At 65.3% G+C, this 57,671-nt stretch carries 52 protein-coding genes (2 of these 52 running past the window's edge); 32 read left to right on the forward strand and 20 right to left on the reverse strand.

Annotation, left to right across the window (positions count from 1 at the left end; all coding sequences use genetic code 11):
• The 3 genes from OIE68_RS43210 to OIE68_RS43220 all read left to right on the forward strand — a co-directional run.
• On the forward strand, positions 1 to 618 hold the 3' portion of the coding sequence (locus OIE68_RS43210; RefSeq protein WP_327096651.1) for an acetaldehyde dehydrogenase (acetylating). The gene continues 330 nt to the left of window position 1, outside the view; only the last 618 of its 948 coding nucleotides appear in the window; the start codon falls outside the window, past its left edge; its stop codon occupies positions 616 to 618.
• Positions 618 to 1,628: a 4-hydroxy-2-oxovalerate aldolase gene (gene dmpG, locus OIE68_RS43215; protein WP_327096652.1), complete on the forward strand. Its 1,011-nt coding sequence runs from the start codon at positions 618 to 620 to the stop codon at positions 1,626 to 1,628. Before OIE68_RS43210 ends, dmpG begins: the two co-directional genes overlap by 1 nt.
• A gap of 137 nt (positions 1,629 to 1,765) precedes the next feature.
• Positions 1,766 to 2,803 carry an amidohydrolase family protein gene (locus OIE68_RS43220; protein WP_327096653.1) on the forward strand — a complete coding sequence of 346 codons (1,038 nt, stop codon included), beginning with the start codon at positions 1,766 to 1,768 and terminating at the stop codon, positions 2,801 to 2,803.
• On the opposite strand, the gene OIE68_RS43225 is transcribed toward OIE68_RS43220, so the two are convergent.
• Positions 2,804 to 3,436: a helix-turn-helix domain-containing protein gene (locus tag OIE68_RS43225; protein WP_327096654.1), complete on the reverse strand. Its 633-nt coding sequence runs from the start codon at positions 3,434 to 3,436 to the stop codon at positions 2,804 to 2,806.
• A gap of 159 nt (positions 3,437 to 3,595) precedes the next feature.
• Between OIE68_RS43225 and OIE68_RS43230 the strand changes: the two genes are divergently transcribed.
• The 5 genes from OIE68_RS43230 (at position 3,596) to OIE68_RS43250 (ending at position 8,924) form a co-directional block, all read left to right on the forward strand.
• On the forward strand, positions 3,596 to 4,906 hold the full coding sequence (locus OIE68_RS43230; protein ID WP_327096655.1) for a bifunctional o-acetylhomoserine/o-acetylserine sulfhydrylase: 1,311 nt from the start codon (positions 3,596 to 3,598) through the stop codon (positions 4,904 to 4,906).
• Between the two features lie 5 nt (positions 4,907 to 4,911).
• Positions 4,912 to 5,703: an ABC transporter ATP-binding protein gene (locus tag OIE68_RS43235; RefSeq protein ID WP_327096656.1), complete on the forward strand. Its 792-nt coding sequence runs from the start codon at positions 4,912 to 4,914 to the stop codon at positions 5,701 to 5,703.
• Positions 5,703 to 6,680: an aliphatic sulfonate ABC transporter substrate-binding protein gene (locus tag OIE68_RS43240; protein ID WP_327096657.1), complete on the forward strand. Its 978-nt coding sequence runs from the start codon at positions 5,703 to 5,705 to the stop codon at positions 6,678 to 6,680. The genes OIE68_RS43235 and OIE68_RS43240 overlap by 1 nt, the downstream gene beginning before the upstream one ends.
• Before the next feature lie 89 nt (positions 6,681 to 6,769).
• Complete coding sequence (locus OIE68_RS43245; RefSeq protein ID WP_327102019.1) at positions 6,770 to 7,468, forward strand: ABC transporter permease; 699 nt, start codon at positions 6,770 to 6,772, stop codon at positions 7,466 to 7,468.
• A 160-nt stretch (positions 7,469 to 7,628) separates the two neighbouring features.
• Positions 7,629 to 8,924 carry an NtaA/DmoA family FMN-dependent monooxygenase gene (locus OIE68_RS43250; RefSeq protein ID WP_327096658.1) on the forward strand — a complete coding sequence of 432 codons (1,296 nt, stop codon included), beginning with the start codon at positions 7,629 to 7,631 and terminating at the stop codon, positions 8,922 to 8,924.
• 22 nt (positions 8,925 to 8,946) lie between these two features.
• On the opposite strand, the gene OIE68_RS43255 is transcribed toward OIE68_RS43250, so the two are convergent.
• Positions 8,947 to 9,684: a GNAT family N-acetyltransferase gene (locus OIE68_RS43255; RefSeq protein ID WP_327096659.1), complete on the reverse strand. Its 738-nt coding sequence runs from the start codon at positions 9,682 to 9,684 to the stop codon at positions 8,947 to 8,949.
• Between the two features lie 644 nt (positions 9,685 to 10,328).
• On the opposite strand from OIE68_RS43255, the gene OIE68_RS43260 reads away from it, so the two are divergent.
• From OIE68_RS43260 to OIE68_RS43310, 11 genes are all read left to right on the forward strand, one after another.
• Positions 10,329 to 11,528 carry a transposase gene (locus OIE68_RS43260; protein ID WP_327096660.1) on the forward strand — a complete coding sequence of 400 codons (1,200 nt, stop codon included), beginning with the start codon at positions 10,329 to 10,331 and terminating at the stop codon, positions 11,526 to 11,528.
• 36 nt (positions 11,529 to 11,564) lie between these two features.
• Complete coding sequence (locus OIE68_RS43265) at positions 11,565 to 12,524, forward strand: LLM class flavin-dependent oxidoreductase (protein ID WP_327096662.1); 960 nt, start codon at positions 11,565 to 11,567, stop codon at positions 12,522 to 12,524.
• 295 nt (positions 12,525 to 12,819) lie between these two features.
• Positions 12,820 to 13,989: an ROK family transcriptional regulator gene (locus OIE68_RS43270; RefSeq protein WP_327096663.1), complete on the forward strand. Its 1,170-nt coding sequence runs from the start codon at positions 12,820 to 12,822 to the stop codon at positions 13,987 to 13,989.
• Between the two features lie 165 nt (positions 13,990 to 14,154).
• Entirely contained in the window at positions 14,155 to 15,195 is a 1,041-nt protein-coding gene (locus tag OIE68_RS43275; RefSeq protein WP_327096664.1) for an ABC transporter substrate-binding protein, read from the forward strand.
• The gene (locus OIE68_RS43280; RefSeq protein ID WP_327096665.1) at positions 15,192 to 16,040 is read left to right on the forward strand and encodes an ABC transporter permease; all 849 of its coding nucleotides are present in this window, start codon (positions 15,192 to 15,194) and stop codon (positions 16,038 to 16,040) included. The genes OIE68_RS43275 and OIE68_RS43280 overlap by 4 nt, the downstream gene beginning before the upstream one ends.
• Positions 16,016 to 16,738 carry an ABC transporter ATP-binding protein gene (locus OIE68_RS43285; RefSeq protein WP_327096666.1) on the forward strand — a complete coding sequence of 241 codons (723 nt, stop codon included), beginning with the start codon at positions 16,016 to 16,018 and terminating at the stop codon, positions 16,736 to 16,738. Before OIE68_RS43280 ends, OIE68_RS43285 begins: the two co-directional genes overlap by 25 nt.
• Before the next feature lie 10 nt (positions 16,739 to 16,748).
• Complete coding sequence (locus OIE68_RS43290) at positions 16,749 to 18,092, forward strand: LLM class flavin-dependent oxidoreductase (protein WP_327096667.1); 1,344 nt, start codon at positions 16,749 to 16,751, stop codon at positions 18,090 to 18,092.
• The gene (locus OIE68_RS43295; RefSeq protein WP_327096668.1) at positions 18,089 to 21,853 is read left to right on the forward strand and encodes an ABC transporter ATP-binding protein; all 3,765 of its coding nucleotides are present in this window, start codon (positions 18,089 to 18,091) and stop codon (positions 21,851 to 21,853) included. The genes OIE68_RS43290 and OIE68_RS43295 overlap by 4 nt, the downstream gene beginning before the upstream one ends.
• A gap of 181 nt (positions 21,854 to 22,034) precedes the next feature.
• Positions 22,035 to 22,478, forward strand: coding sequence for a nitroreductase/quinone reductase family protein (locus OIE68_RS43300; RefSeq protein ID WP_327096669.1), 444 nt, complete (start codon positions 22,035 to 22,037; stop codon positions 22,476 to 22,478).
• A 91-nt stretch (positions 22,479 to 22,569) separates the two neighbouring features.
• Positions 22,570 to 23,061 carry a MarR family transcriptional regulator gene (locus OIE68_RS43305; RefSeq protein WP_327096670.1) on the forward strand — a complete coding sequence of 164 codons (492 nt, stop codon included), beginning with the start codon at positions 22,570 to 22,572 and terminating at the stop codon, positions 23,059 to 23,061.
• Positions 23,062 to 23,252: 191 nt separating this feature from the next.
• Positions 23,253 to 24,185, forward strand: a complete 933-nt coding sequence (locus OIE68_RS43310) for an alpha/beta hydrolase (RefSeq protein ID WP_327096671.1) — start codon at positions 23,253 to 23,255, stop codon at positions 24,183 to 24,185.
• Between the two features lie 5 nt (positions 24,186 to 24,190).
• Here the strand turns inward: OIE68_RS43310 and OIE68_RS43315 are convergent, their stop codons facing one another.
• Genes OIE68_RS43315 through OIE68_RS43325 form a run of 3 tightly spaced genes read right to left on the reverse strand, consistent with a single transcriptional unit; the run spans position 24,191 to position 27,616 of the window.
• On the reverse strand, positions 24,191 to 25,090 hold the full coding sequence (locus tag OIE68_RS43315) for an SCO6745 family protein (protein ID WP_327096672.1): 900 nt from the start codon (positions 25,088 to 25,090) through the stop codon (positions 24,191 to 24,193).
• Positions 25,091 to 25,118: 28 nt separating this feature from the next.
• Positions 25,119 to 26,078, reverse strand: coding sequence for a phosphotriesterase-related protein (locus OIE68_RS43320; protein WP_327096673.1), 960 nt, complete (start codon positions 26,076 to 26,078; stop codon positions 25,119 to 25,121).
• Positions 26,075 to 27,616 (reverse strand): long-chain fatty acid--CoA ligase, encoded by a 1,542-nt coding sequence (locus OIE68_RS43325; RefSeq protein WP_327096674.1) that lies wholly within the window; start codon positions 27,614 to 27,616, stop codon positions 26,075 to 26,077. Before OIE68_RS43325 ends, OIE68_RS43320 begins: the two co-directional genes overlap by 4 nt.
• Positions 27,617 to 27,879: 263 nt before the next feature.
• Here OIE68_RS43325 and OIE68_RS43330 point away from each other — a divergent pair, with 263 nt between their 5' ends.
• The 5 genes from OIE68_RS43330 (at position 27,880) to OIE68_RS43350 (ending at position 31,601) form a co-directional block, all read left to right on the forward strand.
• The gene (locus OIE68_RS43330; RefSeq protein WP_419150850.1) at positions 27,880 to 28,458 is read left to right on the forward strand and encodes a TetR/AcrR family transcriptional regulator; all 579 of its coding nucleotides are present in this window, start codon (positions 27,880 to 27,882) and stop codon (positions 28,456 to 28,458) included.
• A gap of 148 nt (positions 28,459 to 28,606) precedes the next feature.
• Positions 28,607 to 29,362, forward strand: a complete 756-nt coding sequence (locus OIE68_RS43335; protein WP_327096676.1) for an SDR family oxidoreductase — start codon at positions 28,607 to 28,609, stop codon at positions 29,360 to 29,362.
• Positions 29,359 to 30,342, forward strand: coding sequence for an NADPH:quinone oxidoreductase family protein (locus tag OIE68_RS43340; RefSeq protein WP_327096677.1), 984 nt, complete (start codon positions 29,359 to 29,361; stop codon positions 30,340 to 30,342). The genes OIE68_RS43335 and OIE68_RS43340 overlap by 4 nt, the downstream gene beginning before the upstream one ends.
• A 34-nt stretch (positions 30,343 to 30,376) precedes the next feature.
• Positions 30,377 to 31,138 (forward strand): 3-oxoacyl-ACP reductase FabG, encoded by a 762-nt coding sequence (fabG, locus tag OIE68_RS43345; protein WP_040688211.1) that lies wholly within the window; start codon positions 30,377 to 30,379, stop codon positions 31,136 to 31,138.
• A gap of 10 nt (positions 31,139 to 31,148) precedes the next feature.
• Complete coding sequence (locus OIE68_RS43350) at positions 31,149 to 31,601, forward strand: MaoC family dehydratase (protein WP_327096678.1); 453 nt, start codon at positions 31,149 to 31,151, stop codon at positions 31,599 to 31,601.
• Between the two features lie 106 nt (positions 31,602 to 31,707).
• On the opposite strand, the gene OIE68_RS43355 is transcribed toward OIE68_RS43350, so the two are convergent.
• The 8 genes from OIE68_RS43355 to OIE68_RS43390 all read right to left on the reverse strand — a co-directional run bounded on the left by OIE68_RS43355 (position 31,708) and on the right by OIE68_RS43390 (position 40,239).
• Positions 31,708 to 32,763: a phosphotransferase family protein gene (locus tag OIE68_RS43355; RefSeq protein WP_327096679.1), complete on the reverse strand. Its 1,056-nt coding sequence runs from the start codon at positions 32,761 to 32,763 to the stop codon at positions 31,708 to 31,710.
• A 16-nt stretch (positions 32,764 to 32,779) separates the two neighbouring features.
• Positions 32,780 to 33,997 (reverse strand): acyl-CoA dehydrogenase family protein, encoded by a 1,218-nt coding sequence (locus tag OIE68_RS43360; RefSeq protein ID WP_327096680.1) that lies wholly within the window; start codon positions 33,995 to 33,997, stop codon positions 32,780 to 32,782.
• Between the two features lie 58 nt (positions 33,998 to 34,055).
• The gene (locus tag OIE68_RS43365) at positions 34,056 to 34,676 is read right to left on the reverse strand and encodes an HAD family phosphatase (protein ID WP_327096681.1); all 621 of its coding nucleotides are present in this window, start codon (positions 34,674 to 34,676) and stop codon (positions 34,056 to 34,058) included.
• A complete protein-coding gene (locus tag OIE68_RS43370; RefSeq protein ID WP_327096682.1) occupies positions 34,673 to 35,482 on the reverse strand; it encodes an SDR family oxidoreductase in 810 nt (269 codons plus the stop codon). The genes OIE68_RS43365 and OIE68_RS43370 overlap by 4 nt, the downstream gene beginning before the upstream one ends.
• Positions 35,482 to 36,495, reverse strand: a complete 1,014-nt coding sequence (locus OIE68_RS43375) for an NADP-dependent oxidoreductase (protein WP_327096683.1) — start codon at positions 36,493 to 36,495, stop codon at positions 35,482 to 35,484. The genes OIE68_RS43370 and OIE68_RS43375 overlap by 1 nt, the downstream gene beginning before the upstream one ends.
• Before the next feature lie 196 nt (positions 36,496 to 36,691).
• On the reverse strand, positions 36,692 to 37,894 hold the full coding sequence (locus OIE68_RS43380) for a 2-deoxy-scyllo-inosose synthase (RefSeq protein WP_327096684.1): 1,203 nt from the start codon (positions 37,892 to 37,894) through the stop codon (positions 36,692 to 36,694).
• 333 nt (positions 37,895 to 38,227) lie between these two features.
• Complete coding sequence (locus tag OIE68_RS43385; RefSeq protein WP_327102020.1) at positions 38,228 to 39,166, reverse strand: LLM class F420-dependent oxidoreductase; 939 nt, start codon at positions 39,164 to 39,166, stop codon at positions 38,228 to 38,230.
• Positions 39,167 to 39,261: 95 nt separating this feature from the next.
• Positions 39,262 to 40,239 (reverse strand): ParB/RepB/Spo0J family partition protein, encoded by a 978-nt coding sequence (locus OIE68_RS43390; protein ID WP_327096685.1) that lies wholly within the window; start codon positions 40,237 to 40,239, stop codon positions 39,262 to 39,264.
• Between the two features lie 684 nt (positions 40,240 to 40,923).
• Between OIE68_RS43390 and OIE68_RS43395 the strand changes: the two genes are divergently transcribed.
• The 7 genes from OIE68_RS43395 to OIE68_RS43425 are packed head-to-tail and all read left to right on the forward strand — an operon-like array spanning position 40,924 to position 47,966.
• On the forward strand, positions 40,924 to 41,964 hold the full coding sequence (locus OIE68_RS43395; RefSeq protein ID WP_327096686.1) for a cupin domain-containing protein: 1,041 nt from the start codon (positions 40,924 to 40,926) through the stop codon (positions 41,962 to 41,964).
• Complete coding sequence (locus OIE68_RS43400; protein ID WP_327096687.1) at positions 41,957 to 42,370, forward strand: nuclear transport factor 2 family protein; 414 nt, start codon at positions 41,957 to 41,959, stop codon at positions 42,368 to 42,370. Before OIE68_RS43395 ends, OIE68_RS43400 begins: the two co-directional genes overlap by 8 nt.
• A complete protein-coding gene (locus OIE68_RS43405; protein ID WP_327096688.1) occupies positions 42,367 to 43,443 on the forward strand; it encodes a GNAT family N-acetyltransferase in 1,077 nt (358 codons plus the stop codon). Before OIE68_RS43400 ends, OIE68_RS43405 begins: the two co-directional genes overlap by 4 nt.
• Positions 43,440 to 44,345, forward strand: a complete 906-nt coding sequence (locus OIE68_RS43410; RefSeq protein ID WP_327096689.1) for an aminotransferase class IV — start codon at positions 43,440 to 43,442, stop codon at positions 44,343 to 44,345. Before OIE68_RS43405 ends, OIE68_RS43410 begins: the two co-directional genes overlap by 4 nt.
• Complete coding sequence (locus OIE68_RS43415; protein ID WP_327096690.1) at positions 44,327 to 45,880, forward strand: styrene monooxygenase/indole monooxygenase family protein; 1,554 nt, start codon at positions 44,327 to 44,329, stop codon at positions 45,878 to 45,880. Before OIE68_RS43410 ends, OIE68_RS43415 begins: the two co-directional genes overlap by 19 nt.
• A complete protein-coding gene (locus OIE68_RS43420) occupies positions 45,877 to 47,226 on the forward strand; it encodes an FAD-binding oxidoreductase (RefSeq protein ID WP_327096691.1) in 1,350 nt (449 codons plus the stop codon). Before OIE68_RS43415 ends, OIE68_RS43420 begins: the two co-directional genes overlap by 4 nt.
• The gene (locus OIE68_RS43425; protein ID WP_327096692.1) at positions 47,223 to 47,966 is read left to right on the forward strand and encodes an SDR family NAD(P)-dependent oxidoreductase; all 744 of its coding nucleotides are present in this window, start codon (positions 47,223 to 47,225) and stop codon (positions 47,964 to 47,966) included. Before OIE68_RS43420 ends, OIE68_RS43425 begins: the two co-directional genes overlap by 4 nt.
• Before the next feature lie 62 nt (positions 47,967 to 48,028).
• Here the strand turns inward: OIE68_RS43425 and yjfF are convergent, their stop codons facing one another.
• From yjfF to OIE68_RS43445, 4 genes are read right to left on the reverse strand one after another with little or no spacing between them, the layout of a single operon-like run.
• Complete coding sequence (gene yjfF, locus OIE68_RS43430; RefSeq protein ID WP_327096693.1) at positions 48,029 to 49,042, reverse strand: galactofuranose ABC transporter, permease protein YjfF; 1,014 nt, start codon at positions 49,040 to 49,042, stop codon at positions 48,029 to 48,031.
• Positions 49,039 to 50,073 (reverse strand): ABC transporter permease, encoded by a 1,035-nt coding sequence (locus OIE68_RS43435; RefSeq protein ID WP_327096694.1) that lies wholly within the window; start codon positions 50,071 to 50,073, stop codon positions 49,039 to 49,041. Before OIE68_RS43435 ends, yjfF begins: the two co-directional genes overlap by 4 nt.
• Complete coding sequence (locus tag OIE68_RS43440) at positions 50,070 to 51,602, reverse strand: sugar ABC transporter ATP-binding protein (RefSeq protein ID WP_327096695.1); 1,533 nt, start codon at positions 51,600 to 51,602, stop codon at positions 50,070 to 50,072. Before OIE68_RS43440 ends, OIE68_RS43435 begins: the two co-directional genes overlap by 4 nt.
• 14 nt (positions 51,603 to 51,616) lie before the next feature.
• Complete coding sequence (locus OIE68_RS43445) at positions 51,617 to 52,576, reverse strand: ABC transporter substrate-binding protein (RefSeq protein WP_327096696.1); 960 nt, start codon at positions 52,574 to 52,576, stop codon at positions 51,617 to 51,619.
• Between the two features lie 238 nt (positions 52,577 to 52,814).
• Between OIE68_RS43445 and OIE68_RS43450 the strand changes: the two genes are divergently transcribed.
• On the forward strand, positions 52,815 to 53,885 hold the full coding sequence (locus OIE68_RS43450; RefSeq protein WP_327096697.1) for a LacI family DNA-binding transcriptional regulator: 1,071 nt from the start codon (positions 52,815 to 52,817) through the stop codon (positions 53,883 to 53,885).
• A 7-nt stretch (positions 53,886 to 53,892) separates the two neighbouring features.
• Here the strand turns inward: OIE68_RS43450 and mmsB are convergent, their stop codons facing one another.
• The 3 genes from mmsB to chvE form a co-directional block, all read right to left on the reverse strand.
• The gene (gene mmsB, locus OIE68_RS43455) at positions 53,893 to 55,209 is read right to left on the reverse strand and encodes a multiple monosaccharide ABC transporter permease (protein ID WP_327096698.1); all 1,317 of its coding nucleotides are present in this window, start codon (positions 55,207 to 55,209) and stop codon (positions 53,893 to 53,895) included.
• Positions 55,206 to 56,759 (reverse strand): multiple monosaccharide ABC transporter ATP-binding protein, encoded by a 1,554-nt coding sequence (gene mmsA / locus OIE68_RS43460; protein WP_327096699.1) that lies wholly within the window; start codon positions 56,757 to 56,759, stop codon positions 55,206 to 55,208. Before mmsA ends, mmsB begins: the two co-directional genes overlap by 4 nt.
• Positions 56,760 to 56,853: 94 nt before the next feature.
• Positions 56,854 to 57,671: the 3' portion of a multiple monosaccharide ABC transporter substrate-binding protein gene (gene chvE, locus OIE68_RS43465; protein ID WP_327096700.1), read on the reverse strand. Its footprint extends 277 nt past the window's final position; the window shows 818 of its 1,095 coding nt (coding positions 278-1,095); the start codon falls outside the window, past its right edge; it ends in the stop codon at positions 56,854 to 56,856.

The following is a 57,671-nucleotide window of genomic DNA, read 5'->3' on the forward strand; positions in this document are numbered from 1 at the left end:
CCTGCGGTCAACCTGGACCAGCACCTCGACGCTCCGAACGTGAATATGGTGACCTGTGGCGGCCAGGCCACTATCCCGATCGTGGCGGCGATTTCCCGGGTCACCGAGGTGCCCTACGCCGAGATCGTCGCCTCGATCGCCTCCAAATCCGCCGGGCCCGGCACCCGAGCCAATATCGACGAATTCACCGAGACCACCGCGCAGGCGATCGAGGCGGTCGGCGGCGCGACGCGCGGCCGGGCGATCATCATCCTCAATCCGGCCGAGCCGCCGCTGATCATGCGCGACACCGTACTCGCGCTGATCGGCGATCCGAATCCGGAAACCCATGCGGCCGTGCGGGAATCGATCGAGGCGATGATCGCCGAGGTGGCTGCCTATGTGCCCGGCTACCGGCTCGAGCAGGACATCCAGATCACTGCGGCCACGCAGTCGGAGACTCTTGTCGGCGATACCGTTGTCACGCATCAGATCTCGGTATTCCTCGAAGTCGAAGGCGCGGCGCACTATCTGCCGTCCTACGCCGGAAATCTCGACATCATGACCTCGGCCGCGTTGCGCGTCGCCGAACGCCTTGCCGCAGCGCCCGTTTCGGTGCCGATCCGGGAGAGTGTGTAATGACAGAAGTCTTTTTGCAGGATGTGACGCTGCGCGATGGTATGCACGCGCTGCGCCACCGCATCACCCCGAAAAACGTTGCCGCCGTTGCCGCCGCGCTGGATGCGGCGGGCGTCGACGCGGTGGAGGTCGCGCACGGCGACGGTCTGCACGGCGGCAGCCTCACCTACGGGCCGGGCAGCCACACCGATTGGGAGTGGCTCGAAGCCGCCGCGGGTGCATTGCAGGATGCCCGGCTGACCACGCTGCTGCTCCCCGGCATCGGCACCATCGACGATCTGCGCCACGCCTACGACCTCGGTGTGCGTTCGGTTCGGGTAGCCACGCACTGCACCGAGGCCGATATCGCCGCCCAGCACATCGCCTTCGCCCGCGAAATCGGCATGGACGTCTCCGGCTTCCTGATGATGAGCCATATGAACACACCCGCCGGGCTCGCCGCACAGGCCAAGCTCATGGAAGCCTATGGCGCACAATGCGTTTACGTCACCGACTCCGGCGGACGGCTCACCATGGACGGTGTCCGCAAACGCGTGCGCGCCTACCGGGCCGTGCTGGACGTGGACACCGAGATCGGTATCCACGCGCACCAGAACCTGTCGCTGTCGGTCGCCAATAGTGTCGTCGCCGTCGAGGAGGGCGTGACCAGGGTCGACGCTTCGCTGGCCGGGCTCGGGGCGGGCGCGGGCAATACACCGCTCGAGGCATTCGTCGCGGTCGCCGATCTCCAAGGCTGGGAGCACGGTGCGGACCTGAACCGGCTCACCGATGCCGCCGACGATCTGATCCGACCGCTGATGGAGCGACCGGTGCAGGTGGACCGGGAAACGTTGACCCTCGGCTACGCGGGGGTGTATTCGAGCTTCCTGCGTCACGCCGAAAAGGCTTCCGCCACATACGGAATCGATGTCCGTACGCTATTGACCGAGGCCGGACGCCGTGGTCTGGTCGGCGGGCAGGAAGACATGATCGTCGATATCGCACTCGACTTGACCGCTGTGGCTGGATGACGAGGGACTGCTGTCATGAATACGAAAGGCGAAGCTCTGTGAATGGTCCTCGTGCCGAGGCCCCGCCGGTGGTCAGTCGTCGGCGCGCACTCGGTAGCGTTGTTGCCGGCACATTCGGTGCGGCTGCGGTGGCTTCGATGTCGAATGCCCAGGCGGCTCCGGCCCGCGCTCAGCAGCCCGCGCCGTCGGGCGCCTACCGCATCGACCTGCACGCGCATTTCCTGCCACCGGATTACCGTGCCGCACTGCTGGATCACGGTCACCTCACCATCGGCGGCTACCCGACGCCGGAGTGGTCCACGGAGGCTGCGGTGGCCTTCATGGACTACTACGGCATCCAGGCCCAAGCACTGTCGGTATCGGATCCGGGTGTGTCGTTCCTGCCCGGTAAAGAGGCCAGCGATATGGCCCGCTACTGCAATACGTATGCCGCCGGTCTGTTCCGATCCAATCCGACACGATTCGGCGCATTCGCCGTGCTGCCGATGCCCGATATCGCGGCTTCGATCGCCGAGGCGAGCTACGCGCTGGACGAACTGCACCTCGACGGTGTGATCCTGCTGTCGGCGTATGACGGTGTCTACCTGGGTGATCCGCGCTTCGAACCGCTGATGATCGCGTTGAACCAGCGCAATGCCTACGTCTTCGTGCATCCGGCCGCCATTCCCGATGTCGCCAAGCCGAAGCTGCCGCTGCCGGACTTCCTGGAGGAGTTCACCTTCGACACCACGCGCGCGGCGACCATGATGATGGTCACCGGAATGACCCAGCGCTATCCCAACATTCGCTTCCAACTCGCCCACGCGGGTGGTGTGCTGCCGTTTTTATCCCACCGTGTCAGCGTTGCCTCGCAAACAGTGCTGGGCCAGTTGTGGCCGCAGGACCTGCCGAAGCCGTCGGTGCTGGATATGAAGAACCAGATCTCGCGGTTCTACTACGACACCGCGCTCAGCGGTTCGGCGGCCGCCATGGCCGGCACGCTCGCCGTGACGAACCGTGATCACATCGTCTTCGGTTCCGACTGGCCCTTCAGCGCGCTCACGCTCCCGCAGAGCGGTTCGCACGATCCCGCGCCCGGACTCAGTGAGATCTTCGATGCCGATCAGCGCATGGAGGTCGAACACCACAATCCACTGCGGCAACTGCCGCGACTGGCCGCAGCGGTCAACGGCTGATCACAGCTGGGGCTGCGGCGGCAATTCGCTGGATACCAGCTTCTGCGCCGAGCGCTTGTTCATACCGAACATCCGCAGCACATGCAGGGTCATCTCGTCGGTGAGCGCCCCGGCGTCGGCCTCGGGCCGGGCGTCCAATAGTTGCAGCAGTCCCAGCAGCGCCCCACCCGCGGCCATCAGCGCCATATCCGGGTCCATCGGCTCGAACCGGCCCGCCTCCTGGGCGGCCGTGATGTCGCGGCGGGCCCGCGGGCCCAGGCCCTCGTCGCGCAGCAGCACCGACGTACCGGAATTCAGGATCACCCGCACGCCCTCCGGGATCTGGCGCTGCAACCGCCCGGTCATCCGGAAGCTCACCGCGAATACCTCGGCCGGATCGTCGTACATGGCGACGATCTCGTCGCGCATCTCGCTGTAGATCTGCAGTACCGACCGCACGGCCTCGTCGAACAATTGCTCCTTGGACTGGAAATGGTTGTAGAACGAGCCGAATCCGACATCGGCGGCATCGGTGATCTCCTGGATGCTGACCGCGGATCGCCCCTCCGACAGAAACTTCCGCGCCGCCCCGAGCAGCGCATTGCGCGTCCGCTCGCGCCGCCTGTCGATGCGGTTGCCCACCACACCTGTCACCGTGTCCTCTTTTCCCTCTAATCCGCTATCGGAATCGTATCTGATGAAAGGATCAGAGTCGATTGTGGACCTGGTTTCCGGTGCTGATCGGGCCCGGATTCGGTTCCGGATGAATGTAATTCTCGACGCCGCGCCGGGCGCTTCTTAGTGTCCGTTGATGTGACCACCAGCGACCAGACCCAGGCCGACCCGAGCGCCGACTGGAGCTTCGAGACCAAGCAGATCCATGTCGGACAGGCGCCGGACGGCACGACCAATGCCCGCGCCCTGCCGATCTACCAGACCACCTCCTACACCTTCCGGGATACCGCGCACGCTGCGGCGCTGTTCGGTCTCGCCGAGCCGGGCAATATCTACACCCGCATCATGAACCCGACCCAGGATGCCGTGGAGCAGCGCATCGCGGCGTTGGAGGGCGGTGTCGCGGCGCTGCTGCTGGCCTCCGGACAGGCCGCGGAGACCTTCGCGATCCTTAATATCGCCGGTGCGGGCGATCACATCGTGTCCAGCCCGCGGCTGTACGGCGGCACCTACAACCTGTTCCGCTACTCGCTGCCGAAACTGGGCATCGAGGTCAGCTTCGTCGACGATCCGGACGATCTGGACCAGTGGCGCGCGGCGATCCGGCCGAATACCAAGGCGCTGTACGGCGAGACGATCTCCAACCCGCAGAACCACATCTTCGATATACCCGGCATCGCCGAAATCGCCCATGCCGCAGGCGTTCCGCTGATTCTCGACAACACCGTCGCGACGCCGTATCTGATCCAGCCGCTCGCCCACGGCGCCGATATCGTGGTGCATTCGGCGACAAAGTATCTGGGCGGCCACGGTGCGGCCATCGCGGGCGTGATCGTCGACGGCGGCACCTTCGATTGGACCGGCGGCCGCTTTCCCGGCTTCACCACGCCGGACCCGAGCTACCACGGTGTGGTGTACGCCGACCTCGGCGCTCCCGCCTATGCCCTCAAGGCCAGGGTGCAACTGCTGCGCGATCTCGGTTCGGCCGTCTCGCCATTCAACGCCTTCTTGATCAGCCAGGGTCTGGAGACGCTGAGTCTGCGGATCGAACGGCATGTGCAGAATGCCAAGGCGGTGGCGGACTTCCTCGCGGCCCGTCCGGAGGTGACCGCGGTGTCCTACGCCGGGCTGCCGTCCTCCCCGTGGTACGAACGCGGGCGCACCCTCGCGCCCAAGGGCGTCGGCGCGGTGATCGGCTTCGAAGTGGCCGGTGGGGTCGATGCGGGTAAGCGTTTCGTCGAGGCGCTCACGCTGCACAGCCACGTCGCCAATATCGGCGATGTGCGTTCGCTGGTAATCCATCCGGCCTCGACCACTCATTCCCAGCTGACTCCGGAGGAGCAATTGGCGGCCGGTGTCACCCCGGGCCTGGTCCGTCTCGCGGTCGGCATCGAGGGGATCGACGATATCCTCGCCGATCTCCGTGCCGGATTCACCGCCGCTCAGTAGTCGACGTGTCACCCAGTGCCAGTCGTGCCGCCGGGGTCGCATTGCGCGGCCTCGGCCGCAGTTTCGGCGCCCATACCGTCCTGCGCGATATCGAATTGGACATCGCGCCGGGTGAGGTGATCGCGCTGGTCGGTCCGTCCGGCAGTGGGAAATCGACACTGCTGCGGGTCATCGCCGGGTTGGACGAGCCGACCGAGGGCGAGGTCGTGCTGGACGGCCGGCCCATGCGCGGCATCGACCCGCGCTGCGCGGTGGTTTTCCAGGAGCCGCGGTTGCTGCCGTGGCGCAACCTCGCGGGCAACGTCGCACTGGGTTTGCCACCGACCATCTCGCGGGCCGAAGGCGAGGCCGAGGTGCGGCGCGGGCTCGAGATCGTCGGCCTGGCCGGATTCGAGAGACATCGGCCGCGACAGGTGTCCGGGGGGATGGCGCAGCGAACGGCATTGGCCCGTGCGCTGGTTCGGCATCCGGGTGTGCTGCTGCTCGACGAGCCGTTCGCGGCGCTGGATGCGCTGACCAGGCTGCGAATGCAGGATCTGCTCGACGAGGTGCAGCGCGCCGCGGGCATCACGGTCGTACTCGTCACCCATGATGTGGACGAGGCGTTGCGCCTGGCCGACCGTGTTGTCGTACTCGAAACCGTCGGTGGCGAAACGGGTTTCACAATCGGCGCGGCGCTGGAGGTATCCGCCGATCGGCCTCGTGACGATGCCGACCCACAGTTGGCCGCACTGCGGCTCGACCTACTCGAACGACTCGGCGTTCCGCGCCGCGCCACCGTCAAGGAGACACTCTGATGAGACGATCGATCATCGTCCTGGCAGCCGTCGCGGCGACTGTGGTAACGCTGCTTTCGGGTTGCGCGGAGGGCGAAAAGTCTGGCGCGGCCGGGGCGGATGAGGTGCGGCTGGACTACGCCTACTACAACCCGCTGAGCCTGGTCATCCGGGACCAGCATCTGCTGGAGAAGTCCGGTACCAAGGTGACCTGGGTGTTCTCCGCGGGCAGCAATAAGGCCAATGAAAGCCTGCGCGCCAATGCGATCGATGTGAATTCGACCGCGGGTTCGGCGGCGCTGCAGGCGAAGGCCAATGGCACACCGCTGCAAAGCATTTCGGTCTACAGCAAGCCGGAATGGACCGCGTTGGTCGTCGCGAAGGATTCGCCCGTCACCTCGGTGGCCGAGCTGAAGGGGAAGAAGATCGCGGCGACGAAGGGCACCGACGCTTATTTCACACTGCTGCAAGCACTTCAGACGGCCGGTCTCACCGCCAAGGATGTGGAAGTGACCAACCTGCAGCACGCCGACGGCAAGACCGCACTCGAACGCGGTGATGTCGACGCATGGGCGGGTTTGGATCCCTATATGGCGCAGACCCGTCAGGAGCAGGGTTCGCGATTGCTATACCGCAACGCCAACTTCCAGACCTACGGCGTACTCAACGCCCGCGCGGATTTCATCGCACAGCATCCTGATCGGGTCCAGGCCGTGGTCAATGCCTACGAGCAGGCAAGGGTTTGGGCACTGGATCATCCGAACGAACTCGCGCAGCTGCTGGCGACGGAGTCGAAGACCTCCCTCGATGTCGCCAAGGAAACGCTCGAGCGCACCGTGCTGAAGGTCGATCCGGTGCCGGGCGAGTCCCAGCGGGCGGTGCTCACCCCGATCGTGCCGATCATCGTGGCCGACGGTGACGTGCGATCGAAGGAAGCCGCCGAGACCGCACTCGGCGCACTCTTCGAGCCGAAATTCGCACAGCAGGCCCTTCGGTGACGGTGACCCCGACCGCGCCGCCGCGTGGTGTGCGCCGGATTCGTTGGGACCGGGTGTCGCTCGGACTGGTCGTGCCCGTGCTGCTGCTATTGCTGTGGCAAGGGGTGACCTCGGCCGGACTGTATTCGTCGAGTCAGCTCGCGCCGCCCGCGGATGTGCTTGCCGCACTGCGGGAATTGCTACAGCGCGACGAACTGTGGAGCCATCTGGCGATCAGCATCCAGCGGGTGCTGCTCGGATTCGCCAGTGGCGCGCTCATCGCACTGGTGCTCGGCGCGGTGGTCGGACTGTTCGATATCGCCCGCGTGCTGCTGGCGCCGACCGTCGGATTGTTTCGCACGGTGCCGTCGCTGGCGTGGGTGCCGCTGCTGCTGTTGTGGCTCGGCATCGGCGAGGAGCCGAAGATCGTGCTGGTGGCCATCGGTGCGTTCTTCCCGATCTATACGACGACGGCTTCGGCTCTGGCACAGGTCGATCCGCACCTGACCGAACTCGGCCGGGCCTATGGACTCCGTCGGGCCGCGCTGTTGTTCTCGATCCAATTGCCCGCGGTGGCACCGGCGGTCGTCAACGGTCTGCGCCTCGGCCTGGCGAACGGCTGGCTGTTCCTGGTAGCGGCCGAGCTGATCGCCTCGTCGAAGGGACTCGGGTTCCTGCTGATCGACAGCCAGAACAGCGGCCGCACCGACATCATGCTGCTGGCCATCGTGCTGCTGGCCTTGCTCGGCAAGATCAGCGACACCGTATTCGCCATCGCGGAAACGAAATTGATCGACACCCGGTTCTGAAAGTCAGGCGTACGCACCGCGAATGCGGTCGACGATGGAAAGCGGATCGGTCGGGGCGGCGTTGCCGCGCCACTGCCTGATCTTCCCGAACTCTGACCGATTCCATTCGAACTGATCGCAAACCTGTGCTGCGGGAGCGGGATACGGTTGTCTCGAACAAATGAGCTCTGCACGACGTCGGGCGTTGAAAACAGTTACTGGAGTCAGCGGCGCGGTGAGCGTCTATGCGGCCGCGATCGATCCGCACGAATCGACGGTCGCGTCCTCGATCGAGATCGCGAAGATCGCCGAGGCCAATAAGTTCGACGCACTGTTCGCTGCCGACCTGCTGAGCTTCGGCACGCAGGGTGCGATCGGCGCGCAGGAGCCGCTGATCTTCCTGTCCGCATTGAGTGCGGTGACCTCGCACGTCGGCTTGATCGCCACCGTGACCAGCACCTTCCACCACCCTTACAATCTCGCCCGGCTGTTCGGAACGCTCGACCATGTGAGCAATGGCCGCGCCGCCTGGAATGTCGTCACGTCCTCGGTGGGTGAGGAGAACTACGGCGATCAGGATCTGCCGAGCCCGGAGGAGCGGTACGCGCGGGCGACCGAATCACTCGAGGTCGTCAACGCGCTGTTCGACAGCTGGGAACCGGGGGCGCTGACCCCCGACGGAATCGGCGGGGCGGTCCTCGACGCGACCAAGGTGCGCCCGATCGAGTATGCGGGGCAATACTTCACGGTGCGGGGTCCGCTCAATATCCCGCCGTTGCCCCAGCGTCGCCCGGTCCAATTCCAGGCCGGTCAATCGGCGGGCGGTATCGAGCTCGGCGCGCGGTTCGCCGAGGTGGTCTTCACCTCGCTGCCGACGCTCGAAGATGCGGTGACCTATACCAAGACGATTCGCGCCCGCGCGACGGAACTCGGTCGCGCACAATGCCTACCGCTGATCATGAGTTCGTTCCATGCGACTTATGGAGCGACGGAGGAGGAGGCGCGCCGGTTGGTCCGCGAGGCGGCCGAAGCGACCGACTTCGATGCGGGCCGAATCCAATTGGCGGATATGTTCGGCGGCGGTATCGATCTTTCAGAACTGCCGCTGGATCGGCCCATACCGGAAACGATACTGCCCGAACTGAATTCGGTAAACCGCCGTCGCGGGCGGGTGGAGATCTTCACCAAGCTGGCGGCATCGGGTCGCACGCTGCGTGAGCTGATCGTCGCTGCGAAGGATACCGGGCACTGGGCGGCCGCCGGGACGCCGGAACGATTGGCCGATGCTGTCGAAGAGCGTTATCGCGCAGGGGTTCTCGACGTCATTTCGCTGGGTGGGCTGGCCGATTCCCGAACTCGGGACTTTGTCACCAATGGACTGCTGCCCGAATTGCGGCGCCGGGGAATCGTCGGAAACGACTATGTCGGTGGCACTTTCCGCGAAAACCTGGAACTTCCCCCGCTACCTGAGCGCTGAATGCACGGACTGATTTCGGCGGCTAGTTCGGCGTCGATGCGGAGCCGGTGGACGATGGTGCCTGCACGATCGTCAACAACGAACGCTTGCGCAGGGTGAATCCCAACGTCTCGTACAAACTGATCGCCGTCGCATTGTGCGCGACGGCGTGCAGGAACGGTGTTTCGCCGCGCGCCCGGATCCTCGCGCCGACCGCACGGGTCAGCCGGGAGGCGAAGCCGCGGCCGCGGAATTCGGCATCGGTGCACACCGCGCTGATCTCGGTCCAGCCCGGCGGGTGCAGGCGCTCACCCGCCATCGCCACCAGTCTGCCGTCCACCCGAATTCCCAGGTAAGTGCCCATTTCGATGGTCCGAGGCGCATACGGGCCGGGTTCGGTGCGGGCGATCAGCTCCAGAATCTCCGGCACATCGGCGGCGGCGAGTACCTCGAGTTCCGGATCGTGGGCAACGCGTAGTGCGGTGCCGTCCATTTGCACCGAACCGAATTCGTTCAGGACGGTCCAGCCCGCCGGCGGCAGATGGCCGTAGCCGCGCAGCGCGGTGCTGCCACCCGGTCCGAGCAGGGTGGCCAGATCGGCCCAATCCTGTTCGTCCAGTACGGGCGGATGGCCGATGAACCTGGCGACGTCCGGGTCGTAGCGGCCGATGCGGCCCACCCAGCTGGCGAAGCGGCGGTGCTCGCCGCGCAGCGATGCCCGCACCGGATCGTCGAGCGGGTGCAGTGGGGTATCGACGTCGATGGTCGACTCGGTGGTCATCGCGCACTCCTCCGCAACAGGGTCCGACCGGAGAACGTTAGCGAGGCGCACGAGTGTCGGCACCGGTTGTGCTCAGCGGAATTTCTATCCGGTGGCTGTCGTCGATTCCGCTCGTTCGCAGCGTATTTCCCCGCGCTCGAGCTGATCTCAATCGTTGACACCACCTGCGGCGGGCCAGGTCAGGGCAACCCCGAATATCGCGTGGCCACGCGATATTCGGGGTGGGCGGAGTCATACCCGCCCAGCACAGCGTCCGGCCGGAGTCGTATACCGCCCGACGCATCAGCGATTGCGCGCGTTGCAGGACATGACATTCGCGCATGCAGAGGAACGGGAGACGATGGCACCGAAACAACTACATCTCGGCGTCGCGCTAGATGGAGCGGGCTGGCATCCGGCCGAGTGGCGGGAGCCGACGTCCCGACCCGCCGAACTGTTCAGTCCCGGATACTGAAATGTGTGCTAGTGCTCCGCCCTTTCAGAGCGGGAAGAAGGCACACACGGGATGGCCGCCAACGCCCGAGCGTGTTCTAGACCGGACGGTCCTGCGCTTCGATGTTCTGCTTCGCCACCGATAGCGGCGCGCCACTGACCGAATCTGCAAAATGCGAGCCCGACCACAAACCAACGGTATCGTGTGAGATGTGCAGTTGCGGTACACCTTTCGTGTCTACCCGACACCCGGACAGCGGCAAGCGCTGTCGCGGGCATTCGGGTGTGCGCGTGTGGTGTTCAACGACGCATTACGTGCGCGGCAGGACGCGCGTGTTGCCGGTGAGCCATATGTGAGCGACGGTGACCTGTCGCGAGCATTGACCGCTGCGAAGAGGACTCCGGGGCGGGCCTGGCTGGGTGATGTGTCGGCGGTGGTGTTGCAGCAAGCGCTGGCGGACCTGAACGCCGCCTACCGCAATTTCTTCGCCTCGGTCAGTGGGAAACGCAAAGGGCGTATGGTTGCCACGCCCCGATATCGGTCCCGTAAAGATCATAGGCAGGCGATCCGGTTCACCGCTAATGCCCGTTTCGCGGTCACCGATGGCGGGAAGTTGCGGTTGCCGAAGATCGGTGATCTCGCGGTGAGGTGGTCGCGGGAGCTGCCGTCGGTCCCGTCGTCGGTCACGATTATCCATGACGCTGCTGGGCGGTATTTTGCGTCGTTCGTCGTGCGGACCGACAGCGAGCCACTGCCCGAAGTCGATACAGAGGTGGGTATCGATTTGGGGTTGACCACCTTCGCTGTGATGTCCGACGGGAGGGTGATCGAGTCTCCGAAGTTCTTGCGCCGCGCCGAACGTCGGCTCCGCAAGGCGCAGCAGGCCCTGTCGCGGAAGGAGAGAGGCAGCCAGAATAGGGCGAAGGCGCGTCTGCGGGTAGCGCGGGCGCACACGAAAGTAGCTGACACGCGCAGGAATTGGGCGCACAAACACTCCACGACGATCATCCGCGAAAACCAAGCGGTGTACGTCGAGGACTTGTGCGTCACAGGCCTGGCGCGTACCCGGTTGGCGAAGTCGATACATGACGCCGGATGGGGCATGTTTACCCGGCTGTTGGAGGAGAAAGCCGCGCGCTACGGTCGGTACTTCGCCCGGGTGGGCCGGTTCTTCCCGTCGTCTCAGCTGTGTTCGGTGTGCGGGGTGATCGATGGTCCTAAGCCGTTGTCGGTGCGAACCTGGACATGCCGGTGCGGTGCGGTTCATGACCGGGATCGCAACGCCGCGAACAATATTCTCGCCGCTGGGCAGGCGGAGAGACGAAACGCTTGTGGAGTGCGGGTAAGACCGGAACCTGTTCCGGCGCCGCGCGGTGAAGCAGGAACCCACCGACAGGCCGTGACGGTCTAGTAGGAATCGCCTCCGTTCACGGAGACGAGGATGCCAATGGACAGATCTGGTCGCCGCCGCCGCGGCGGCTTCCTCGACCCGGACGACCGCTATGTGCGGGCCGAGGAAACACTGAATGCCGTTCGTGCCCTGTGGGATTCGTGGAACGCCGCCGATATCGTCGCCGACAAAGACTCCGGCCGATTCCTGGCCCGACCGGATGCCGGGGCGTTCGCCTTCCAGGGCAACCAATTCGATATCTCCGGGCGGTTCACCGTCCCGCGCAGCCCGCAGGGGCGGCCGGTGATCCTGCAGGCGGGTGTCTCACCGCAGGGCCGCGCCTTCGCGGCCGCCAATGCCGATGCCATCTTCTCCCCGTACGGCAAGCTGCCGGAGGCCGCGGACTTCTACCGCGATATCAAGGCGCGCGCGGTCGCGGCGGGACGTGCGGCCGATGACATCAAGATCCTGCCTTCGGCGAGTTTCGTGCTCGGCGATACCGAGGCCGAGGCGATCGAGAAGTTCCACGCCGTGCGCGACGAGCAGGTCACCGGCCAGACCGCGCTGATCCTGCTGGAGCAGATCTGGAACCGCGACCTGTCCGGCTACGACCCGGAGGGGCCGGTACCCGATATCGATCCGGATCCCGATGCGGCGCCGATCATCCAGGGACGTGCCTTCGTGCATCAGGACCGGTTCGCCACGGTCGAGCGCCTGCGCCAGGTGGCCGAGGCGAAGAAACTCACCCTGCGCGAGGTCGTGATCGATCAGTTCGAACGCGGGCCCCTGGTCGGCACTCCCGCCCAGGTCGCCGAGCAGATCGATACCTTCGTCCAGAACGACGGCTCCGACGGCTTCATCCTCGGCTCGCACCTGGTGCCATGGGGCATCGATGAATTCGTCGACCAGGTGGTGCCGCTGCTGCAGGACCGCGGCGTGTTGCGCACCGAATACACCGGGACCACGCTGCGCGACAACCTCGGTCTGCCGCATGTCCGGTCCACGGTGTCGGCCTGAATTCGGTTGCTGCCCTTGGTATTGCGGGCCGAGGGCGGCACTCCGCTGTGGAAGTTCGGACAGTGGCAGCTCCATTGGGAGTGGTGTCCGCGCCGGTGTAGAAATCGCGCGCGAAGGATGCCGCAGCGGACAGCGCCGAGGCCACGGCGCATGCGCATAGCAGCACCCGCCGCCCCGGGACGTCAGCGACGGCCGAACACAGTGGGGCTTGTGTCCTCAGAATCGGCTCGAGCGCAACGGTGTCGCTGGAAGCGTGCCAGGTTGATGATGTCCGGGTCGGTTGACCGAGGGCGAGATGACGGTGGTGGCTGGGGGTAGTAGTGCGGGGGCGGTCTTGCGTGCGGTGCTCGAGCAGGGGACGGCGCCGCGCAGTGAGATCGCTCGGCTGGCGGGGCTGTCGCCTGCGACGGTAACCGCGCAGGTTCGTGCGCTGCGGACGGCGGGTTTGCTGACCGAACTGCCGGAGACGGCAGGGCCGGCCGGGATGGGCCGTCCGCATTCGCCGCTGATGTTGAATGTCGCGGGCAATGTGGTGATCGGGGTGCATATCGCCGCCGAGCACACCACGGTCGCCGTGCTGGATATTGCCGGGGCGGTGCGGCTTTCGCACCGGGTGCCGCATATCAGCCTGGATCCGGATGCGATTCTGGCCGCTGCTGCCGCCGAAGTGTGTCGCCTGCGGGGTGAATTGACCGAACGCATACTCGGTCTGGGGGTCGCGATCGGCGGCTGGGTCGACACCTCAGCCGGGGCCGTCGTCGGCCACGGCACCCTACCTTGGCGAAATGTCGCTGTGCGGCGGTATCTTTCGGACGAAACCGGCTTACCGGTGACCTTGGACAGTCACACGCGCGCCCTCGTGCACGCCGAGCAGTTATTCGGAAATGCGCGCGATGCGGCGGCGACGGTGGTGCTGTTCGCGGGCAATGTGATCGATGTGGCGTTCGCCGTGCACGGGCGGGTGCACTACGGCCCGCGTTCGGCTGCGGGCGCGATCACTCGGCTGGTCGCCGGTGAGTCCGCGGAGTCGGCGCTGGCGGATTGCGCCGATCGCGCGCTGGTGGCGCGTGCGCAGCGGGCGTCGCTGCCGGTACGCGGTTTGCGGGATCTCATCGAGGTCGCGGGCTGGGATGAGACGGCGCAGGCGCTGTTCGTGGAGCGGGCGACGGTGCTGGGTCGGGTGATCGCGGTCGTGATCGATCTGCTGGATCCGGACGCCGTGGTGATCGTCGATCCGGCCTTGGTTCGGGTGCCGGGCGTGCGCGCCACCTATCTCGATGCGGTGCGCCGGTACTCGGCGTGTGAGCGTCCCGAGGAGGTCGTCACCGGGTCGTCGTTCCTCGGACATGCACTCGAGACCGCCGCCGGCACCGTGGTGCTCCAGCAGCTGTTCACCGATCCACTCGCGGTGGTCACCGCCGCCGTGCCGGGGGAGGTGTTGCCGCCGTCGGACGCCCGACTTTGATTCGCATTTATTTTAAGTCGAACGAATGTTGCCCTACCGCAATGTCTTCCGTCAAAGTCGGTACATGGAAGATCACGCAAACGCGATCCGGTTCGAATGCCTCGCCTGTCGTCGTCCCTCGAATTCCCACAATGCATTCCAATACAGACGAATCAGGAGCGAGCGATGCGATCCGCCATATACGGATTAGGGCTCGTGGTAGCGACAGCGCTTTTCATCGGCGGCTGCGCTACCCGCGGCGGCGGGGATACCGCTCTTTCAGCTGACCTGCCGACCAGTGTGCCACCGGGCACAAAGCTCTCGATTTCGGTGAATACCACCCGTGTCGCCCTCGAGGCGTCCGGTCGGTCGAACACATTGCCGTTCACCGTTTCCGAATGGCCCGTGGTGTCCGCGGGACCGGATATCATTCAGGCCTTTCGCAGTGGCGCGCTGGATGTGGCGAGCAATGCGGGAATCCCGCCGATCCACGCCCATGCCACCGGCGTGGACGCGAAGATCGTCGGCGTCAAGGTGCGCTCCACCCCGATGTATCAGCTGGCGACCGCGCCGAATTCGGGTATCAACAGCCTCACCGACCTGCGCGGCAAGCGAATCGGCTTCTCACCCGGGCAAGCGCAGGGCGTGGTGGTGCTTCGCACGCTGCAGGCCGCGGGCATCGGGTTGAACGACGTCAAGCTGGTGGAATTGAATGGTCCGCAATTCCTGACCGCATTGCAGGGCAAACAAATCGACGTCGCACCGCTCGGGGAGCCCTCGACGACAAAATATCTCGCCCAGTACGGTGCTCAGGGCGCACGCGCCATCGCTACTCCCGCAGTGGACGCACTGACCATCCTGTGGACGCCGACGGCGGTGCTGCAGGACGCTGCGAAACTCGCCGCCGTCACCGAATTCGTGAAAACCTGGGCGCGCGCGGATATCTGGGCCTGGGAGCATCAGGATCAATGGATCGACGCGTATTACGTGAAGGATCAGAAGGTTTCGGCGGAGGACGGCAGGCGGATTCTGAGCACTGTCGAAAAGCCCTACTACCCATCGAATTGGGATGACGCGATCAAGTGGGAACAGGAAACCATCGACCTGGTCACCCGCTCCGGTTACTTCGGTAAGAGTTTCGACGCCGCCGAGCTGTTCGACCGGCGCTTCGAACATATCGCCAACGAGGCGGTGCCCGCGCAGTACCGGACCAAGGAGTCGCAATGACCCTCGCATTACCGCGCACCGCGGTGTCGATACCGAGGGCCGATGAGGGGTTCGTGGATCGACGTCGCCTGCGCCGACTCGGACTGCGCAAACCGGTGCCGTTCGCCCGACTGCTCGGTGTGGCCCTCGTGCTGGCCGCATGGACGGCGGGCATCCATTTCGGTCTGCTGGACGAACGCAAACTGTCCGCGCCGTGGACCGTGCTCGAGACCGGCTGGGACCTGTTCCGCGACGGCACACTCGGCGAGAATGTCGCCGCCTCGCTGCGCCGTGCGGCCTTCGGCCTCGGCGTCGGTGTACTCGTCGGCACGGCGCTGGCGCTGCTTTCGGGCCTTTCCCGCCTGGGTGAGTCGCTGCTCGACGGCCCCCTGCAGGTCAAGCGAGCCATCCCCACCCTGGGCCTGATTCCGCTGATGATCCTGTGGCTCGGCATCGGTGAGACGTTCAAGATCGTGCTGATCACCTTCGGTGTGCTCGTCACCATGTACCTGCAGACCCACGCCTCGCTCACCACCATCGACAAGCGATTCGTGGAACTGTCGGAGGTGCAGGGAGTTTCGCGCTGGGATTTCATCCGCCGGGTGGTCATCCCCGGCTCACTGCCCGGGTTCTTCCTCGGGCTGCGACTGTCGGTCACCGGCTCCTGGCTGGCCCTGGTCGTCGTCGAATCCGTCAATGCCACAGACGGATTGGGCAAGCTCATGAGCAGCGCCCAGAACTACGGACAGGCCGATGTCATCCTGTTCTGCCTGCTCATCTACGGCGTATTCGGACTGATCTCCGATGCCGGTATCCGTCTGCTCGAAGGCAAGGTGCTGTCATGGCGTCGCACGATCGCGACTTAGGCGTCCGGACCCGGGACCTGGTCCGATCCTTCGGGGATCGGACCATCCTGGAGGAGATCACGTTGACCATCCCGCCGGGTCAATTCGTCGCCCTGCTCGGCCGCAGCGGTTCCGGTAAGAGCACGCTGCTGCGGGCCTTGGCCGGGCTCGATCACGATGTCCAGGGTTCCGGGTCACTGCGCGTACCCGCGAAAACCGCTGTGGTATTTCAGGATTCGCGATTGCTGCCCTGGCAGCGGGTGTTGACCAATGTGCTGTACGGGCAGCCGCGCAACCACCGCGAGGCCGGCAAGTCCCTGCTGTCGGAGGTCGGGCTGGCTGGACGGGAACGCGCCTGGCCGTCGGAGTTGTCCGGCGGTGAACAGCAGCGGGTGGCGCTGGCCCGAGCGCTGGTCGGCGCACCCGATCTACTGCTGGCCGACGAGCCGTTCGGCGCATTGGATGCGCTGACCCGCATCAAGATGCACGAATTACTGCGCGACCTGATCCAGCGGCACACTCCGACCGTCCTGCTCGTCACCCATGACGTGGACGAGGCGATCACGCTCGCACAGCGGGTCCTGGTGCTCGACGCCGGGCGTCTCACCGTCGACCTACCCATCGAACTGCCGGCCGAGCGTGATCCGGGCCAACCGGATTTCCAGCGCATCCGCCGCACCCTACTGACCGCGCTCGGCGTCGTTCCGGCCGGAGTCTGAAAGGAATACCATGTCGAAACAGTTGCACCTCAACGCATTTCTCATGTCGACCGGCCACCACGAGGCCTCGTGGCGGCTGCCGGAATCCGATCCGCACTCGAACACCAAAATCGAGTACTACGTGAACCTCGCCCGCATCGCCGAACGCGGGAAGCTGGATTCCATCTTCTTCGCCGACAGCCCGGTGCTCTTCGGCGATACCGGTCGCCGCCCCAGCGGCAAGCTGGAGCCGACCGTCCTGCTCACCGCGATCGCCGTGCAGACCTCGCGGATCGGGCTCATCGCCACGGCGTCCACCAGCTACAACTCGCCGTTCAATCTGGCGCGCCGGTTCGCGTCGGTGGACTGGGTGTCGAACGGGCGCGTCGGCTGGAATATCGTCACGACCGCGGGTGCGGACGCGGCACGGAACTTCGGGCTCGACGATGTCCCGGACCACAAGTTGCGCTACGAGAAGGCCGCCGAATTCGTCGATGTGGCAACGAAATTGTGGGACAGCTGGCAGGACGACGCCGTGCTCGCCGATAAGGAATCCGGGCTGCACACCGATCCGGACAAGGTCCGCAAGATCGAACACGAGGGCCAATTCTTCAAGGTCGCGGGTCCGTTGAACGTGCCGCGCTCGCCGCAGGCGTACCCGGTGCTGGTGCAGGCCGGATCCTCCGAGGACGGTAAGGAATTCGCCGCCCGCTACGCCGAAGCGGTGTTCACCGCCCAGCAGACGATCGAGGACGGCCTCGAGTTCTACACCGACCTGAAGCGCCGCGCCATCGCAGTCGGGCGCGATCCGGAGACCATCAAGATCCTGCCGGGCATTGTGCCCGTCATCGGCGACACCGAGGAGCACGCCCGCGAACTGGATGCCGAACTGGAGCGGCTGATCTCGCCCGAATACGCCAAGCGTCAGCTGGCCCGCACCTGGGGAATTCCGGTGGAGGACCTCGACCTGGACAGCGAACTGCCCGACAATCTGCCCACCGAGGACGAGATCCAGGGCGCCAAGAGCCGATTCACCCTCATCGTGAATCTGGCTCGGCGCGAACGGCTTACGCTACGCCAGCTGATCGGACGGCTCGGCGGCGGACGCGGCCACCACACCTTCGCGGGCACCGCAGAACAGGTCGCCGACACCATCGAGGAATGGTTCATCCGCGGTGCCGCGGACGGATTCAACATCATGCCCGCCGTACTGCCCTCGGGCCTGGAACGATTCGTCGACGAGGTGGTGCCGATCCTGCAGCGGCGCGGGCTGTTCCGCACCGAGTACACCGAAACCACGCTGCGCGGGCACTACGGCCTGGACCGGCCCGCCAACCAGTTCGCCGAAGCGGACGCCCTCGTGGTCGCCGGATGAGTTCGGGCTCGGGCTGTTCCGGCGACGCGGCTGCCGACGGGTGGATTCGTTATCTGCTGCGGCGCTGCGCGGAACATCGGCGGACGGTAATCGTCGCGTGTGTGGGTTCGGTGGTGGCCGCGGTACTCACGGCCATCCTGCCGCTGCTTGTACGGCATGTGGTCGATACTTTGACCACCACGGCCGCATCGGTGCTGCCATGGGTGCTCGTGCTGTTGGCGATCGGGTCCGTCCGGTTCGTCGCGGGGTATCTGCGGCGGACCGGATCCTCGCGGCTATCGCTGGATGTGCAGCACGATCTGCGCCGCGACCTGTTCGCGGCGCTGCTGCGCCTGAACGGACGGCAGCGCGCGGGGCTCTACACCGGGCAGGTGGTCAGCCGCGCCATAACCGATGTGACGCTGATCCAGATGTTCCTGCAACTGGTTCCGCTGGTCGCGGGCAACGTTGTGCTGATCGCCGCGTCACTGTTGCTGATGGCGTCGATGTCGCCGGCGCTCAGCGTAATCGCGCTGCTGGTGGTGCCCGCGCTGTGGTTGATCACCTCGCGCAGTCAGCGTGAGCTGTTCCCGGCCAACTGGGATGCGCAGGCCCGGGCCGCCGAGGTCGCCATGCGGGTGGAGGCCGCGGTGGCCGGGGTGCGGGTGGTGAAGGGTTTCGGGCAGGAGTCGCACGAGCTCGAGCAGTTGGCCGCGTCCGCTCGTGATCTGTATCGGTCGCGGTTGCGAGTCACGCGAATAACCAGTCGGTTCACGCCGGTCATGCAGGCGGTGCCCGCCGCCGGGCAGGCGTTGGTCCTTGTCGTCGGTGGGCTGCTGGCATTGCGGCAGTCCATCACGCTGGGCACCTTTCTCGCGTTCATGACCTACCTGGGGTCGTTCGTCACCCCGGTCCGCATGTTCTCCATGCTCCTGACGGTGAGCCAGCAAGGGAAGGCATCGTTGGAGCGAGTACGCGAGGTGATCGAGACGCCACCGCCGAGCGAGTCGACCGCCGGGCAGGTCGCCGACTCCTCGGACGGTGCGCCGCGAATCGAATTCCGCGGTGTGCGTTTCGCATTCGAAGGTCAGCCGCCAGTGCTGCACGATCTCGATCTCACGGTCGAGCCGGGGGAGACCATCGCCGTTGCGGGTGCGGCGGGTTCCGGCAAGTCGATTCTGGTGCAGCTGCTACCGCGGTTGTTCGATCCCGATGCGGGGCGGATCCTGTTGGACGGCACCGATATCCGCGAGCTACCGGATCTCAGGGGTCGAGTGGCAATGGTCTTCGAGGACACCTCGCTGATGGCGGATACCGTGCGAGCCAACGTCTCCTACGGCCGCCCGGACGCCACCGACGAACAGGTGTGGCACGCACTGCATCTGGCCGCCGCCGAGGATTTCGTCGCCGCGCTGCCCGAGGGGCTGGACACCGGCATCGGGGAACGCGGACAACGACTTTCCGGCGGGCAGCGGCAACGACTGGCGTTGGCGCGCGCCCTGATTACCGACGCCCCGGTGCTGGTACTCGACGATGCCACCTCCGCCATCGACGCGCAGGTGGAGGAGGAGATCTTCGCCCGCATCGCCGCGGAGGTGCATCGGCGCACCACAATCGTGGTGGCACACCGCATTTCGACCCTGGCGCTGGCCGACCGGGTAGCGGTGCTCGACGACGGGCGGGTGGCCGAACTCGGCACCCTGCACGAGCTGCAGACCTCCGGTGAGCTGTTCCATACCCTGTTCACCCCGCCCGATCCGGCGAGTATCGCCGCCGATCTGACCGCGGTCACCGACCCCGTGCCCACCGCGGGACTGTGGGTGCACACCGACACCGACGGTGACGAGTCGCGCACGCTGGAGCAGATGGCGAAGGCATTCTCCCAGCGGGCCGCGGGCGGGCCCGGAGGGATGGGCGGCCACCTGGGGGGCGGCATGATGTCGAGTGCCCCACCGAGCGGTGATGTGCGTGCACTGATCGACCGGTTGCCCGGCGTGAGTGGTGAACCCGATGTGCCCGAAGAGTTTTCGCACACCCCCGAGCCGAACTTCGATCTGCCTCGGCTGCTGCGGCCGTTCGTGATTCCGCTGCTGGCTGGGCTGGGACTGGTGGCCTTGGACGCGTTGGCGCAGACGCTCATTCCGTTCCTGGTGCGCTACGGCATCGACCGCGGGGTGCTGGTAGGTGCCCGCGATGTCCTGCTACTCGCCGCAGCCTCGGCGCTGGTGCTGGTGGTCGTGGACTGGGCGATCACCGTCGCGCAGGTCCGGGTGACCGGGCGCGCCGGGGAACGGTTGCTGTACGGCCTGCGCGTGAAGGTCTTCGCGCAACTGCAACGGCTGGGTCTGCAGTTCTATGAGCGAGAACTGGCCGGCCGCATCATGACCCGGATGATCACCGACGTGGACGGCCTGTCCACCTTCCTCCAGACCGGCCTGACGGTCGCGCTGACGAGCACACTCACCATCGGCGGTGTAGTGGTCGCGTTGGTCGTGATCGACGCCGAGCTGGCGCTGGTGGTGCTCGCGCTGCTGCCGGTGCTGGTGGCCGCCACGGTTGCGTTCCGCCGAGCCTCCGTGCCCGCGTACAACCTTGCGCGCGAACAGGTCAGCGCGGCGAACGCCTATCTGCAAGAGAATGTCGACACCATCGCGGTGACGCAGGCCTACCGCAGGGAGGCGATCAACCAGCGCGAATTCGAGCGTCGCTCCTGGGGGTACCGCAATGCGCGGCTGCACAGCCAGACGCTGATGGCGCTGTTCTTCCCGTTCATCGAGATCATGTCGGTGATCGCCACGGCTGCCGTGCTCGCCGTCGGTGTGCATCAGGTCCGCGAGAATGCGCTCACCGCAGGCACTTTGATCGCGTTTCTGCTCTATATTGATCTGCTGTTCGCGCCGATCCAGCAGCTGTCGCAGGTTTTCGACAGCTATCAGCAGGCGATCGTCGGTGTGGAGCGCATCGGTGTCCTGATGCGCGAACCCGTTACCACGCCGGACGCGCCCGATGCCCGCACCGTCGACCGGCTCGCGGGCGAAATCGAGTTCCGCGGTGTCGGTTTCGCCTACGACAGTGCCGGCGCGCGGGTGCTGTCGGATATCGATGTGACGATCGCTCCCGGCGAGAAGGTGGCCGTGGTCGGCGAAACCGGTGCGGGCAAGTCCACTCTGGTGAAGCTGCTCGCGCGTCTGTACGACACGACCGACGGCGCGGTACTCGTCGACGGCGTCGATATCCGCCGCTACCGGTTGCGCGACTACCGCAAACGCCTGGGTGTGGTGCCGCAGGAACCATTCCTGTTCGGCGACACCGTGCACGCCGCCATCGCCTACGGCAAACCCGATGCGACCCCTGCCGAAATCGAATGGGCGGCACGTGCGGTCGGTGCGCACGAGATGATCGCCGCCCTCGAATACGGCTACCGTCAGCCGATCGGCGCGCACGGTGCGGGGCTGTCCGCGGGTCAACGCCAACTGCTTGCCCTGGCCCGCGCCCAACTGGTGGAACCCGACATCCTCATCCTCGACGAGGCCACCGCGTCCCTCGACCTGGCCACCGACGCCCGGGTCCGCGCGGCCGTCGATGTGCTCACCGCGGGCCGCACCACCATCGTCGTGGCCCACCGTCTGGCGACCGCTGCCGCCGCCGACCTCATCCTGGTCGTCGGCGACGGCCACTTGCTCCAAATCGGCCGCCACACCGATCTTCTCGAAGTCGACGGCCCCTACCGCAAGCTTTGGTCGGCCTACGTCGGTGACGAATCGTCGGTGGGCAGCAGATGACGTGCTCGGTTGCCAGGAGCTGTTCGGCGAGCCGCCTCCATCGAATGCACCAACGTCGGCGCGTCCGACTGTCCGGGCGGTGATAATCGCCGACGCCGGTCGCTTCACCCACGAGAGACCGGCGCTGATATGTGAAATATACGATATGAAACTCATATAATCTTCAACTAGGATTGTGTGCATGAGTGCAGATAGTTACCGTCGGACAACCAACACCATCAACAAGGTCATCGTCGGGTTGCAGCGGATAGGCATCGCCTTCGGCCCGATGCAACTGCTCACGGTCGCGGGGCGACGCAGCGGACAGTTGCGCACCTTCCCGATCGCGGTGAACAAGCTCGACAGCGGACGCTTCATCTTCCAGGCATTCCCGAAGGCGGCGTGGGTCGCGAATGCCCGTGCGGCAGATATCGTTACGCTGACACGCGGCCGAAAGTCGTCGACGGCACGCCTGGTCGAGGTGCCGGTAGACGAGCGCCCGCCGCTGCTGCACGAATTGGTGGCGACGAGTCCGAAGAGCGTCGGCCAGCGTTTCGTCACCACCGGACTGGCCGATGCCGCCACCCCGGACGGCGTGGCCGCATCGGCGCATCGAATCGCGGTCTTCCGCGTCGTTCCGGTCTGACGGAGCGAATCGCACACGTCGGCGAGCCGAATCTGCCCCTCGCCTACGTATGATACGAAAGTCGTATAAACGTAGGCGAGGGTGGTGGATAATGAGTTCAGCAGCAGGTCGTACTTCGGCGCGCAGCCGTCGGCGATTGACGGCCGACGTGCGGGAAGCATTGCGTGACTTGAATATTCAGCTTTCGCTGCTCAATAGAAGGTTCGGTGGTCGGGTCGAACTCAAGGACGTCGACTGGACATGCCTCGACCTGATCAACCGCCACGGCCCCATATCCCCGACGGCATTGGCGCGCCGCGCCGGACTGCACCCCGCGACCATGACGGGAATTCTGGATCGCCTGCAGAAGGGCGGCTGGATCGTCCGTGAACGTGACTCGGATTCCACGGATCGTCGCGCGGTCACCTTGCATTCGGTGCGCGAACGGAATTCCGAACTGTTCGAGCTGTTCTCCGGCATGAACAACCGCATGGATGAACTCTGTTCCCGCTACTCCGAAGCCGAACTCGAGGTGATCGCCGACTTCCTCCAGCGGACCGGCGTGGCGGGCCAAGAGGCCGCCCAGGAGTTGACGGAAGGCTGAGCGCGGAGGTCACACTTTCTGGTAGTCGTCTAGCGCCATCCTGGCGATCATCGACGGCCGCACCCTTCGCCGAGCCCAGCGACGGCACCTGATCTCGTCGTCACCCCAGTCCGGGGCGGAAGTTGAACTTGACGTCAGAATCGAATACGGTTGCGACCAATACTGCCGCGGTAGACGAGGTGACCTCGAGTATGGACACACGCAATCTGCTGGACGAGTGGCTGGGGCTCGGTAGCCGCCAGGTCGCGACCAATGGGATCGAGTTGCGGGTCGTCGAGCATGGCGACGGTCCCGCTGTGGTGTTCTGCCATGGCTTTCCCGAGCTCGGGTTTTCTTGGCGCCACCAAGTCTTCGCGCTCGCCGAGGCCGGTTTCCGGACGTTGACTCCGGATATGCGCGGATACGGTGGCAGTTCTCGGCCCGATCGGGTCGAGGACTACGACATGGTGAACTTGTGCGCCGATCTCGTCGGTGTTCTCGACGAGGCCGGTGTCGAGGATGCGATCTTCGTCGGTCATGACTGGGGTGCGTCGGTGGTGTGGCAGTTGGCCCTTCGGCATCCGGAACGAGTGCGGGCCGTCGCGGGGCTGAGCGTTCCCGCAACACCGCGGTCGGCCGCGCCACCGTTGCCGATACTGCGGTCCAGGCTCGGCGACGACTTCTACATGTGCTGGTTCCAGGAGCCGGGCCGCGCGGATGCGGAGCTCGCGTCGGACGTGCGTCGCACGCTGCTGCAGGACGATGTCGTCAGTGCCCGGGATCTGTTGAGCGGCAACGGTTCCGAGATGGCAGCTCCGGCCTGGCTGAGCGAGGACGAACTCGGTCACTACATTGCGACTTTCACGACCACCGGGTTCACCGGCGGACTCGACTATTACCGCAATCTCGACCGCAACTGGGAACTGAGCGCGCACCTGGCCGATGCGAAGATCCACCAGCCCGCGCTGTTCATCGCCGGATCGGAGGATGCCGTCATCCGGTTCACCCCGACCACAAAGATGGCTGCCATACTGTCCGACCTGCGGGCGACCATTGTCCTGGACGGGGCGGGACACTGGATTCAACAGGAACGCGCCGCCGAAGTCAGCGCCGCCCTGATCGATTTCGCCCGCACTATCGGCTGAAAGTCCTATAGGCCGGCTTTGATCATCTGTCGATAGCGAGCCGACAGCGTGGGCGGGAATCCGAGGTCGCCTTCGATTACCCGGATCGCCAACGGCGCGGCGAGCGTACACAGGCGCGCGCACCCGGCTTCGCCGATCGCTTCGTACGGATAGACCGAGAGTTCGTCGGTCCGGCTCTCGATCGCGCCGCGTCGCGCCGAACCGTGTTCGCTCAGCGCGACGGCATCGTCCGCCATCCAACCCCGCTCGCGAAGCCGCCGCACACCGGCGGCCCAGTCCGCTTCGCTCCAGGATCGGCTGGCGCGCAGCACTTCCGGCGATATCTCGCCGGTCGCACTGTGCGTGATCAACGCCTCGATTCCGTCCAGCCCCTCCGTCAGCAATAGCGTGACATGCCCATCGCCGCGATACTCCCGCAACAGTGTCTGCGCATGCCACAGCACCAGGTGCGGTTCGTCGGGCCACGGCAGCGCCGCATGTGCGGCGAACAACGGCCGGCCCTGCGGGCGTTCGCAAGCGCGTTCGGCAGCGCGCCGGGCAAGCTCGGCGACTGCACGGACCTCGGGGCCACTGATGTCGTCGCCCCATGCCTGCCGCAGCGACCGATCGACGGCGCGCAACCGAGCACGGAAAATATCTGCGGGCGAGGCGATTTCCCATGCGGCCGGGAGGACCGCCCGCACCGCGGCCGGATTGAAATTGAAGAACGTGGCGATGGTGACCTCGGCGGGCACCGGCCCGAATGCCGCGGACCGGGATGCGAAGTACATCATCCGCGGATCCGTAATGCCCAACTCGCGGTAGGCATCCGGGCCGTGTGGGGTGAAATAGATCATCCCGTGAACCGGCTCGAGCGCGCGGAACGCGAGATGGGCACTGTGCGGGGAGACCGTGGTCAACGGCATTGCTCCTTGTGGTTGTGCATCGTTCGGATCACTTCTCGAAGTACCGGCGCGGATTGCGCACCAGAATCGCGTCGATATCGTCCTCGGTGAGTCCCCGCGCGATCAGCGCCGGAATCACATCCGCACTGATGTGCCGGTAGTTCCACTTCGGTGCCACCTGCTTCTTGGCATCGGGGTCGAACCAGTCGATGTGACACGCCGCGTCATGGGCGATAACGACCTTGTCCAGGTAGCCGCGCCGCACCAGTTCGACAATGGTGTCGATCCGATCCTCGAACGGCAGCAGGACGTCGAGCCCGAAGCGATCCATGCCGAGCAGCGATCCCGCGTCGGCGAGTTCGGTGAGGTACTCGATATCGGTGGTGTCGCCGGAGTGGCCGATCACCACGCGGCTCAGGTCCGCGCCTTCCTCGGCCAGCACCCGCTGCGCCACCAGCCCGGAGCGGGTGTGCGGGTTGGTGTGCACGGTGATCGGCGCACCCGTTTGCGCCGATGTCTGCCCGACCGCGCGCATCACCCGTTCTACGCCGGGCGTCAGTCCGGGTTCCTCGATGGCGCATTTGAGGAATCCGGCGCGCACACCGGTATCCGCGATGCCCTCGGTGAGGTCCTTGACGAACATTTCCACCATCGGCTCCGGCCGGTCGAACAGCAAACCCGGACCGGTGTAATGGAATTGGAAGGGGACATCGTTGTAGGTGTAGATGCCGGTGGCGACGATGATCCGCAAATCCGTTCTGGCCGCGATCTTCTGGATGCGCGGCAGATAGCGGCCCAGCCCGAGCACGGTCGGGTCGAGGATGGTGTCGATGCCGAGGGATTTCAACTCGTTCAGTTGTTCGACGGCGTCGTCGACGCGGGCGTCCTCATCCCAGTCGGCGTAGTTCTGCCGGAATTCCTCGCCGAGTACGAAGACGTGCTCGTGCACCAGGACGCGGCCGAGTTCGGCGGAGTCGACGGTTCCGGTCGCGGTGGGGATTTCGGTCATCGGGCCGCCTTGTCCGTGAAGAGATTCGGGTCGAGAGCGCGTTTGAGGATCTTGCCGGTGGCGCCCTTGGGTAGCTGGTCGGTGAAGGCGAAGCGGTGCGGCACCTTGTACGCCGACAGCCGCTCCTTGGCCCAGGACCGCAGATCCGCCGGATCGAGTTCGACCCCGGGGGTGGCGGCAACGACCGCGCCGACCTCCTCGCCGTAATGCTCGTCCGGGATACCGATCACCGCTACTTCGACGACGTCCGGATGCTCGTACAGCACTTCCTCGACCTCGCGCGGATAGACGTTGTATCCGCCGCGAATAATGAGATCCTTTGCGCGGTCGACGATGTAGACATAGCCGTCGGCGTCGACGCGGCCCAGATCGCCGCTCTTCAACCAGCCGTCGGATAGATCGGCGGCGGTGGCGTCGGGCCGGTTCCAGTACCCCTTCATGATGCTGGGGCCGCGCAGGAAGATCTCGCCGACGGTGTCGGCGGGCAGTACGTTGCCGTCGGGATCGCGAACCTCGATCGACGTCCCGGGCAGCGCGGCGCCGACCGATCCGACCCGCTGTTCGCGATTGAGCGGATTGTAGGTCGCCGCACCCGTGGATTCGGTGAGGCCGTAGCCCTCGAGGATGGTGCAGCCGAAGCGATCGGAGAAGGCGCGGATCACCTCACCGGGCAGCGACGCTCCGCCCGATGCTGCCAGCCGCAGGCTCGCGAAGTCCGCCGCACTGTAGTCACCGGCCGCGTGCAGCATGGCATTCCACATGGTCGGCACACCGGCGACGTGGGTGAGCTGCTGATCGCGGATCATCGCGATCATGGCCCGCGGTTCGAAAGGCGTCACCATGGCGAAGGATGCGCCCGCGTGCAGCGCGGTGAGCAGGCATACCGCCTGCCCGTAGACATGGAACAGCGGCAGTCCGGTGCCGAAGCGATCGTCCGGGCCGAGCTGCAGCTGATCGGTGAAGATTCGAGCGGTCTCGGTCAGGTTGGTGACGGTGAGTTCGACGCCCTTCGGTTTGCCGGTGGTTCCGGAGGTGTAGAGCAGTACCGCGGTATCGTCGGCGCGCCGCCGCACCGGTTCGGCCACGGGCTGGGCCGGTTCGGCATGCGCGCCCGGCGCGAGCACGAGCAAGGGCAGATTTCGTTCGGTGGCCGCCTCCCGTGCGGCCTCCAGCGCGCCATGCCATGCGATGACGATTCGCGCGCCGGAGTCGTCCAGCACGTAACCGATTTCGGGCGCGGTAGCCATGGTGTTCATGGTGATGGCGATGGCGCCGATGAGCTGCGCGCCCAGATATGCGACGACGAATTCACCGACGGTGGGCGCCACCAGCAGCACCCGGTCGCCCGTGGCGATACCGGATTCGCGCAGCAGGCCGCCGTAAGCCGCACTGCGCCTGGCCAATTCGCCGTAGGTGAGCTGTGTGTCCGTGGCCAGCAGTGCGATGGCATCGGGGCGTTCGGCGGCGTGCTGCCAGCACCGGTCGGCGACATTGGTCAGCTGATTCGATGCGGTCGGGGAAGCCGGATTCGCAGGCATGGCTTGCTCCAGTTTCATGAGTGGGCGAGAACTGATGTGACCCAGGCCACGTCAGTGGGTCGGACGCTACTTGAATTTGGCGTCATGTTCAATAGATGTTGTGCCGATAGAGGTTGCCCAGCGGCGTCGTGGGGTCGCGGCAGCGGCGTGCGCTGTTACGATCCACCACGTCAGCGAGTCGGACGACAGCGAGTGAGGCAGTGAACGCCCAGGAAGCCACCGAGGACCAGCCCGGTCGGGTGCCCCCGCGGAGTAAGCGTGGCATGCGCACCAGGTCCGCATTGGTGACCGCGGCGCGCGAGGTGTTCGAAAGCGACGGTTTCCTCGACGCCAGGATCAGTGATATCTCCAAGGCGGCCGGGGTCGCCTCCGGATCGTTCTACACCTACTTCGACAGCAAGGAAGAGATCTTCGCCGCGGTCGTCGAGCAGGTGCGCGAGGAAATGCTGCACCCGCACATCCGGGAACGGGTCGGCATCGACGACCCGCGTGAGTTGATTGCCGCCGCCAATCGTGAGTATCTGCTGTCCTATCGGCGCAATGCGCGGCTGATGGCCGTGCTCGAACAGGTGTCGAAGATCGATGAGAAGTTCCGGGTGCTGCGCTTCGAACGCGCCCTGGCCTTCGTCGAGCGCAATGCCGAGATGATCCGGAATCTGCAGGATCGTGGCCTGGTGGACGCCGAGTTGGATGCCGAAGTCACGTCGCTGGCGCTGTCGAGCATGGTGAGCCGCATGGCGTACTTCGTATTCGTCGAGGGGCGGAAGGTGTCCTTCGAGAAGTTGGTGAAAACGCTGAATCAGTTGTGGTTCAACGCTCTTCAGCTGAAAGAAGCTCACTGACCGAGCGTCGGCCATGTGGCCGGTCGATGTGCGCCGATCATTCATGTGACCCGTATCACGTGACATGCCGCCACAGTTGAACTTGACGTCGGAATCAAGTTCGGTGAGTCTGGGTCACGCAGGTCGAGCATCAGGAGAGGCTTACGTAATGGGTCGTTTCGACGGAAAGACGGCGATTGTCACCGGAGCCAGCCGCGGTATCGGGCTGGCCATCGCGCAGCGGCTGGTGGCCGACGGTGCGCGGGTCTGTGTGACCGCCCGCAAAAAGGACGCGCTGGACGCGGTGGTCGCCGAACTCGGCGGACCCGAGCATGCCATCGCCGTCGCGGGACGAGCCGACGACGTCGAACATCAGACCGAGGCCATCGAGCGCACGCTGGAGACCTTCGGTTCGGTCGACTTCCTGGTCAACAATGCCGGTATCAACCCGGTGTATGGGCCGATGGTCGAACTCGACCTGGCCGCGGCCCGTAAAGTCTTCGAGGTGAACTGCCTGGCGGCGATCTCCTGGGTGCAGCAGGCGCACAAGGCATGGCTGGGTGAGCACGGTGGCTCGGTGGTCAATGTCGCGTCGGTTGCCGGGATCAAGCCCGCGCCCGGCATCGGGTTCTACGGGGCCACCAAGGCGATGCTGGTGCACATCACCCAGGAGTTGGCGGTCGAACTGGGCCCGTCGATCCGGGTGAACGCGATCGCGCCCGCCGTGGTGAAGACCCAATTCGCCACCGCGCTCTACGATGGCCGCGAGGAACAGGTCGCCTCGGCCTATCCGCTCAAGCGCCTCGGCGTACCCGAGGACATCGGCAGTGTCGCCGCCTTCCTGCTGTCCGATGACGCGGCCTGGCTGACCGGCCAGCTGATCGTCGTCGACGGCGGGGTCACCCTCACCGGAGGCGTGGCGTGAAGGCTTGGCGGGTAACGGAATTGGGCGAACCGGCGCAGGTACTGCGGCTGGTCGAACTGGAGGAGCCCGAGCCCGGTCCAGGCCAGGTGGTGGTGCGGACCCGCGCCGCGGCCGCGAACTTTCCGGACGTTCTGATGTGCCGGGGCGAGTACCAGATCAAGCCCGAACTCCCGTTCACCCCCGGGGTTGAACTGTGTGGCGAGGTGGTCGCGGTCGGTGCCGACGTCGACGGCATCGCGATCGGCGACCGGGTGCTCGGCGGTACGGCGCTGCCCTGGGGCGGGTTCGCGGAACTGGCGGTCATGGACGCCGCGGATGTCTTTCCCGCCCCGGCGGCGCTCGACGATGCCGAGGCCGCCGCCCTCTTCATCGGCTACCAGACGGGCTGGTTCGGACTGCACCGGCGTGCCGGTCTGCGGGCGGGGGAGACGCTGCTGGTACATGCGGCGGCCGGTGGCGTCGGCAGTGCGGCCGTGCAATTGGGCAAGGCGGCCGGGGCCACGGTGATCGGGGTGGTCGGCAGCGCGGCCAAGGCCGAGGTCGCGCGGGCGCTCGGCGCGGACATCGTGGTGGATCGCAGCGCACAGGATTTCGTCTCGGTTGTGCGGGACGCGACCGGCGGTCGCGGTGCGGATGTGGTGTACGACCCGGTCGGCGGTGAGGTGTATCAGCGGTCCACCAAGTGCATCGCCTTCGAGGGACGCATCCTGGTCGTCGGTTTCGCGGGCGGGCAGATCCAGTCCACCGCACTGAATCACGCACTGGTGAAGAATTATTCGATCCTCGGTCTGCACTGGGGCCTGTACCGCGACAAGGATCCGCAAGCGGTGCGCGACTGCCATCTGGAACTGACCGGGGTGGCCGAGCGGGGTTCGGTGAAACCCCTGATCGGCGAGCGGCTGCCACTGGATAACGTGGCTGCCGGACTGCAGCGCCTCGCCGATGGTAAGACCGTCGGCCGGGTGGTCTTCGAACCGTGAACGGTGCCAACCGAATTCGACAAGGAGAACCGTAATGAGCAGTGAGACAACCCGTACCGCCATCGTCACCGGCGCCGCGCGTGGCATCGGTGCTACCACCGCAAAGCGGCTGGCGGCGGACGGCTTCGCGGTCGCCGTCCTGGATCTCGACGAGGCGGCTTGCAAAACTGTTGTCGCCGAGATCGAATCGGCCGGCGGCCGGGCGCTCGCGGTGGGTGCGAACGTCGCCGATGAACAGGCCGTCGCTGCGGCGGTCGAGCGCGTCGCCGCCGAACTGGGCGCACCGACCGTCCTGGTGAACAATGCGGGCATCATCCGCGACAACATGCTGTACAAGATGACCGTCGACGACTGGGACGCGGTCATGGGCGTGCACCTGCGCGGCTCCTTCCTGATGAGCCGCGCGACGCAGAAGTACATGACCGACGCGGGCTGGGGCCGCATCGTCAATCTCTCCAGCACTTCGGCGCTCGGCAATCGCGGCCAGGCCAACTACGCCGCGGCCAAGGCCGGATTGCAGGGATTCACCAAGACTCTCGCGATCGAACTCGGCAAATTCGGCGTGACCGTGAACGCCGTCGCGCCGGGCTTCATCGAAACCGAGATGACCGCCGCCACCGCCGAGCGCATGGGTGTTTCGTTCGAGGAGTTCAGCAAGACCCTGGTGGCGCGGATTCCGGTGGGACGCGTCGGCAAGCCCGAGGATATCGCGCACACGGTGTCGTTCTTCGTCAGCGAGGGCGCATCATATGTCACCGGCCAAGTGCTCTACGTCGCCGGTGCGCCGACGGTCTGAGGCGCGAATAATGAAGGTATTCAACGGAATCGGCGAACTCGAGCAGGCCGTCGGCACCCATCTCGGCTACAGCGAATGGCACACCGTTACCCAGGAGCAGATCGATCTGTTCGCCGAGGCGACCGGTGACCGTCAGTGGATTCACGTCGATCCAGAGCGGGCCGCGCAGGGACCGTTCGGCACGACGATCGCCCACGGCTATCTGACCCTGTCCCTATTGCCGCAGCTGGTCTGGCAGGTGTATCGCGTCGAGGGGGTGAAGATGGGGATCAACTACGGCAGCAACAAGGTTCGCTTCCCGTCGCCGGTGCCATCGGGTAGTCGCCTGCGGGCGGGAGTGGAACTGGTGAAACTCGAGCCGACCAAAGCGGGGGTCCAGGTGACGGCTCGGGTGACCATCGAACGCGAGGGCAGCGACAAGCCGGCCTGTATTGCGGAAGCGCTGTCGGTACTCGTGCCCTGACAGAAGAGTGACCGCCGGACATCCTGTGCCAGGCGGTCACTTCCTCCGGCGAATATGCGAAACGGCCTGTCTCCCTGGTGATTATCGGGAGACAGGCCGTTTCGTCTCAGAAACCGGCTTCGGTGGCGATCCGATCCGCCGTTTCGGCGAGTCCGTCGACCATATCGGTAGTCGGAATGCCCGCGGCCGCCCGGTTGCGGGGGTCGTCGAGGGTGCGGCGGTACACCCCCTCGGCAATGACCGCTAGCTTCCACAGCCCGAGCGCATGCCAGAACCCGAGTGCCCGCCGATCGCGTCCGGTGATCGCGAGATACTCCTCGACCAGTTCGGCGCGGGACGGAAAACCCGGGAGCATGCACATTTCCGTACCCGGAATGGCCGCTTCGCCCGGCATCGGCCAGTAGGCCAGCAGACTTCCGATATCGGCCAGCGGATCGCCGAGGGTGCACAGCTCCCAGTCGAGCACGGCGGCGATCGCACCCGTCTCCGGTGTGGTGATCACATTGCGGAGGTTGTAATCACCATGCACGAGCGCGAGTTCGCGCTGTTCGGGAACGGCGGCCCGGAGCCGTTCGGTGAGGCGGTCCACCAGCGGCAGGTCCCGTGTTTTCGACTTCTCCCACTGCGCCGACCACCGTTTGAGCTGTCGCTCCGCATACGGTTTGTGACTGGCGAGGTCGATCAGCGCGGTGGCTTCCAGATCGACGGCGTGGATGCGGGCCAGCGTACGCACCAGCGACAGCCCGGCGCTGCGGCGCAGCTCGGGGGTGATTCGCTCGGCGGTCTCGACTCCGTCGATGACCAGTCCGTCGACGAATTCCATGAGCACGAGCGCGATCTCGCCCTCGTGCCGGATATCGTCGACGCGCGGCACCGGGACATCGGTGGGCGCCAGGGCCGACATGACTCGGGCCTCCCGCGCCACATCGTGCGCGGACGCCAGCAGGTGGCCGAGCGGCGGACGTCGCAGCACCCAACGCCGCCCCTCTGCATCGGTGATCAGGAAGGTCAGATTGGACTGGCCGATCCCCACCCGGTCCGCCCGTACCGGCACGGTGCACGCCGAACCGAGCGAGGACACCCAGTCCGCGAACGCGGCGGCATCGATATCGAAGCCGGTCGCGTCCGCGGTGGGCTGAATGAGCCCGTTACTTGTCTGCATTCGTTCCTTGTCCGTCCTACGCCCCGGCTCTGAACTTACCGAGTTCGGCGCGCGCGATGGCGCGTTTGTGCACTTCGTCGGGTCCATCGGCCAGACGCAATGTGCGCAGGTGCGCGTACATGCTGGCGAGCGGGAAATCGTCGGTGACACCGGCCCCGCCGTGCACCTGGATCGCCCGGTCCACGATCCGCAGCGCCATCTCCGGTGCGGCGATCTTGATCGCCGCGATCTCGACCCGGGCCGCCTTATTGCCGACGGTATCCATCATCCAGGCGGCCTTGAGGGTCAGCAGCCGGGCCTGCTCGATATCGATGCGGGCCTCGGCGATCCAGTCCTGGATATTGGCGCGCTCACTCAGCTTCTGCCCGAAGGTGATTCGCGATTCGGCGCGTGCGCACATCAGTTCCAGCGCGCGTTCGGCCATACCGATGGCGCGCATGCAGTGGTGGATGCGGCCCGGACCGAGCCGGGCCTGGCTGATGGCGAAACCCTCACCCTCGCCCTTCAATACATCCGTGACGGGGACCCGCACATCGGAGAAGTCGATCTCGGCGTGGCCCTCGCGGTCGGCGTAGCCGAAGACCGGCAGATTGCGCATAACCGTGACACCGGGTGCGTCGATGGGCACGACCATCATCGACTGCTGCCGGTGCTTGGGTGCGTCCGGATCGGTCTTGCCCATGACAATGAGCACCTTGCAGTTCTTGTGTAATGCGTTGGAGGCGAACCACTTCCGGCCGTTGAGCACATAGTGGTCGCCGTCGCGCGCCATGCGCAGCTGGATATTGGTGGCGTCCGAGCTGGCGACGGCGGGCTCGGTCATGGCGAAGGCGGAGCGGATGGTGCCGTTCAGCAGCGGCTCCAGCCAGCGCTCCTTGTGCTCCTGGGTGCCGAAGAGAGTGAACACCTCCATATTGCCGGTGTCGGGTGCCGAACAGTTGCACGCCTCCGGCGCGAGATGCGCGCTGCGGCCCATGATCTCGGCCAGCGGGGCGTATTCCAGATTGGTCAGCCCCGGACCCCATTCAGGATGCGGATGGAACAGATTCCACAGGCCGCGGGCGCGGGCCTCCGTCTTGAGGTCCTCGACGATCTGCGGATGGTGGTGCGGATCGCCGGCTGCCGCCATCTGCTTCTCGTACTCCGACTCGGCCGGATATACGCATTCGTCCATGAAGGAGCGCAGATCACGTTGATACTGCTGGGTGCGCTCGGACGTGTTGAACAGGTCCATCGAGGCTCCGATCGTTGGTACGGGCAGTTGAAAGAGACTGCGCCGCAAGGTGGGTGGATCAGCTAGGGGTTCGTAGCGCAGGCCACAACAGGGCCGCCGTCGATGCGGCGTCGCGGTGCACGATGCCGCCGAGTCCGAGCAGTTCGGCAGCGGTGATGTTCTGCTCGAGGTCGTCGACCATGATGGTCTGCTTGGGTGCGACACCGAGTCGCTCGCAGCCGGTGAGATAGGCCCGGCCGGACGGTTTGCGGATGCCGATCTCCGCGGAGATGGTCACCGCGTCGAACATGGCGGGCAGGTCGAAGCCTGCGTAGCAGTCGTCGCCGAGCGAATTCGACAGCAGACCGACGCGATAGCCCGCCGCACGGACACTCGCGACCAGCTCGATCATTTCCGGGTCGGGACGCAGCCGGGACTGAATGCGGTCGACAAGGCCCGCATCGTCGATATCGACGCCGTGCGCGCGCAGCCGCCGCGCGAACCCGATCTCGAACTCACGCTGACCGATGCGCCCCTCTTCGTGATCCACCAGCAGCGCACTGCTTTCCGGATCGCGGGTGAGCAAACGCAGCGGTAGCCGCGGGTCGCCCAGCTCCGCGCCGAACTCGGCGAAGGCGGCGAGCACGGCGGTGGTGAGCACGCCGCCGAAATCGAACAGCACGGCAGTGCGCCCGCTCACGACAGCGACCTCCGATAGCGCTGCATGCCCGCGATCCACCGGTCGTGATCGGCAGCCTTGCGGTGCACGAATTCTCGGACCTCCTCGTGGGGCAGCACGAGGAAACGTTCGGCCTCGATCGCCTCGAGCACGCGATCGGCCACATCGAGGGGAGCCAGCACCGCCCCGGCTCCGGTGACGGCGCGGGTGGCCAGGTCGCCGTCGGATCCGCCGTCCGTACCGAGTCCGGTGAGCAAGGCGGTATCGACACCCATCGGACACAGGCAGCTGACCCGCACACCGAGATCCCCGTAGGTCACTGCCAGCCATTCGGCGAATCCGACGGCAGCGTGCTTGGAAACCGTGTAGGTGGCCGAACCGATCTGGGTGAGCAGTCCCGCCGCCGAGGCGGTGCTCACGAAGTAGCCGCTGCCGCGCTCGAGCCAGCCCGGGACGAGCAACCGCGCCGCCCGCACGTGGGCCAAGGTGTTTACCTCGAGCGCTTGCTCCCACTGCGCGTCGGTGGCGTCCAGTCCGGGGCCACCGCCGACACCGGCGTTCGCGAAGAACATGTCGACAGGGCCGAATTCGGTTGTGGCCGTGTCGATGAGCTTGCGGAGATCGGATTGGGATGCGGCGTCACCGGCCTGTCCGGACACCGCGCCCGGAAATGCCTCGGCGAGTTGACGTGTTGTCGCCGCGAGCCGGTCCGCGTCACGGTCGGTGATCAGGACCCGGGCACCGTGCTCGAGCAGGCGTTGCGCGATGGCCGCGCCGATGCCGCCCGCGGCACCGGTGACGATTGCGACCGCGTTCTCCACGCGCATCAGTTCGCCTCGGCATTCAGCGAGACCAGCATCTTGCCGGTATTGGCACCGCGCAGCAGGCCGAGGAAGGCGTCGACAGCGGTGTCGATGCCGGTCAGCACCGTGGTGGGGACGTGGAGGCTGCCGTCACGCACCCAGTCCGCCGCGAGCGCCGCGTACTCCGGTGCGAGGTCACCGTGGTCGGTGACGATGAAGCCGCGCAACGACAATCGGCGCACCACCGCCAGCGCCAGATTCTTCGGGCCGGGTGGCGGGGTTTCGGCGTTGTATCCGGCGACGGCTCCACACAGGGCGATTCGGCCGAAGTCGTGCATCGAGCCGATCGCCGCCTGCAAATGGTCGCCGCCGACATTGTCGAAGTAGACATCGATGCCGTCCGGGGCCGCCTCGCGCAGCCGTTTCCCCAGACTGCCCGCCCGGTAGTCGATCGCGGTGTCGTAGCCGAACTCCTCGACCAGCCGCCGTGCCTTCTCCGGACCGCCCGCCGACCCGATGATCTTGGCCGCGCCGAAGTGCCTGGCCACCCGGCAGGCGGCAAGACCGACGGCACCTGCCGCGCCCGAGATGAATACGACGTCACCCGGGCGGACCGGCGCGATTTCCTTCAGACCCACATACGCCGTGAGTCCGGGGATGCCGAGCGGGCCGAGGTAGGTCTCGGCCGGGGCCAGCGTGGTATCGACCACGCGCGCCTGCCCCGCCTGCAACAGCGCGTACTCCCGCCAGCCGAGATCGTGCAGCACTGTCGCGCCGACTTCGATTCCCGGTACACCCGAGGCGACGACGGTACCGACCGCGCCGCCGTCCATGGGGGCATCGAGTCGGAACGGCGGAATGTAGGACTTCACATCGTTCATGCGGTTGCGCATGTACGGATCGACCGAGATCCAGTCGTTGCGGACCAGCAACTGCCCACTGCCCGGATCCGGGACATCCGTGGTCACCATCCGGAAATCGGATGGTGCGGGTTCGCCGGTGGGCCGGGCCACCAGATGCACCTCTCGGCTCTTCACGACCAGAAACCTCCATGTCCATGCGCGCTGACCGGGGCGTCCGCGTTCGAGCGCCGGTTGCCGGATGGCTCAGAGGTTAGTTGAAGTTGACGTCGGATTCAATGTTGGGGTAGCTGATACCTCGGTCGGGGAAGAGCCTGCTTCTGGCCGCCGCCTGCCGCGAGTTCCGGGCTGAGGCGACGGCCACGACGGCAGCCTATCGGCCGGTAACCCCGAGGGTTGCCATCTCGGTTCCCGCGGCTTCGAACGCTTCCAATGCGTCATATACCTCGTCGAAGGCAACAGGAACCAGCGGCAGGCCACCCGATCGTGCGGGGCGGCCGAGCTGTTCGAGGAGTACGAAAGCCGCGGCGTCGTCCGCGAGTGGCAGGTATCCCCGTTTGTTGTCGTCACGAATCGTGTCGATGATGCCATCCGGCGTGACGCCGTCCGGGATCGTCGTCCGCACGCCGAGGCTTGTCACGAGTTCGTCGTGGATGCTGACGTCGGTGTCCGTCAGCCACCCGCGCGCGAACGATATTCGCGCGGCAATCAACATGCCGAGTGCGATGGACTCCCCGTGTGAGAGCCCATCGGCATCGCGTTGCCGATGGTCCAGCAATTCGATGGCATGCCCGACCGTATGACCGTATTCGAGAACGAGGCCGTCCTTCCGCTCGTATGTGTCGTTCTTTGTTACCTGCCCCTTCGCGCTGATGCTGGCATCCAACAGCCACAGGAGCGACTCCGGTGCGGCGAGGTTCGCTGTGGCCAAGATTTCTTGTAGTTCGGAAATGAGTGCGGGTTTGATGGCCAGACAATTCTTGGTCATCTCGCAGAGTCCGGAGCGGAGTTCCCGGGCAGATAGCGTGGTGAAAAGTTCGACGTCGGTCAGGACTGCGGTCGGCGTGTAGTAACTTCCCACATGATTCTTGCCGACCGGACTATTTATGGCCTGCTTGAGTGACAGCACCGAATCCATCGCGCTGACAGTTGTGGTCGGTATATGAACGAGACGAACCCCACGGAACAACAGGCTGGCCATGAGCCCGGCCAGATTTCCCGGTACGCCACCACCGAAGGAGACGACAACCGATCTCCGCGTGGCGCCATCTCGCAAGGCTTGCTCGATGTGCTCACCCAGGCAGGAAAGGGTCTTCATGGATTCACCTGGCTCATGGCCGAGAACCGTCACGGGTGTCTCGGTTCCGAGGGCGCGCAGCAATGTCTGCCCGTGCAACCCGAAGACATGGTTGTCGGTAACGACTATGAATCTGTCCGCGTCGAGCTTATCCACGGTCTCGCCGATGGCGTCGAGACAGTTGCTGCCGAACAGATATGGAAACGAGGACTCGCCGATCCGTATGTGACGCTGTTGCATGCGCGGATGCGATACGAGTTCTTGTGCGATCGAGACCATCGGTTCTACTCCTGCTAACTCTACGACGGAACGGCGGCGCGATAAGCGAGCGATGGCCGGTCCATAGTCCATGAATTTCGCGCGCAAATCGGCTCGATCATCGTCGACCGAAAGCCGCGCCGGGAAATTCCTGTGATTTCAGGTCAGCGCGATGGTATAAGAGCGTCCGCCGCCGGGCTAGATATTCCCAGGGTCAGGAATGGCGAATTCGGGTGCGACATCTCGATAATGCACGATACCCGCGCGATTATGTGAAAAGGGCCACAGATCGGTTTGGCCAGTGCTGGCGGCGGGGTCGCCGCCGGGGTTGATCGCCGCCGCGTGTCGCCGGGATCAGTCCAGCTGCGGTGCGATCTCTGCGGCGACCAGGTCCAGATGGTCCAGGTCCGAGAGATCCAAGTACTGCAGGTACAGACGGGTGATACCGGTCGCCTCGCGATATCGGCCGATCTTGTCGACGACCTCGGCGGGGGTGCCGACCAGCTCGTTGCGCCGCTTCAGATCGGTGAGCTCGCGGCCGATGGTATCGGCACGGCGGGCGACCTCGGCGTCGTCACGGCCCACACACATTGTGAGGGCGACCGAGCGGATGATCTCCTTCGGGTCGCGCCCCAACTTCCGGGCCGCCGCGTCCACGCGCTCGAATTGCGCCGCGGCCGTGGCGGAGTCGACGAAGGGTAGGTTGAATTCGTCGGCGAAGCGGGCCGCCAGCGCCGGGGTGCGTCTCTTGCCGACACCGCCGATGATGACCGGCGGGCGCGGACGCTGCGTCGGCTTGGGCAGGGCTGGAGCGTCTTCGAGTCGATAGTGCTTGCCGTGAAAGCTGAACGTCGCACCCTCAGGGGTCTCCCACAGGCCGGTCACGATCTCCAATTGCTCAGCGTAGCGGTCGAAGCGCGTACCGAAATCGGGCAGTTCGATACCGTAGGCGATGTGCTCGGCGTCGTACCAGCCCGAGCCGAGGCCGACTTCGATACGGCCGCCGGACATTTGATCCACTTGCGCCACCGAAATGGCCAGCACGGATGGATGCCGAAAGGTGGCGGAGGTGACCAGGGTGCCGAGCCGGATCCGGGTCGTTTCCCGCGCCAAGCCGGCGAGCGTGATCCAAGCATCGGTAGATCCCGGGAGCCCGGACGCCATCCCCATCCTCAGATAGTGGTCGGACCGGAAGAATGCATCGAAACCGGCGTCCTCGGCCGCTGTCGCAGCGCGGAGTAGACGACTGTAGTCGGCCCCCTGTTGGGGCTCGGTGAAGATGCGTAGGTCCACCCGTTCGGATGAAGCGCCGGTGCTCGTGTTCATGTTTCACATCCAGGTGTCGAGTATCTCGATGGCGCGGGCCCGGCAGTTGCCCTCGTAGTGGGTCAGGTGTCGGTGCCGAGGTGACGACTTACCGAGTCCGCCAGCGACAGCCAGCTTTCCGCGTAGCACCTCGCAAGTTCGGCAACCGCGGACGCACAGTGTGGCGGCACACTGTCGGCCATCGATTGCCATTCCTCCGGCGCAGGATCGGCAATCGCCAACAACCGCAACAACTTTCGGCCGACCTCGGTGAAACGCAAGGACGGATCGGCGCGCAGACGGCGCACCATCAGTGTGCGATCGGGCGAATGAGGACGTCTCGCTGACCCGGTGACGAGGCCAGCGGGCGACGCTTCCGGTGCCACCTCGCCATCGCGCCGATATTGCGATGCGGCACCGAGCTGCACCCGCAGACGCCGCCGGACGTCCTTCGCGGTAGTCGGCGAGATACCTGCCGCCGACGCGATCTCTCGAGTCGACGCTGCCGGATCGGCTTCCAAGAATTCTCGGGCCCGTCGCCGGCGCGCGCTCGCATCCATCGGGTAAGCCGTGCCGTCACGCCCGATCCGCCGGGTCGGGTGCGGATATTCCGCACCCGACCCACGTCGCAGCGCGGCGATGGTCTTGTCGGACAATCCGGCCAGCTCAGCCAGCCGTCGGTTCGACCATTCGGGAAAATCCGCGAGCATCCGTCCGGCTGCGGCTTTGCGGTCCGCAAGCGACAACGGGAGTCCGCGAGCGCTGTTGAGTTCGATCGCGAGCACGAACGCTTCCTGCGGCGCACCATCGAAGAAGACGACATCGATCGACACCGCCTTCCGTCGGCGGGCGACCACCAGACGGTGGACGCCGTCGATCACCTCCATCGTCGCGCGGTGCACCACGATCGGCGGCAGTGGGCCGGGCAGCTGTGCCAGCACACCGAGGTGCCGGGAACTCACACCACCGACCCGGATGGTCCCCGAAATACGAATTCGCTCGACACCGACTGCGACAACCTTTTCCGAAAGTCCCTTGCGCTGACTTTTCTCGACATCCATCTTCTTCTCCAGCACCTGTTCGAAGACTGTCGTATGCGCGGAAGATCAACTCCGGAGTTAGTGCCATAACGACCCGCCGGAGAAGCTGTGTGTATTATCGTTATGCCGGAAGAGCCTCCAGTTTAATGTGTCGTTACTCGGCCCGGGGCGATGGCACCTGTTCGAAACCTTCGATGCACGCAGTACCGGAGCGTGTATCGCCCACCGCCCGACACTTGGCACGTTATGGCGGATGCGCCCGCAAAACATCCGCCAGATCGAGCAGAAACATCCGCACCTTCGGCTGTGGACCGCAATCTCGGTACAGAATTCGGGAATCCAACCCCGTTCGAGACGAGATTTGGTGGGAGTTGCTCCGAAACATCGGGTCAGCGGCTCTGTGGCAAACCCGGAAAGCCGTAGCTCTGTAATGTCCCTGTAACGAAATGTTCCTCGCAGAGAAACGATCACCCGCACGGACATCAACCGGCGCGGTGGTGCACCCGCACAATGCGGATATTCCCGTACCGATTGGCGGATGTTCCCTGCGAGCAGCTGTCCTAAATTCACCGTCAGCCGGAATCGGTACGGTCCGGCGCGACCGACAACGACACAGTATGAGGTAAGTCGGCGTCGCGAACTCGGGCATATCCGCCCGCGGCAGGTTTCTGCCGGGATCGCCGCGCAGTGTGGAATAGGAATTACATGGAAGTTGTCGCGCGTGAGGCGATACCCGAAATCACATCCGTGGTCGTCGACGGCACGGTCCATGACATAGGCCTGCTCAAGGATTTCCATCGAAATCCCGCACTGCGGAAATTCGTCCCCGAATTCTCCCGGCTGTCACTGAGTTGGGTCCGGCTGCAGCCGGGTGAAGAGCTGTCTGTGCACCAGCACCCGACCAAGAGCATGATCGTCGTCGCGGAAGGAACCGGCCGGACGCTGGGCGATATCAGTGCCGAGATCCGCGCCGGGGATATCGTCGTGGTGCCTTCGGGCGCACGGCACGGATTCATCGGCACCCCGCCGATCGGGTTCTGGGCGTTGTCGATCCAATTCGAAGGCGCGGGCTTGTACGAGAATCCGGACGATCCGCGGGTGTCGTTCGCGGGTGACCGCCCGGATATCGCGGCCGTGCGCGCCGAGAACGATTCGCATTTGCGGACCTTCGAGAACAATGCGCTGGTGCGACTGATCAGCGAGATCGGCGCGCACCCGCCGCAGGTGCGTGACCGCCTGTTGGACCATCTGCAGGGCTGGTCGGACGCATTCCAACGGGTGATCGCTGCCCGGGTGGTCGGCGAGGGTGACGGCCCTGGGCGTGCACTCGCGGACGAACATCTCGGTGAGGAGATCGGGCACAACCGACTGTTGGCGCGCTTGCGTGACAACCGTCCGGCCAGCTGGGACCCGGTGATTGCCGCGATCTCCTCCTGGTTCCTCGACCGCATGACCTCGGCATCCAGTGTGGAGCGCTCGGTCCTGTCGCATCTGGTGCTCGAAGGCAGCGGGCTGGTCTTCCACGCCGCCGGGCTGCCGTCGTTCCCGGAGAGCCGGTACTTCCAGCTGCACGACGGTGCGGACGCCGAACACATGGACATGGGCTATCGGGCCTTGGCCGAGCAACGGGACTGGACTCCCGACGAGGTCGGCGAGATGTTGCGAAAAGGATGGCAGATGATGGAGTTGCTGGGCGAACGGATCGCCGAGTGCGCACAGCGCGCGGCTCTGGTCGGCCATGCCTGATACCCACTACGAATTGCGCAGCCGGTTCGAGGAGCGCGAACTCCGCGTGCTCGCGGCGGTATTCGGCCGGGATAAGGCGACCCTGTCCGAGCTGATGCACCCGGACGGCTTCGGATTCGACGCCACGATGGGCCTGGTGCGGCAACGGGATCTCATCGACGCCCTCGATGCGCTCGACCATGGCGCAGGTTTCATGGTCGACGAGCTTCGGGTCGTGCCGGCTGGTGGGAACGTCGCGGCATTGACCTATCGCCTGCGGCAATGGGGCGAATTCGACGGCAAACCGCTGCCGGGAGTCGTGTACTGCAGCAGCGTGTGGCGCCTCGAACAGGGTCGTTGGCAGGCGGTGTTTCATCACGAAACGCCACGGGCGCCTGGCGATAGCGAACAGGGCGAGTCGACATGACCCGCTCCCTCGTGCGCGGTCCGGCAGGATGGGACAGCACAGAGCAGCCCTGCGCCGACACTCGACCGTGGCGGCAGGCGGCATGCCAGCTGTATGAGACGCCGAATCTCGTTGTCCCGCTGGGAGAGATCCTGCACTGGCGGGCCGTGGTCGACGCACTGGGCATCGAATCGACGGCCGACGCCACGCTGCTCACCGGCGCCTATTTCTACCGTCCGCATACGTCTGCTCCCAGCGAGTCCGAACTCGACGCCGCCCGTCACGAGGGCGCCGCCGGTGGCGCCCGATGGCTGCTGTACCCGGTGGTTCGCGACGAAGACGCCGGACAGCTGCTGGCTCGGCACGACTTCGTCGACCTGCCGTGGTTCATCGAAGCGGAGTTCGTCGCCGCCGACGACATCGATCACGATCTGCGAAAACTACTGGGCGGGACACATTTTCGGGAACTGCGCCGATTGGTCCGACGCGCGGACGAGCAGTTCGAGTGGGACGTGGTGACCGGTTCGGCGATCGACGAGGACATCCTGATGGCCTTCGATCGGCTGCACCGGATGAATCTGGCAAAGTACGGGCACACCCGCAATCACTTCGCCCTACCGATCCTGCGCAACCTCGCCAAATCTTCACTCGGCGAACGGATGTGCGTATTCCTGCACCGCCGCCGCGACGGTACACCTGTACAGGCCGTGCTCGCGCTGCACCATCCCGAGTCGAATACCGTGGAAGCCTTGGTCCAAGGCATCGATCATGCGGCACTGCCGGCGGCGCAGAACCTTTATGCCACGGCGCTGTATCGGATTTATCACTGGGGTTCGGCGCACGGCGCCAACCGGTTCAACCTCGGCCGTGGTGCGCAGCTGACGAAGCTGAAGCTGGGCGCCAACCGCTTCCATGTGGTCAGCAACCACATCGGATCCGTTGCTGGAACACCGACAAGGGAATTCGACGCGGTGCGCGCGGCGGCGCAGGCCTCGATCGGCACGGCCGTCGCCATGCTGCGCGCCGCCATCGATCGCCACGGCGTGCGCAGCGCGATGTTGGCGCAAGGAAGCGTCGGCGAGGCACGGGTATGAGTGGATTGACCACTGCGGGCCGGGTCGGCGCTGTCTGGATGGACGGGGCGCTGGTAGACCCCGCCGCGGCGCATCTGCCGGTGCTGAGCTTCGGTCTGCACAATGCGGCCTGCGTCTTCGAGGGGATCCGGAGTTTCGGCGGCCGCCCCTTCGCGCTGTCGGCCCATGTGAACCGCCTGCGCACATCGGCCGAGGCGATCGGGATCGCACTGCCCTGGGACTCGACGGCGATAGCGGACGCGATCGAAACCGCCGTCGCTGCTGCCGACTTCGCGGAGGCGTATATCCGGCCCGTGGTCTGGCGTGGGGACGAAGTGATCGGCATCGATCCGACCGGCACCACCGTGCATCTCGCCATCGCTGTGCTGGCATGGCCGGAGCAGGCGCTGGACGACGGAAAACCGCTGCGGCTCGGCCTGTCTCGATGGACCCGGCCGACCCCCACCATGGCGCCGGTGCAGGCGAAGACCTCGGCGAATTACCTCGTCGGATCACTGGCGCTGGCCGAAGCCCGGGCCGGCGGATTCGACGACGCGCTGCTGCTCGATCATACGGGCGGGATCGCCGAAACCACTGGTTCCAATATCTTTCTCGTGCACCGAGGTGAACTGGTAACGCCGCCGGCGCACACGTTCCTCAACGGAATCACCCGGCAAACCGTGCTCCGGCTGGCCGCACGGAACGGCATCGTGACGCGCGAGATTCGGCTGACCCCGAACGATCTGGTGATCGCCGACGAGGTGTTCGTGACCGGAACCGCGGTCGGCGTGCGTTCGGTCGGCTGGTTCCGCGACACCGCCTTTCACGCCGACGGCATCCTCACCCGGATGCTGGCGAATGCCTACACCCAACTGGTCGGTACCGAGCAGGGGGAGGAGTCGCCATGTACGGCATCGGCATAGTCGGCACCGGGATATCCGCGCTGCATCTGGCCCTGCAGCTCCAGCAGCGTGGCATCTCGACCACGCTCTATGCCGACAAGAGCCCCGAACAGATCCGGGCGGGGCGGCTGCCCAACAACGTCTGCCGGTTCGGCCGGACCAGGGCCCGCGAGCACACGCTCGGCGTCGATCATTGGAACTTTCCCGACTTCGGCATGAATTGCGCACACGTGCGCGTACACACCGATCCGCCGATCGCCTTCTGCGGGAACCTTTCCCACCAGGCCAGCTACGTCGACTTCCGCCTCTACCTGCCACGGCTGCTGGCCGACTATCAGGAACGCGGCGGCACGATCGTGCCGGTTCCGGACCCGCAGGTGGCGGTGTCCCGTTCCGCGTCCGAACATGACTCGACGGTGGTCGCCACCGGCCACCGGAGCGTAGATTCCCTGTTTCCACGTATCGCATCCCGCTCCGCCGAGCACCCCGCTCGACTGATCCTCGCCGGGCTGTTCCACGGTGTGGCGCATACGGATCCGCTGGGTATGCATTTCGAGATCGTGCCCGGAGCCGGCGAGATCTTCCAGACACCGGTGCACTCCGTGGCCGGCCGGGTTGCCGGTATCACCTTCGAGGCCGTCTGCGACGGCCCGTGGGCGAACCGCCTGCGCCCGCGGTACTACGACGATCCCTCGGGGTGTGCGCGGGTGGTACTGGAGCTACTGCGCGAGGTCGATTCCGAGATTCTCGGACGCCTGGATACCCGCAGGTTCGCCCTCACTCGCCCGCTGGATCTGCTGCAAGGGGCGATCACACCGACGGTCCGCAGGCCCTGGACCCGATTGGGCACCCACCGCTTCGCGATCGCGGTCGGTGATGCCGCGGTACTCAATGATCCGGTCACCGGGCAGGGAGCAAACCTCGCCGTGGCCGCGGCGTGGGAACTCGGCCGGATGATCGACGCCGACACCGCATTCGACGAGCAGTTCTGTCACCGATGGGAGGAGCGGCTCTGGGACCTTGCCCGTGATGTCACCGAATGGACGGGATCGGCGCTCGGTCCACCACCGGACCATGTCATCGATGTGCTCCGGGCGGCCGCGGACAGCCAGGACCTCGCCGATACGTTCCTCGACAACTTCGATGACCCGCCAGCGATGTGGAGTTCGCTGGCCACGGCGCAGCAGGCGGCCGCGTTCATCCGCCGAAAGCCCCCGGGCATCACCCAGCGCGCCGCGGATCTCATGATCGTCGAGCGGGAGCGGCGCCTGCTCGATCTGCTCGGTCACGCGGATTCCGGCGATTTGCTCGCTCCTGACGCACTGCTGGTCACGGCGCAGGGATGCCACACCCTGGACACCTGGCCGGGTGACCAATCCACAGCCGGCGCACCAGCCAGCGTGACCGAGGCAACGGTTTTGCCACTGAGCGACAGCGCACAGCTGATCACCTATCGGCACCGCACGCTGTACTGCTCGACGCTGTGGCATTGCGAACACGACAACTGGGCGGCAGTAGTCCACCACCGCTCTCCCGCACCTATGGAGGCCTCATGACCGTCCGTGCGGCCGAACTGACCGCATTCTTCCGGGGGCGCATCGTCGATCCGACCCACCCGGCCTACAACGACAGGCGACGGATATGGAAGGGGCTGAGTCGGTATCCCGCCCTCATCGCCGACTGCGCCGACGCCACCGATGTCCGCTGCGTCGTCGACTTCGCCGCCGGTGCCGGTATCCCGCTCGCGGTCGTGGGCGCCGGTCACGATGTGGCGGCCCGGTCGATGCCCGACAATGCGCTCGTCGCATCCACCGGGGCGATGTCGGGCATCAGCATCGACCCGGACCGCCGCCTCGCCCGGGTCGGGGCCGGAGTGCGTTGGGGCAGTCTTGTCTCCGCCGCGGCCCGCTATGGGCTTGCCACCACCGGCGCCTCGGTCGCGACCGTCGGCGTCGCCGGATTCGCCCTGCACGGCGGTCTCGGCTGGTTGATGCGCCGCTACGGGACAGCGTGCGACAACGTCCAGGCCGTGCAGATGGTGACCGCCGACGGACGACTGCGCACCGTCGACACCGACACCGAGCCCGATCTATTCTGGGCGGTGCGCGGAGCCGGATCGAATTTCGGCGTGGTGACCGCGCTGACGTTGCGGCTGCATCCGGTCGACCGAGTAGTGGCCGGTGTCATGCTCTACCCGGCCACGAAGGCCCGCGCCGTCCTGCAGGCCTATCGCGAGATCACCGCCCGCGCCGGTGACGAACTGGTCACCCACTTCTACTACTCCGGTAACCCGGACGGCAGCCACAGCGTCGGAATCGGGTTGTGCCACAGTGGAGCCGCGGACGCCATGGCAAACATCCTGGTGCCGCTCGCGCCGCTCGGAATCCCACAGCACGACTCCGTGCGGGAGATGGGGACCGCGGAGTTGCAGGTGGTTCATGACAGCAGCACACCACCCGGCGCTAGCTACCACCTGCGCGGACACTATCTGTCCGAGCTGAGCGACCAGGTCATCGACGTGATCGTCGAGCAGTGCCGCACGCTCAGCGCCCCGTTTACCCAGATCTTCCTGGAACACCTGGGCGGTGCCGTGGGGCGAGTACCCGAGCGCGACACCGCATTCGGCGGACGTACCGCTCGTTATTCGTTTCTCGTCGTCAACGGCTGGGATACCGCACAGGACGATCTCGCGCAGGTGGCGTGGACCCGGGCGTTCGGTGCCGCCGTCGCACCACACGCGGCGCCCGGCGCCTATGTCAACTACCTCGACGACGATGAGGACCATCGCATTCCTGGTGCGTACGGTGACGCATATCCGCGATTGCGGTCGCTGAAGCGAATCTACGATCCCGCCAACATGTTCCGCTTCAATCGCAATGTCCCCCCGGAGGCCGGTCAATGAGGCTCGAGCAGAAAGTCGCCATCGTTACCGGGGCGTCCCGCGGCATCGGGGCGGCCACCGCGGTGGAATTGGCCGGACGCGGTGCCATCGTCATCGTGAATTATCAGTCCGAAAAATATCGGGATGAAGCCGAAACCGTCACCGCCGCCATCGAATCCAGCGGTGGATCCGCCTACCTCGTACAGGCCGACCTACGGGATGCCGACCAGCGCCGACAGCTGATCGATACGGCGGCACGGCACACCGGCCGACTGGACATCCTGGTGAACAACGCGGGAGTCTATCGACGCGGGCTGACCGAGGACATCGACGCCGACCATCTCGCCGAGCATTTCGAAACCAATGTCGAGGGCGGCATCCTCACCACCGTGGCCGCGGCCGAGCAATTGAGCGACGGCGGTCGAATCGTCTACGTCTCCTCCGGACTGGCCCGCCGCATCGCGGCGACCAGCACCGCATACGCCGCCAGCAAGGCGGCTGTCGAAGCAGCGACCCGCTGCCAGGCCGCTGAATTCGGCCCGCGCGGTATAACCGTGAACGCCGTCGCCCCAGGCATCGTCGACACCGCGATGTTGGCCGACATCCTTACTACGCCGGAACGTGCGGCGCTGATCGCGGCGACCGCCCTCGGCCGCATCGGCCGGCCCCGTGATATCGCCAAGGTAATCGCCTTCCTCGCCTCCGACGATGCCGGATGGATCACTGGACAGGTGATCGACGTCGACGGCGGCCTGCAGTGAGCGGTGGTTCGACACGACCTGCACGAAACCTCGGCACCGCTGTGGAGTCATGTCGCGAGTACCTATCCGTCGCGCGTTCCGATGGTGCGTTGCAGCAGGATGAAGGCGAGAAGCAGGACGCCGATGAAGATCTTGGTCCACCAGGAACTCAGGGTGCCTTCGAAGCTGATGATCGTCTGGATTACGCCGAGAGTCAGGACGCCGAGTACCGAGCCGAGGACGAATCCGGAGCCGCCGGTGAGCAGGGTGCCGCCGATGACGACCGCGGCGATGGCGTCGAGTTCCATCCCTACGGCGTGCAGGCTCCAGCCGGACAGGGTGTAGAGCGTGAACAGGATGCCCGCGAGTGCCGAGCAGAAGCCGCTGATCGCGTATACGGCGACCTTGGTCCTGGCCACCGGTAGCCCCATCATGAGCGCCGACTGTTCGTTGCCGCCGATCGCGTACGCGGTGCGACCCAGTCGGGTGTAGTGCAGGACGACGAAGGCCGCGGCGACGATCACCAGCGCGACGATCATGCCCACCGTCAGGAATACGTCCCCGCCGAGCCGGAATCGACGCTGCGCCAGATCCGTATACACGGGGTCGGTGATCGTGATCGAATCCGTGCTGATCACATACGCCAGCCCGCGCGCGAGGAACATACCGGCCAGCGTGACGATGAACGGCTGAATCTCGAAGTAGTGGATCACCGCGCCCATCGCGGCGCCGAAGAGTGTGCCGCCGACCAGCATGAGCGGCATGACCAGCAGCGGCGGCCACCCGTGCACGGTCACCAGCCACGCCGAGACCACCGTGGACAGCGCCAGCACCGCACCGACGGACAGGTCGATGCCGCCGGTGAGGATCACGAAGGTCGTTCCGACGGCGAGGACGAGCAGAAAGGCGTTGTCTATGAACAGGTTCACGAAAACCTGCGGGTAGCCGAATGCCGGATAACGGATCACCCCGACGCCGTAGATGACGGCGAACAATGCCGCGGTGGCCAGTACCGGGATGTACCGGCTGCGGTGTCCGCGAATCGTTGCTCGGCGCAGTACAGGGGCCTTGGCCGCGGTCGCGGTCAGCGCGTTCATACTGTCGCCTCCGTTGGTGTCGATGGGGTGCCGACAGGTTGGCGGCGACGGCGAAATACCTTGGCGCGGAACGCCGGTGACTGAACAAGGCATACCGCGATCACCACGACCGCTTTGGAAACCAGCGTCGTCTCCGGTGGCACCCCGACGGTGTAGATCGTGGTGGTGAGCGTCTGGATCACCAGCGCCCCGAGAACGGTGCCGCCGAGCTGAAATCGCCCACCGGTCAATGCGGTACCACCGATGACGACCGCGAGAATCGCATCGAGTTCGATCCACAAACCGGCGTTATTGCCATCGGCCGCAGAGACATTCGAACTGATCATCAGTCCCGCGATCGCCGCACAGCACGCGCAGACCGCGTATACGGCGACGATCAGACCGCCGGCCCGGATGCCGACCAGACGCGCCGCCTCGGCATTGCCGCCCACCGATTCCAGCAGCAGCCCGAGCGCACTGCGCCGCAACAAAACCGCGAGGCCGGTGAACACCGCGGCCGCGACCAGGACGGGCACCGGCAGGCCGAGCAGATAGCCGCCGCCGATCACCTTGTACGGCGGACTGTTGATCGTGATGATCTGGCCCGACGTAATCAGCTGTGCGACACCACGTCCGGCGACCATCAGGATCAATGTCGCCACGATCGGCTGAATCCCGAAGCGCGCCACCAACACTCCGTTCCACAGTCCCAGCACGACCGCCACGCCGAGCGCGATCAGCACGGCGACGGCAACGCCAACGGCATCCGCCTGGTCCGGCATATTGCTGATGTGCAGACAGGCCAGCGCACCCGCGATCGCCACGACCGTGCCGACCGACAGGTCGATGCCGCGCGTCGCGATGACCAGCGTCATGCCGAGCGAGATCAGCACCAGTGGCGCCCCGTAGCGCAGGATATCGATCAGGCTGCCGTAGAGGTGCCCGTCCTGGATGCGGATCGAGAGGAATCCGGGCGTGAACGCGACGTTGACGATCAGCAGTGCGATGAGCGCAGCCGCTGGCCAGAACAGATGGTTTCGGAAGACCGTCATGAAATGGCCCCGCTCGCAATGGTTTCGGTGAGTCGGTCCATGGTCAGGGTGGCATCGTTGACCAGTTCGGCGACCAGCCGCCGATCGCGCAGGATCGCCACCTTGTGACTGAGTCGCAGCACTTCCTCGAGTTCGGCGGAGATGAACAGCACCGACATGCCCTCCTCGGACAGCGAGATGACCAGCCGCTGGATCTCCGCCTTGGCACCGATATCGATACCGCGGGTCGGCTCGTCGAGGATCAGCAGTTTCGGCTGGGTGGCCAGCCAACGGGCCAGCAGCACCTTCTGCTGGTTGCCGCCGCTGAGGAATTTCACCGGCGTATCCGGATCGGCGGGGACGATCCGCAGTGACGTGATGTATCCGGCGACGAGTTCGTCGCGCTTGCGCGCCGACAGCGGCCGGGCCCAGCCGCGCGCCGCCTGGACCGCGAGCACGATGTTGTCGCGCACCGACAGGTCCAGGATCAGGCCCTGGGATTTACGATCTTCCGGGCAGAAGGCGATCCGATGGTCGATCGCGGTGCGCGGCGAGCGCAACGCCGTCGGTGTGCCCGCAACGCGGAGATTCCCGGTGGACGCACGGTCGGCGCCGAACAGTAGTCGCGCCACCTCGGTGCGGCCGGAGCCGAGCAACCCGGCCAACCCGACCACCTCGCCATCGCGGACAGTGAGATCGAACGGCGCGACGGAATTGCGTCGTCCGCCGATCCCCGAGGCCTGCAGCAGCGGATCGTGGCGCGCCACCACCGCGGGATCCGGCTTCTCGTGCTCGATCTCGTCGAGCGTGCGCAACGCCGTGCCGAGCATGTGCGCGATGAGATCTTTTTGGCTCAGTTGTGCTACCGGATATTCGCCCACCAGGGTGCCGTTGCGCAGTACCGTGGCCCGGTCGCAGATCTCGAAGATCTGATCGAGGAAGTGGGTGACGAATCCGATCGCCACGCCTTCGGCGGCGAGTCGGCGCATCACCGCGAACAGCTGCTCGACCTCACCGGTGTCGAGCGATGATGTCGGCTCGTCCAGGATGAGAACCTTGGCGTCCAGGTCGACGGCCCGCGCGATGGCGATCAGCTGTTGCACCGCAAGCGAATACGAGCCGAGCGGGGCAGCCACATCGATGTTCAGATGCAGTCTGTCCAGCAGCCGGGCGGCATCGCGACGCATCGGGGCGAATCGGATGAGACCGGCCCGTCGCGGTTCCCGTCCGATGTAGATGTTCTCCGCGACCGACAGATTCGGGCACAGATTCACCTCTTGATAGACGGTGCTCACTCCGGCCCGCAGCGCCTGCTGCGGGCCGGTGAAACGCACTGGGCGACCGTCGAGTTCGATGGTTCCGGCATCGGCGTCGTGAATTCCGGTAAGCACCTTGATGAGGGTGGATTTGCCCGCACCGTTCTCACCGACCAGCGCGTGTATTTCACCGGGGAACAGCCGCAGGTTCACCTCGGACAATGCGGTGACCCCGGCGAAACGCTTGACGATGCCCGACATCCGAAGTGTCGGTGTGACAGTGGGTTCCGACATGCACTCGCTCCGGCTCAGTATGTCCGGGTGGGCAGCGCGGCGGCGGCCTGGTCCTGCGTGTAGACGCCTTCGTCGGTGACGATCCGTTTGGGCGTCGGGTGACCCGCCACGACCTCCTTGGTGATCTCCATCAGCTTCGGGCCGAGCAGCGGATTGCATTCGACGACCACGTTGATCTTGCCGTCGGCCATGGCCTGGAAGGCATCTCGGGTCCCGTCGATCGAGATGATCTTGATGTCCTTACCCGGCTTCAACCCGGCCTCCTCGATCGCCTGGATCGCGCCGAGCGCCATATCGTCGTTGTGCGCGTACAGCACGTTGATATCCCGGTGCGCGGCCAGGAATGCCTGCATGACCTCTTTGCCCTTGGCGCGGGTGAATTCCGCGGTCTGCGATGCGATGATCTTGAACTTCGGGTCGGCGCCGATAACCTCCTGGAAACCCTTCTTCCGATCGGTCGCGGGCGCGGATCCGGTGGTGCCCTGCAACTCCGCGATATTCACGGTGTCAGTCGAATTCTTGGTCGCGTCGACGAGCCAATTCGCCGCCCTGCGGCCCTCTTCGACGAAATCCGAGCCGAGGAAGGTCACATACAGCGAGGTATCGGCCGAGTCGACCGCGCGGTCGGTGAGGATCACCGGAATCTTGGCGTCCTTGGCCTCCTTCAGGACGGTGTCCCATCCGGATGCGACGACCGGGGAGAAGGCGATGACGTCCACACGCTGCTGGATGAAGGTGCGGATCGCCTTGATCTGGTTTTCCTGTTTCTGTTGGGCGTCGGCGAATTTCAGCTGGATGCCAGCCGCGGCCGCGGCGTCCTGGATGGATTTCGTATTCGCGGTGCGCCAACCGCTTTCGGCGCCTACCTGGGAGAACCCGAGTACGGTTTGGTCGCCTCCCGAGCTGCCGCAGCCGACGGCCGTTGCTGCGGTGATAATAAGTGCGCTGGTGGTGATCAGAAGCCTCTTCAACACGATCAGGCTCTCCCTTGCATTGTGAAACGTGTTGCACCGAGGTGCGGTAGTCCTGATAGTGTTAGCGCTCACATTCTTCTAGTCAAGAGCTCTGGCGTCCGTAATCTGGTGGCGACTACCGGATATCGGTTGCCGTGGTTGGCACGGCAGTTCGCGTCATGCTGCGGTCATCGGCGGTGTGAGCGTTAACCTGGGGGAACCGGGACAACATATTCGGCGCGACGCTTGGAAGGTGGATGTGAGGGACAGGGACGGATTTGCCGCCGGGGATACCTCAACGGCGGTTCGGCCGACGGCTGCGCGCCCGGCGGTGATGACCGATGTCGCGAAACTCGCCGGAGTGTCCCATCAGACCGTCTCGCGGGTGCTCAACGGCAGCGCGAATGTGCGTCCGGAGACCCGTGAGCGGGTGCTGCGCGCCGTCGAACAACTCGGCTACCGCCCCAATGCCATGGCAAGGGGGCTGGTCAGCAGGCGCTCGAATATGCTCGGCGTGGTCAGTTTCGACACCATTCTGTACGGACCGGCGTGCACCCTACTCGGCATCGAACGCGCCGCTCGCACAGCGGGTTACGGTGTCAGCATCTTCGCCTTGGAGACAGTGGACCGCTCCAGTGTATTGGCGGCCGCGAACAGTCTGGCCGATCAGGGCGTCGACGGGATCATCGTCATCGCCCCGCAGATGGCCGCCGCGGCGGCACTGCACAATCTGCCCGAACGCCTGCTGGCCGTCGCGGTCGAGGCCGGCCAGGACAGCGGCTTGCCGTCGGTTTCGGTGGATCAGGTCGAGGGTGCCAGGCTGGCCGTGCAACACCTGCTCGATCTGGGGCACCGCACGGTATGGCAGGTCGCCGGTCCCAGCGACTGGCTGGAGGCACGCGACCGAACCGAAGGCTGGCGTAGCACGCTGGAGGCCGCGGGCGCACCGATTCCCCCGTTGATCGGCGGTGATTGGAGTGCCCACTCCGGCTATGAAGCGGGCCTACTGCTCGCCGCGCAACCCGATGTGACCGCGGTATTCGCGGCCAACGACCAGATGGCGCTCGGCATGCTGCGCGCCTTCACCGAACGCGGCATCCGGGTACCCGCCGACATCTCGGTGGTCGGTTTCGACGATATTCCGGAGGCCGCCTACCTCTCGCCGCCGTTGACGACCATCCGGCAGGACTTCGACGAGGTGGGCCGCCGCAGTATGCAGATGTTGTTGCGGCTGTTGGAATTCGACGGTGCCACCGCCGAACCGGCGTCGCCGTCGGTGCTGCCGACGCTGGTCACGCGCGACAGTACGGCGGCACCGGCCCAGCGGTGATGCGGGCTCAGGCCGCCGCGCGTTTCTTGTTGTAGACGTCGAATGCCACCGCGGCCAGCAGAACCAGGCCCTTGATGACCAACTGCCAGTCGCTGCCGACGCCGAGCATCGACATGCCGTTGTTCATCACACCCATCACCAGCGCCCCGACGATCGCGCCGACGACCGTGCCGATACCGCCGCTGGCCGACGCGCCACCGACGAATGCCGCGGCAATAGCATCGAGTTCGAAGTTCTGTCCAGCCTTCGGCGTCGCCGCGCCGAGCCGGGCCGCGAAGATGACACCCGCAAGCGCCGCGAGCACACCCATATTCACGAAAACCCAGAATGTATTGGCCTTGGTATTCACCCCGGACAGCTGTGCGGCTTTCTCATTGCCGCCGACGGCGTAGATCCGACGCCCGATCACCGAGCGGTTCATCACGAACGAATACAGCACGATCAACACGATCAAGATAACGCCGATAATCGGAATCCCGTTGTAGGACGCCAATACGAAGCTGAATGCCAGAATGACCGCGCCGAGCGCCGCCGACTTCGCGATGAACAGCGAGCGCGGTCCGGCAGGCAGACCGTAGGAACGACGGCGTTGTCGCACCCGCCATTGCGACCACACCAGGGCGGCCACCGCGAGCACGCCGATGAGCAATGTCAATCCATTCAGCTCACCGACACGCAGCCGGATAGCGATCCCGTTGAACCCCGCGAATTGAACGGCATGCAGCGGCAGCCAATTCGGGAGGTAACCGGCCGCGATATTCACGAAGCCCTGCGGGAACGGTCCGATCGACTGGCCCTCGAGCACCAGCTGCGCCAGACCACGGAACAGCAGCATGCCGCCGAGCGTGACGATGAATGCCGGAATCTTGACGTAAGCGATCCAATACCCTTGCCACGCACCGATGGCCGCGCCCATCACCACGGCCGCCAGCACGACCAGCGGCCACGGCCAGTGCCACTGCACGATGGCGATACCGGTAACCGCGCCGACCAGCGCGCACAGTGATCCAACCGATAGGTCGATGTGCCCGTTGATGATCACCAGCATCATCCCGATGGCGAGCACCAGGATGTAGCCGTTCTGCAGGATGACATTCGTGACATTGAGCGGCGTCAATAGGCTGACGCCGTCGGAAAGTTTCGCCGTGGTGAGGATTTGGAACAGCAGCGTGATCACCACGAGCGCCACGATCATGCCGTATTGGCGCACATTGCCGCGCAGGGTGCGGCGAAGGGCCGCGAGCGCGCCGACCTGTTTCTGCTCGACGGCCTTCGCGATGACCTCGGTGGAGTCGTCGTCTTCGAGCTTGTCCAACAACGTCATTCGGGTACCGCCTCGGCTGTGGCGGTTCCGCGTGTCATCAGTTTCATGACAGCCTCCTGTGTGGCTTCGTGTTTCGGTAATTCACCGGTGATGCGGCCCTGGCTCATCGCGTAGACGCGGTCACACAGGCCGAGTAGTTCCGGCAGTTCCGAGGAGATGATCAGCACGCCTTTTCCGGCGGCGGCGAGCTGCTGAACGATCAGATAGATCTCGTATTTGGCGCCGACGTCGATACCGCGGGTGGGCTCGTCGAGGATCAGCAGATCAGGTTCGGTGAATATCCATTTGCCGAGCACGACCTTTTGCTGGTTCCCGCCGGAGAGGTTGCCCACCTTCTGGAATACCGTCGGCGTCTTCACCGTCAGTCGGGTGCGCAAGCGCTCGGCTTCGACGATTTCGCGGTGGGTGTCGATGACAGCGTGCCGAGATACCGCGGGGAGATTGGCGAGGGTCATATTGCGCCGGATGTCCTCATCGAGGATCAATCCGTATTGCTTACGGTCCTCCGAGACATAGGCGATACCCGCGCCGATGGCGTCATGCACCGACGAAACCTTCAGTACCGCACCATCTTTGCGAATCGTGCCGCGAATATTGCGACCGTAGGACCGGCCGAAAACACTCATCGCCAACTCAGTGCGCCCGGCACCCATCAACCCGGCGATACCGACGATCTCACCGCGCCGCACATTCAGCGCCGCATCCCGCACGATCCGGCGATCGGCAATGGTCGGGTGGTCGACATTCCAATCGGCGATCTCGAAGAACACCTCGCCGATCCGCGGATCCTCCCGCGGCGGAAACCGATGGTCGAGATCGCGCCCGACCATCCCCTTGATAATGCGATCCTCGGTGACTTCTGTGGCCTTTGCATCGAGGGTCTCGATGGTCCGGCCGTCGCGCAGCACCGTGATCGAATCCGCGACAGCCAAAACCTCATTGAGCTTGTGCGAGATCAGGATCGAGGTGATGCCCTGCTCGCGCAGTTGCCGTAGCAGCGCGAGCAGGCTCGCACTGTCGGTCTCATTGAGCGCGGCGGTCGGTTCATCGAGAATCAGCAATCGCACCTGTTTGGACAGCGCCTTGGCGATTTCGACGAGCTGCTGTTTCCCGACACCGAGAGCGGCGACCAGGGTTTCGGGATCCTCGACGAGACCGACCTGCCGCATCAGCAGCATCGCCTGCCGATTGGTCTCCTGCCAGTCGAGGGTCCAGCCGCGCAGCCGTTCATTGCCGAGAAAGATGTTCTCCGCGATCGAAAGCTGCGGCACCAGCGCCAATTCCTGGTGGATGATCGCGATACCCGCCGCCTCGCTACCGCGAATATCCTTGAACGCCACATCGGTACCGTCCATGCGGATCTGTCCGCTGTAGGAGCCGTGCGGGTAGACGCCGCTGACCACCTTCATGAGCGTGGATTTGCCCGCGCCGTTCTCGCCGACCAGCGCGTGGATTTCGCCGTCGGCCACCGCGAAATCCACCGCGTCCAGCGCCTTCACACCCGGGAATTCCATGGTGATTCCGCGCATTTCGAGAATGTGCTTGGTCATGCTGTGTCCTTCTGTGCATACCCGAGGGGCCCTCCGTGGTTACGCAGGCTGCCTCCTCCGGGCCCTGACTCGGCCATGCGGGGCCTTCCGGTCGTCAGGCGAAGTCGCGCTCGGAGTAGTAGCCGGAGTCGATCAGCACCTTCCGGTAGTTGTCCTTATCGACCGAGACCGGCTGCAGCAGATACGACGGCACCTTCTTGGCGCCGTTGTCGTAGGAGGTGGTGTCGTTGGTTTCCGGGGTGCCACTGGTCAAGATCGCATTGACCATCTGCACTGCGCGTTTGGCGAGGTCGCGGGTGTCTTTGAAAACGGTCATGGTCTGCTCGCCCGCGATGATCGACTTCACCGACGCCTTCTCGGCATCCTGACCGGTGACGACCGGCATCTTCTTATCGCCCCTGCCGTACCCGACCGCCTTGAGGGCCGAGACGATGCCGATACTGAGGCCGTCGTAGGGGGACAGCACCGCATCGATATTCGTGGTGGAGTAGTTGGCGCTGAGCAGGTTCTCCATCCGGGACTGGGCGGTGGCGCCGTCCCAGCGCAGCGTGGTCACCTGATCGATGGCGGTCTGCCCGGAGCGGACCACCAGTTTGCCGGAGTCGAGATAGGGCCGGATCACCGACATGGCGCCGTTGAAGAAGTAGTAGGTGTTGTTGTCGTCGGGGGAACCGGCGAACAGTTCGATCGAGAACGGGCCTTTGCCATCCCGCAGTCCGAGCCGGTCCACGATGTAATTCGCCTCCAGCACACCGACTTTGAAGTTGTCGAAGGTGGCGTAATAGTCGACATTCGCGGTGTCGCGGATGAGTCGGTCGTAGGCGATCACCGCGATCTTGTTCGTCTTGGCCTGCTGCAGTACGCCGGTGAGCGATTTATTGTCGATCGCCGCGATCACCAGTGCCTTGACGC

This window comes from Nocardia vinacea (assembly GCF_035920345.1).
In the GTDB taxonomy this organism is placed as follows: Bacteria; Actinomycetota; Actinomycetes; order Mycobacteriales; family Mycobacteriaceae; genus Nocardia; species Nocardia vinacea_A.

Bases quoted from the DNA above. Each gene is read 5' to 3' on its own strand.
- dmpG (WP_327096652.1), top strand. From the start codon at position 618: ATGACAGAAGTCTTTTTGCAGGATGTGACGCTGCGCGATGGTATGCAC.
- OIE68_RS43220 (WP_327096653.1), top strand. From the start codon at position 1,766: ATGTCGAATGCCCAGGCGGCTCCGGCCCGCGCTCAGCAGCCCGCGCCG.
- OIE68_RS43240 (WP_327096657.1), top strand. From the start codon at position 5,703: ATGAGACGATCGATCATCGTCCTGGCAGCCGTCGCGGCGACTGTGGTA.
- OIE68_RS43250 (WP_327096658.1), top strand. From the start codon at position 7,629: ATGAGCTCTGCACGACGTCGGGCGTTGAAAACAGTTACTGGAGTCAGC.
- OIE68_RS43255 (WP_327096659.1), bottom strand. From the start codon at position 9,684: ATGACCACCGAGTCGACCATCGACGTCGATACCCCACTGCACCCGCTC.
- OIE68_RS43265 (WP_327096662.1), top strand. From the start codon at position 11,565: ATGGACAGATCTGGTCGCCGCCGCCGCGGCGGCTTCCTCGACCCGGAC.
- OIE68_RS43270 (WP_327096663.1), top strand. From the start codon at position 12,820: ATGACGGTGGTGGCTGGGGGTAGTAGTGCGGGGGCGGTCTTGCGTGCG.
- OIE68_RS43275 (WP_327096664.1), top strand. From the start codon at position 14,155: ATGCGATCCGCCATATACGGATTAGGGCTCGTGGTAGCGACAGCGCTT.
- OIE68_RS43280 (WP_327096665.1), top strand. From the start codon at position 15,192: ATGACCCTCGCATTACCGCGCACCGCGGTGTCGATACCGAGGGCCGAT.
- OIE68_RS43285 (WP_327096666.1), top strand. From the start codon at position 16,016: ATGGCGTCGCACGATCGCGACTTAGGCGTCCGGACCCGGGACCTGGTC.
- OIE68_RS43290 (WP_327096667.1), top strand. From the start codon at position 16,749: ATGTCGAAACAGTTGCACCTCAACGCATTTCTCATGTCGACCGGCCAC.
- OIE68_RS43295 (WP_327096668.1), top strand. From the start codon at position 18,089: ATGAGTTCGGGCTCGGGCTGTTCCGGCGACGCGGCTGCCGACGGGTGG.
- OIE68_RS43300 (WP_327096669.1), top strand. From the start codon at position 22,035: ATGAGTGCAGATAGTTACCGTCGGACAACCAACACCATCAACAAGGTC.
- OIE68_RS43305 (WP_327096670.1), top strand. From the start codon at position 22,570: ATGAGTTCAGCAGCAGGTCGTACTTCGGCGCGCAGCCGTCGGCGATTG.
- OIE68_RS43310 (WP_327096671.1), top strand. From the start codon at position 23,253: ATGGACACACGCAATCTGCTGGACGAGTGGCTGGGGCTCGGTAGCCGC.
- OIE68_RS43315 (WP_327096672.1), bottom strand. From the start codon at position 25,090: ATGCCGTTGACCACGGTCTCCCCGCACAGTGCCCATCTCGCGTTCCGC.
- OIE68_RS43320 (WP_327096673.1), bottom strand. From the start codon at position 26,078: ATGACCGAAATCCCCACCGCGACCGGAACCGTCGACTCCGCCGAACTC.
- OIE68_RS43325 (WP_327096674.1), bottom strand. From the start codon at position 27,616: ATGCCTGCGAATCCGGCTTCCCCGACCGCATCGAATCAGCTGACCAAT.
- OIE68_RS43330 (WP_419150850.1), top strand. From the start codon at position 27,880: ATGCGCACCAGGTCCGCATTGGTGACCGCGGCGCGCGAGGTGTTCGAA.
- OIE68_RS43335 (WP_327096676.1), top strand. From the start codon at position 28,607: ATGGGTCGTTTCGACGGAAAGACGGCGATTGTCACCGGAGCCAGCCGC.
- fabG (WP_040688211.1), top strand. From the start codon at position 30,377: ATGAGCAGTGAGACAACCCGTACCGCCATCGTCACCGGCGCCGCGCGT.
- OIE68_RS43350 (WP_327096678.1), top strand. From the start codon at position 31,149: ATGAAGGTATTCAACGGAATCGGCGAACTCGAGCAGGCCGTCGGCACC.
- OIE68_RS43355 (WP_327096679.1), bottom strand. From the start codon at position 32,763: ATGCAGACAAGTAACGGGCTCATTCAGCCCACCGCGGACGCGACCGGC.
- OIE68_RS43360 (WP_327096680.1), bottom strand. From the start codon at position 33,997: ATGGACCTGTTCAACACGTCCGAGCGCACCCAGCAGTATCAACGTGAT.
- OIE68_RS43370 (WP_327096682.1), bottom strand. From the start codon at position 35,482: ATGCGCGTGGAGAACGCGGTCGCAATCGTCACCGGTGCCGCGGGCGGC.
- OIE68_RS43380 (WP_327096684.1), bottom strand. From the start codon at position 37,894: ATGGTCTCGATCGCACAAGAACTCGTATCGCATCCGCGCATGCAACAG.
- OIE68_RS43390 (WP_327096685.1), bottom strand. From the start codon at position 40,239: ATGGATGTCGAGAAAAGTCAGCGCAAGGGACTTTCGGAAAAGGTTGTC.
- OIE68_RS43395 (WP_327096686.1), top strand. From the start codon at position 40,924: ATGGAAGTTGTCGCGCGTGAGGCGATACCCGAAATCACATCCGTGGTC.
- OIE68_RS43400 (WP_327096687.1), top strand. From the start codon at position 41,957: ATGCCTGATACCCACTACGAATTGCGCAGCCGGTTCGAGGAGCGCGAA.
- OIE68_RS43405 (WP_327096688.1), top strand. From the start codon at position 42,367: ATGACCCGCTCCCTCGTGCGCGGTCCGGCAGGATGGGACAGCACAGAG.
- OIE68_RS43410 (WP_327096689.1), top strand. From the start codon at position 43,440: ATGAGTGGATTGACCACTGCGGGCCGGGTCGGCGCTGTCTGGATGGAC.
- OIE68_RS43415 (WP_327096690.1), top strand. From the start codon at position 44,327: ATGTACGGCATCGGCATAGTCGGCACCGGGATATCCGCGCTGCATCTG.
- OIE68_RS43420 (WP_327096691.1), top strand. From the start codon at position 45,877: ATGACCGTCCGTGCGGCCGAACTGACCGCATTCTTCCGGGGGCGCATC.
- OIE68_RS43425 (WP_327096692.1), top strand. From the start codon at position 47,223: ATGAGGCTCGAGCAGAAAGTCGCCATCGTTACCGGGGCGTCCCGCGGC.
- yjfF (WP_327096693.1), bottom strand. From the start codon at position 49,042: ATGAACGCGCTGACCGCGACCGCGGCCAAGGCCCCTGTACTGCGCCGA.
- OIE68_RS43435 (WP_327096694.1), bottom strand. From the start codon at position 50,073: ATGACGGTCTTCCGAAACCATCTGTTCTGGCCAGCGGCTGCGCTCATC.
- OIE68_RS43440 (WP_327096695.1), bottom strand. From the start codon at position 51,602: ATGTCGGAACCCACTGTCACACCGACACTTCGGATGTCGGGCATCGTC.
- mmsB (WP_327096698.1), bottom strand. From the start codon at position 55,209: ATGACGTTGTTGGACAAGCTCGAAGACGACGACTCCACCGAGGTCATC.
- mmsA (WP_327096699.1), bottom strand. From the start codon at position 56,759: ATGACCAAGCACATTCTCGAAATGCGCGGAATCACCATGGAATTCCCG.